We start from the raw sequence: 56,762 nt of genomic DNA on the forward strand, positions 1-56,762 counted from the left end.
ACGACCACCGGCTCGCTGGCGAACTTCGCGCTGTTCGCGGTGCTCGGGCTGCTGCCCGGCATGCTGGTCGCGCCGCTGGCCGGGGCCATCGTGGACCGGTACGACCGGCGCGCGGTGATGCTCGCCGGGGACGTCACCGCGGGCGGCGTGCAGCTGGTCCTCGGGGTGCTGCTGTGGACCGGCAACCTGGAGATCTGGCACATCTACCCGCTGCTCGCGCTGCTGTCGGTCGCGCTGACCTTCCAGCGGTTCGCGTACGCCTCGGCGATCCCGCAACTCGTCCCCAAACGCTTCCTGGGCCACGCCAACGGGGTGGTGCAGCTCGTCACCGGCACGGCCCAGGTGGCGGTGCCGCTGGTGGCGGTCGGGCTGATGGCGCTCATCGGGCTGGAGGGCATCCTCGTCGTCGACGTGCTGTCGTATGTGTTCGCGGCCGCGGTCGTGCTGGCGGTCCGGTTCCCCCGGAGCATGGCCTGGCGGCGGCGCGAGACGGTCATGGCGGAGATCGCCGGCGGCTGGCGGCTGACCTGGGGGAACCGGGGCTTCCGCGGGATGCTGGTGTTCTTCGCCGTCCTGAACGTGTTCCTGTCCCCGTTGTTCCTGATGATCTCGCCGCTGGTGTTGTCGTTCGCGACGCTGCAGGACGTCGGGCGGGTGTCGCTGGCGGGCGGGATCGGCGTGCTGGCCGGCGGGCTGCTGATGGCCGTGTGGGGCGGGCCGCGCCGGGGGCGGCTGCGCGGGGTGCTGCTGTTCACGCTCGCGCTGGCGGGGTTCTGCGTGGTCGTCGGCGTACGGGCGGATCTGGTGGCGATCGCCGCGGGGGCGTTCGGGATGTCGCTGTGCCTGACGCTGCTCAACGGCGTGTACGCGACGATCATCCAGGTCAAGGTGCCGCAGCGGTTCCACGGGCGGGTCATCGCGCTCAACACGCTCGTCGCCTGGTCCACGCTGCCGATCGGGTTCGGGCTGGTGGCGCCGTACGGGGCGACGGTGCTGGAGCCGCTGATGGCGCCTGACGGGCCGCTGGCCGCGACGGCGGGGGCGTTGCTCGGGACGGGGGAGGGGCGCGGGATCGGGCTGATGTACGTGGTCTTCGGGCTGACCATCGCGCTGATCGCGGTGTGCGCGATGCGCGTGCGGGTGCTGGCGCGCTTCGATCGCGAGGTCCCCGACGCACTGCCGGATGATCTCGTCGGCATCGAGGAGCTGCGGCGGCGTGCGGGAGGCGAGTCGTGATCGTGCGGGAGCTGCGGCGGCGCGGGAGGCGAGTCGTGATCGGGCCGGAGCTGCGGCGGTGTGCGGGAGGGGAGTCATGATCGTTCCGGAGCTGCTCGCCAGGCGGGCCGCGGAGGAGCCCGAGCGGGTCGCGCTGGAGGTCGCCGGGGGCGGCACGCTGACCTTCGCGGACTGGCACGCGCAAGTGGACTCGCTGGCGCGCGGGCTGGTCCGGCGCGGCGTGCGGCGGGGCGACCGCGTGGGGCTGCTGTTCGGGGCCGAGAACTGGACCGGCTTCGCCGTGGCCTACTGCGCCACGCAGCTGGCCGGCGGGGTGGCCGTGCCGATCTCCGACCGGTTCGCGCCGGCCGAGGTGGCGTACATGCTGGAGCACTGCTCGGCGACCGGCGTGCTGCACGCCGGCAAGGGGCCGGCCGCGCCGCCGGACGGCGGGTACTGGAGCGCAGTGCCGGCCGAGCTGGAGCCCGGCTCGCGCGAACCCGAGCCGCCGGGGCCGGCGGATCTGGCGCAGATCCTCTACACCTCCGGCACCACGGGCCGGCCCAAGGCGGTGGCGGCCACCCACGCCAACCTCACCTACGGCAGCGCCACCCGGGCCAACCGCCGCAGGTTCGGGCATTCGCGGCTGCTGCTGCACGCCTTTCCGATCGGTACGAACGCCGGCCAGGCCATGCTGATGAACGCGCTGGACGCGCGGCCCTCGGTGCTGACCCTGGCGCGGTTCACCCCGGGCAGGTTCGCCAGGCTGATCGAGTCGCGGCGGGTGGGGACGGTGTTCCTGGTGCCGGCCATGGCCCTGGAGCTGCTCAACGCCGGGCTGCACGAGCGGCACGACTTCTCCGGCGTGGTCCTGCTCGGGTCGGCGGCCTCGGCGCTGCCGGCGGCGCTGTGCGCGCGGCTGGCGGCGGCGTTCCCCAAGGCGACCGTGACGAACTACTACACCTCGACCGAGGCGGCGCCCGCCCAGACCGTCATGATCTACGACCCGTCACGGCCCGCGGCCCTGGGCCGGTCGGCGCTCGGCAGCGGGCTGAGGATCACCGGCCCCGACGGCACGCCACTGACGGCCGGGGAGACGGGGGAGATCTGGCTGCGCTCTCCCGCCGCCGCGCGCTCGTACTACCGGGACCGGCAGGCCAGCGCGCACACCTTCCGCGACGGGTGGGTGCGGATGGGCGATCTGGGCTACCTCGACGCGGACGGCTACCTGTATCTCGTCGACCGGGAGAGCGACGTCGTCAAGTCCGGCGCGTACAAGGTGTCGACCGTTCAGGTGGAGGCGGCGCTGCACGAACACCCGGACGTGGCCGAGGCGGCGGTCGCCGGCGTGCCGCACCCCGTGCTGGGCACCGTGCTGGCCGCGGCCGTCGTGCCGCGTTCGCGGGCGCCGCGCGTGACGGAGCTGCGGGCCTTCCTCATGACCCGGCTGGCCGCGCACGAACTGCCGACACGAGTGATCTTCGTGGACCACCTGCCCAGGAACCACTCGGGCAAGGTCGTCAAGTCCGGCCTGCGCGATCTGCTGAAGCAGGCGGACTCCGTGCTGGAAACAGGCTCTATGAAAACAGGCGCTGTGGAGAAAGAAGGCGGGAGATGACCGGATCGTGGCCGGCCTCCCCTGCGCAGCAGGGGATGTGGCTCACCGAGCGGGCCGGGGTCGCCGGGCGGGCCTTTCACATGCCGCTGGCCGTGTGGCTGGACGGGCCGCTCGACGTGCCGGCCCTGGCGGAGGCGTGTGAGGAGGTGGCGCGCAGGCATCCCGTGCTGGGCGGTGTGCTCGCCGAGGACGGCGGTGAGCTGCGGGTGGTCCCCCACGGGGTGCCGCCGATGCGCGAAGGCGGCGACCTTGAGGAGGAGCTGGCCGGGCCGGTCGATCCGGGCGCGGGCCCCGCGGCGCGGTTCACGCTGATCCGGGAGGACGCCAAGCGGCACGTGCTGCTGTTCCAGGCCCATCACGCGGTGTTCGACGGGGAGTCCAAGGACATCCTGCTGCGGGACCTGGCCTCCTGGTACGGGGGTGCGGCGCCGGCGCCGTTGGTGCTGACGCACCCGGAGGTCATGGTCCAGCAGCAGGTCAGGCTGGCGGACGCGCTGCCGGACGCGCGGCGCTACTGGCAGGACCGGTGGCGGGACCAGCGGGAGCTGCACCTGCCCGGCCTGACCGGCGTGTCCGTGGCCGCGGCGCCCGGCTGCGCCCTCGACTTCGTCGTCGAGGACCTCGGCGGGCTCGCCGGGCGGCTTGAGGTCACCCGTTTCGAGGCGGTGCTGGCCGCGTTCGTCGCGCTGCTGCGCGCGTACGGCAACGCGCGGCCCGCGGTCGGCGTGGATCTGTCCACGCGGACCGAGCGGAGCAGGGACCACGTGGGCGCCTTCGTCAACGAGCTGCCCGTGATCGGGGCGCCGGAGGCGGGCACGTTCGGCGAGTTCGCGCGGAGCCTGCGGGTCGAGCTGCGGCGGTTGTACCGCCACCGCGAGGTTCCGCTGGCCAGGGCCGTGGACGGGATCGGCCCGCGCGCCGCGCTCACCCCCGTGTCGCTCAGCTACCGCCGGCGGCCCGAGACGGGCCCGCTGTTCCCCGGGCTGGGCGCGTCGGTGGAGTGGATGATGTTCAACGGCTGGGTGCGCAACACGCTCCACCTGCAGATCGTCGACGACCCTGCGGGTACGGCGGCGCGGCTGCAGTACAACCCGGCACTTCTCGACCCGGCGGGGGCCGAGCGGATCCGGGAGGATTTCGCCGCGCTGCTGGCGGCGGTCGCCACGGACCCGGACGCGCCGCTGGACCGGCTGCCGCTGCCCGCCCCCGTGCCGGCGGCGTCCGTGATCACCGCCGACACGGGAGCGGGCGGGCCGGTGGCCGCCGAGCTCGTACGGGAGATCCAGGCCATCTTCGCCAAGGAGCTCGAACTGGACGACGTGGAACCCGACGACGACCTGTTCGATCTCGGCGGCCATTCCCTCACGATCACCCAGATCATGGCCAGAGCCCGGGAGCGGTACGGCGTGGAGCTCTCCTTCGAGGTGTTCATCGACGACGCCACCGCGACCAGCATCGCGGCGGAGGTCGCCCGCCTGCGGGAGCAGGCATGTTGAGGGAGCGCGTGGCCGAACTGGTGGCCCAGGCCAGCGACGGCGAGCTCACCACGGCGGAGGTGCTGGCGGCCGACTGCTCGCTGACGGCGCTCGGCCTCACCTCGCTGGGCTACATCCGGCTGATCGACGCGATCGAGGAGGCGTTCGGCTTCGACATCGAGTTCGACGGCAGCCTCGACACGCTCGACGGGCTGGTCGACCACCTGTCCCGGTTCGCGGGCCGCCCGTCATGATCGGACCCGTGACGGTCGAGTTCACCGGCGCCAGATCGGGCCAGGGGCCGCTCACCTGGGGCCAGCGGGCGATCTGGCGGCTCACCGAGTGGCTGCCCCCTGGCGACCCGTACTTCAACATGCCGTGGGCCCTGCCGGTGCACGGCAAGCCCGACCTGCCGGCCGTACTCGCCGCTCTCGCGCGGCTGCTCGGACGGCATGAGAGCCTGCGGACGAACTGGCTCCCTGACGCGGAGCAGACCGGCATGGTGCAGCGGGTCGCCGGGCAGGGGCGGCTGACGGTCGAGCTGGTCGACGCCGCCGGCTCCCGGCCCAGGGTGCTGGCCGGGGAGATCGCCGCCGAGCTCGCGGCCAAGGGCTTCGACTACGCCGACGAGCTCCCGGTGCGCTGCGCCGTCGTCATGGACGGCGGCAGGCCGCGCGCGGTGGCGTTCGCGTTCACGCACATGGCGGTGGACGGGCTGGCGCTCGACGTCATCGCCGGCGAGTGGCCGCGGCTGCTGTCCGGGGAGCCGCTGCCGCAGGACGTGCCGCAGCCGCTCGACCTGGCCGCCGAGGAACGCTCGCCCGAGGGCTCGGCGCGCGGCGAGCGGGCGCTCAGGTACTGGCGGGCGGCGCTGGAACGGATGCCGCGCCCGCTGTTCGCCGCGCCGCCGGGCAGGCCCGAGGAGCCCAGGTTCGTCAAGCTCGGCATGGAGTCGGCGGCGCTCGGCGCGGCGGCCACCGGGCTGGCCGCGCGCTGGGGGGTGAGCACCAGCAGCGTGCTGCTCGGGGCGTACGCGACGCTGCTGTCCCGGCTGACCGGCCGCGGCACGGTCGCGCTGCAGCTCATCGTGGGCAACCGGCACGATCCCCGGCTGGCGCCCATGGTGGCCACCCTCGTCCAGGACGGGATCTTCGTCCTGGACGTGGCCCCGGGCCAGCCGCTCGCCGAGGTGGTGCGGGCCGCGAACCGGGGGGTGCTGGCGGCGTACCGGCACGCCCGCTACGACCCGGCCGCCCAGCGGGCGCTGATCGAGGAGACCGGGCCGCCGCCCACCGCCTACTTCAACGACGTACGGGTGGCCGGGGGCTGGCCCAACCTGCCGCCGAACCCGCCCGCGACCCCCGGCCGGATCTTCCCGGTGGGGGCCTGGCCGGAGGTGGACGCCGAGGTGTTCTTCACTGCCGGGCCCGCCACCCACACCTGCCGGCTGGACCTGCTCGCCGACACCGCCCTCCTGCCCCGGGAGGCGATCGAGGCGACGCTGCGCGAGGTCGAGACGCTACTGGTCAGCGAGGAGAACACGTGAGTGCCGAGATGCGCGTGGTCGTCAACCACGAGGAGCAGTACTCCGTCTGGGCCGCGGATCGCGAACTGCCGCCCGGCTGGTCCGACGCGGGGTTCGCGGGCACCCAGGAGGAGTGCCTGGCCCACATCGAGACCGTCTGGACGGACATGCGCCCGCTCAGCCTGCGAAACTGAAAGGCGATACCGACGTTGAGTGACGACACGACGCCGCCCCCGCGCAGTGCCGCGAACGGGACGGCGGGCACGATCTGGCGGTGGCTGGACAAGGCGCCCGACGCGGTGGCCGTGACCGGCTCCGACGGTCAGGTGACCTACCGGGAGCTGCACCGGCGCGTCGAGGACCTGGCCGCCGTGCTGCGCGGGCACGGCGTCGGCCCCGAGACGCCCGTGGGGCTGTGCATGGAGCGGACCACCGGGATGCTCGTGGCGATGCTCGCCGTGTGGACGGCGGGCGGGGCGTACGTGCCGCTGGACCCGGCCTTCCCCGCCGGGCGGCTGCGCATGATGCGCCAGGACGCCGGCATCGGCCTGGTGCTGACCCAGGCGGGCGTCGATCCCGCGCTGCTGGACGGCGTTCCCGCCGTCGTCACGCTCTCGCCCGGGGGCAGGCCGCTGACCGGCGCTCCCGCCCCGGCCGGCGGGGTCGCGGCCGATGGGGACCGGCTGGCGTACCTGATGTTCACCTCGGGCTCCACCGGCCGCCCGAAGGGGGTGGCGGTGCCGCACCGGGCCGTGGAGAACCTGCTGGAGTCGTTCGCCGAGCTGCTGCCGATCGGGCCGGAGGATCGGTGGCTGGCCGTCACGACGCTGTCGTTCGACATCTCGGTCCTGGAGCTGCTGCTGCCCCTGTTCACGGGCGGCCGGGTGGTGATCGCGGCCACCGGGGAGGTCTCCGACGGGTGGGCGCTGCGCGAACGGGCCGTCGCCGAGGGGGTCACGATCATGCAGGCGACGCCGGCGGGCTGGCGGATCCTGCTGGAGTCCGGCGGGGTCCCCGCGACGATCAGGACCCGGTTGTGCGGCGGCGAGGCGCTGCCCCGCGATCTCGCGGACGCGCTGCCGGCCGACGGCGCCGAACTGTGGAACGTGTACGGCCCCACCGAGACCACCGTGTGGTCCACGGCCGGCCGGGTGCGGCCGGGACCCGAGGCCGTGGATCTCGGCTCGCCCATCGGGCGGACCTCGCTCCACCTGCTGGACGGGAACGGGACGCCGGTCGCCGACGGGGAGGCCGGCGAGCTGCACATCGGCGGCGCGGGGGTCGCCCGGGGATACCACGGGCTGCCCGGCCAGACGGCCGCGCGCTTCCTGCCCGACCCGTACGCCGGCACCCCCGGCGCCCGCATGTACGCCACCGGCGACCTGGCCAGGATCACGCCCGCCGGCCGGCTGGAGTACCTCGGCCGCGCCGACCAGCAGGTCAAGGTGCACGGATTCCGCATCGAACTGGGCGAGATCGAGGCCGCCCTGCGATCGGCCGCCGAGGTCAGGGACGCCGCGGCCGCCGTCCGCGACGGGCGGCTGGTGGCCTACCTGGTCCCGCGGGCGCAGGCCGTGGACTGGGCCGCGCTGCGCGAACGACTGCGCGCCTCGCTCCCCGACTACATGATCCCGGTCCGGCACACGACCCTGACGTCCCTGCCGCTCACCCCCAACGGCAAGCTCGACCGCGCCGCGCTGCCCACCCCGTCGTGGACGCGCCCCGGCACCGCCGCCTTCCGTGCCCCGGCCGCCGGGGTCGAGTCCGACCTCGCCGAGATCTGGGCGGGGGTGCTCGGCGCCACCGAGCCCATCGGCGCCGACGACGACTTCTTCGAGCTCGGCGGCCACTCCCTGGCCGCCACGCAGATCATCGCCAGGGTCCAGGCCAGGTACGGCCTCGAGGTGCCGATCGTCGTGCTGTTCGAGCGTCCGACGATCGCCGGGTTCGCCGCCCGGCTCGACGACCTGGACGACGCCGAGCTCAGCCTGGCCGACGTCGCCGCGCTGCGTGACCAGCTTGACGGCCTGAGCGCCGAGGAGCTCCAGGGGCTGTTCGACGACCTGGCGGCCGGGTCATGAGGGCGCCGCTGTCGCCCGCGCAGGAACGGCTCTGGATGCTCCAGCGGCTGGAGCCCGGCGACGCCTCGTACACGATGTACCTGGTACGACGCCTGCGCGGCCCGCTCGACCGTGACGCGTTCACCGCCGCCGTCGGCGCGCTCGTGGCCAGGCACGAGAGCCTGCGCACCGCCTTCACCGAGGAGGACGGCACGCCCTGGGCGGTGGCCGGGCCGGTCGGGTGGTCGCCGCCGATCGAGTGGCTGACGGCGGCGGGGGAGCAGGTGGGCGCGCTGGTCGCCGAGCGCACCAACGCCGCCTTCGACCTGGCCGCGGGCGTCCCGCTGCGGGTCGCCGTCATCGAGGTCGCCCCGGACGATCACGTGCTGTGCCTGACGCTGCACCACATCCTGGCCGACGGGCACTCCCTGGAGATCATGCTCGACGACCTGGGCGAGCACTACGCCGCCGCCGTCGAGGGCCGCCCCGCCCGCCTGCCCGACGTGCGCATCCAGTCCAGCGACTACGCCCGCTGGCAGCGGCGCAGGGCGGACAAGGCCATGCCGTACTGGACCGAGGCGCTGGCCGCGCCGCCGGTCACCGAGCTGCCCTTCGCCCGTCCGGGAGCGCGCGCGGCCGTCCGGGAGGGCGGCTATCACCGGGTACGGCTGGGCGCGCGGCACCTCGCCGAGGTCGAGCGGCTGGCCGTGGCCCACCGGGCGACCCCGTTCATGGTGCTCATGGCGGCCTACCAGGCGCTGCTCTTCCGGCACAGCGGGCAGCACGACCTGGTGGTCGGCACCGTGGTCGCCGGGCGGGACCGGGTCGAGCTGGAGCGGATGGTCGGCTACCTCACCCAGACCCTGCCGCTGCGCGGCGACCTGGCGGGCGACCCGACGTTCGCCGAGCTGCTCGGGCGGGTCAAAGGGGTGGTGCTGGACGCGATGGGCCGGCCCGCGCCGCTGCTGGAGCGGCTGGCGCGCGGCGTCGAGACGCTGCTGCCGACCGTGTTCATCCTGCAGGACTACGCCGCCGGGCAGGACCGGGCGTACGGCGGGGTCCGGGTGTCGGACTTCGAGGGACGCCACGAGCAGATCGTGGTGGATCTGCTGGTGGAGGTCTGGCCGGCGGGGGAGGAGCTGGCGATCTGCTTCGGCTATGACGGCGCGGTGTTCGAGGCCGGCGAGGTGGCGACGATCGCCGAGCGCTACCTGACGCTGCTGGCCGGGGCCGTGGCCAGGCCGGACACGCCGATCTCGCGGCTTCCCACGTGGACCGCACCGGACGAGAAGGCGATCGCCGAGCTGGCCGACGGGCCCGCCGAGGCGGTCGCGGACGGGGTGCTGGAGCTGGTGGCGGACGTGGTGCGCCGGACGCCGGACGCGGTCGCCGTGCGCTGCGGCGATCAGGTGGTCTCGTACGCGGCCCTCTGGGACCGGGCCGGCGTGCTCGCCGGCACCCTGGGGGAGAGCGGCGTCCGGGAGGGCGACGTGGTGGCCGTGCGGCTGGCCCCGTCCGCCGAGGTGATCGCCGCGCTGCTGGGCGTGTGGCGGGCGGGCGCCGCGTACCTGCCGCTGGACCCCGCCGACCCGCCCGCCCGGCACGCCGACTCCATGGCCGCCGCGGGCGCCGCCTGGCTGATCGGCGAGGACCGGGTGCGCGCCGTGGCCGAGGGGAGCGCGGCCGAGGGGCCGGTGAAGGGAATCGCCTACGTGATGACCACCTCGGGGTCCGCCGGGCTGCCCAAGGCGGTGCTCGTCGAGCATCGTTCGGTGGCGGCCAGGGCCGGGTGGATGCGGCGGGAGTACGGCCTGGGGCCCGGAGATCATGTGGTGCAGTTCGCGTCGCTGAGTTTCGACACCCACGTCGAGGAGATCTTCCCCGCGCTCGCGTCCGGGGCCACGGTGATGCCGCTGCCGGACGGCCCCGCGAGCCTGCCCGACCTGCTGGCCGGGCCGGACGGGCACCGGATCACCGTGCTGGACCTGCCCACCGCGTACTGGCACCGGCTCGTCGAGTCACCCTCGGAGGTGGCCTGGCCGCCCGCACTGCGGCTGGTGATCCTCGGCGGCGAGCAGGCCGACGGGGCGGCCATCGCCCGATGGCATCGTGAGGGGCCCGGGGCCCGGTTGGTCAACACGTACGGGCCCACCGAGGCCACGGTCATCGCCACGTGGGCCGAGCTGGACGGGACCGACCCCGGCGGACGCCCGCCGATCGGCCGGCCGTTGTCGGCCACGTCGGTCCGGGTGCTGGACGCCCGGGGGGAGCCGGTGCCGCCGGGCGCGGCGGGCGAGCTGGCGATCGGCGGGGCCGGGGTGGCCCGCGGATATGCCGGGCTGCCCCGCCGCACCGCCGCCGCCTTCGAGCCCGACCCGTACGGCGAGCCCGGCGCCCGGCGCCTGCGCACCGGTGACCGGGCGCGGTGGCGCTCGGACGGGCAGCTGGAGTTCCTGGGCCGCCTGGACGACCAGGTCAAGGTACGCGGCGTGCGCATCGAGCCCGGCGACGTGGAGGCCGCCCTGCGCGAGCACCCCGGCGCCGGACAGGTGGCCGTGGCCGCGCGCGGCGAGGACCTGGTGGCCTACTTCACCGGCCCCGCCGCCCCGGCCGAGCTGCGCGCGCACGCCGCGGGCCGGCTGCCGAGGGGCTTCGTGCCGACCCGGTGGTCACGGCTGGCGGAGCTGCCGCTCACCTCCCGGGGCAAGCTCGACCGGGCCGCGCTGCCCGAGCCGGACCGGGTCACCGGGACGGACTACACGGCGCCGCGCACCGACAGCGAGGCGCTGGTCGCCGAGATCTGGGCCGTGGTGCTCGGCCTCGAACGGGTCGGCGTGCTGGACGATCTGCTGGAGCTGGGCGGGCACTCGCTGATGACCACCCGGGTCGCGGCGCGGCTGCGGGCGATGCTGGAGGTGGAGGTGCCGATCCGGGTGGTGCTCGGCTGCGGCACCGTGGCCGAGCTCGCCGAGGCCGTCGAGGACCTGCTGATCGAGGAGATCGACGCGATGAGCGAGGAGGACGCGCAGCGCGCCCTGACCGGGCCGTCCGGGCTCAGGGAGTGATCGTCTTCCGGATGGCGTTCAGGAACATCGCCGCCTCGCGCCCGTTGACGAGGCGGTGATCGAACGCGAGCCCGAGGGTGACCGTGGTGCGTTTCACGACGTTCCCGGCGGAGTCGAGGGCGAACTCGTGCTGCGGCGCGCACAGCGACAGCGCGCACGTCTGCCCGGGGAAGACGATCGGCACGGCGAGGAGCACGGCCGTGTCGGTGTGCAGGGTGACGACGATGTTCCCGCCCGCCAGGTCGTCCTCGCGGAACGCCGCCTGTGCCGCCTTCGTCCGGTACGCCGTGAGCCGCTCCGCGATCTCCTTGACGGACAGGCGGTCGGCGTCGCGCAGCACCGGGACGTACAGGCCGTTGCCGACGTCCACGGTGACGCCGACGTTCGGCGCCGTCGAGGGGCGTACGGCCAAGGGGTCGGCTGCCACCGGTTCGGCGAAGCACATCGGGAACCGCCCGTGCAGCGACGCGACCGCCGAGACCAGCAGCTCCGGCAGCCCGATCAGCGCCCTGGCCTCCTTGCCGAGGGCGCGGGCCCGGGCGATCGCGGGGCCTGCGTCCAGCTTCACGGCGGTGAAGGCGGCCGGGATCGTCTGGTGGGAACGGGTGACCGCGGCGGCCACGGCCCGCTGAACGGCCGGCAGCGGCTGCGCGTCGCCTGTGCCGGTTTCCAGCGTGCCGGTTTCCAGCAGGGCCAGGACGTCGGCTCGCTTGATCAGCTTCTTGCCCAGCGCGCGGATCCGCGCCGGGTCCACGCCGTGCTCGTCGATCAGCGCCTGGGCGGGTGCGGTGACGATCGGCCCCTCGGCCGCCGCACCGGGGTCGGGAGCCGCCGGCGGAGGCGCCGAGCCGTCGGAGATGTGCGCGATCACGTCCCCGGGCCGGCAGGTCGCGCCGGTTTCCGCCGCCCGCCGCAGTGCGCCGTCGGCCTCGGCCATCAGCTCCTCGGCCGCCTTGGAGGTCTCCAGGACCACCACCGGATCGCCCTTCACCACCCCGGCGCCGTCCTCGGCCAGCCACTCGACCAGCAGGTACTCGGTGTCGTTGTTGTTGAGCTTGGGCACGCGCAGCTCGGTCAAGGCAGGAGCTCCTGTACGGCGCTGACGATGGCGGTGTCCTGCACCAGCACGTCACGCTCGAGATGGGCGGCCGCCGGGATCACGCTTGCCGCCGAGTGGACGAGGGACACGGGACGCCGCAGGCGCCCCCAGAGCCGGCTGTGCACCTGGTGCGCCACCTCGGCCCCCCAGGTGCCGCCCGCGGTGCTCTCCTCGGCGACGACCACGGCGCCGGCCCGCTCCAGCAGCGGCGACAGCGGGGTCACGTCGAAGGGGTACAGGCGCCGGGGCACGAGCAGCAGGCAGGAGACCTCCCGCTCCAGCAGCAGCGTGCGCATCGCGGCCAGGGCCCGGTGCGCCAGCCCGCCCGGCGCGATGATCACGCAGTCGGCCTGCTCGGGATCGTCCACGTACACCCTGGCCACCCCGCCGGCCCCGGGCAGCACGTCGTACTGGAACAGGTCGTCCGCGACCCCGCCGCCGAAGAGCTGCCGGGTGTAGAGGATCTTGTCCTCGAACAGCAGGCACGGCTCGCCGCGCGCGAGCATCTCGCCGAACAGCTCGCGATGGTCGTCGAAGGGGGACACCTCGTACACCGCGAGACCAGGGACGCCGATGAAGTGCTTCTGCAGGCTCTGGCTGTGCGTGGGCCCGTAGCCGCGACCGCCCCCGGACGGGCAGCGCACGATCAGCGGCAGCCGCAGCGGCCTGCCGTACATGGAGACCGACTTACTGGCGAAATTCACGATCTGGTCGAAGGCCAGGGCCACGAAGTCGGAGAACATGATCTCGACGATGGCCTTGCCGCCCGCGAGGGCCAGGCCGCCGGCCACGCCGACGATGCCGTTCTCGCTGATCGGGGTGGCCAGCACCCGGCCGGGGAAACGGCTCGACAGACCTTTCGTGATCTTGAACGCCCCGCCGTACGGATCGAGCACGTCCTCGCCGAGCACCCGCACGGACGGATCCTCGGCCAGCACCTCGTGCAGCGCCCGGTTGAGGCTCTCCGCGACCCGCATCGCCTCAGCCCTCCCGCGCAGACAGCGGCCGCCCGAGCACTTCACCGGCCACCACCTCGACGAACGCGCGCGCCTCCGCGTCCATGCGGGCGAAGCGGGGGGAGCCGCCCTCGCGCGGGTACCAGTCGTGGTCGCGGGCGTGCCGGATCTCCTCGGCGGAGCGGGTGTCGTCGCCCTTGCTGTGCGGCCCGATCCGGTGCGTGGCGAACTCCACCACCAGCGGCCCCGCGCCCTGCCTGGTCCGCTCGAACAGCGGCCGCAGTGCGTCCCGGATCTCGTGCGGATGCCGCGAGTCCACGTGCAGGAACCGGCACCCGAACGCCCGCGCCCGATCCCCGATCGTGCCCGCCAGCTGCGCCGCAGTCGGTGTGGTCTGCGCGATCCCGTTGTTCTCGGTCACCACGACCAGCGGCAGCCGCCAGAGCGCGGCCATGTTGAGCGCCTCGTACACGGCGCCCTCGCCCCACGTCCCGTCGCCGATGTACGCCAGCGCCAGCGCGCCCGGCTCGGCGTCCCGCAGGTGCAGGGCCACGCCCGCGGCGACCGGCAGGCTCTCGCCCTGGATCCCGGTGGACAGGTAGCGGCCGGACAGGATGTGCTGGCTGCCGCCCACGCCCCCGCAGACCGCGCCCTCCCGCCCAGTGATCTCCGCGAGCAGTCCGTACGGATCCCGGAATCGTGCCAGGTAGTGGCCGTGTCCGCGATGATTGCTGAAGACGTAGTCCGGCTCGCCCAGCAGCGGTGTCAGCGCGACCGGCACGTACTCCTGCCCCAGGCAGGTGTGGGTGGTGCCCTGCACGAGCCCTTGGCCGAACAGGTCGAGCAGCTTGCGTTCGAAGTGCCTGATCAGCAGGAGTAGCCCGAGGTCGTCGTCGGACAGGTCCTCCGTGATCTCTTCCAGCAGGCGTTCCGGCACGATCGGCACTCCTTGAGGGGGAATGGTGGATTTGGGAGCGCTCCCACAAATTCTATCGATCACCGTGAGGAGCGGCAATGGTCGGACGGAGAGCTTTCCAGACTGTCAAATGCCGAGAATGAAGGGCCGGTGCCACGCGTGCTGATCGCCTGCCGTCCGCGTCCGGTCACCAAGCGTCGCGGTGGGGGATCTTGACCTGCCTCGAGCGCGATACCTAGGCTTCTGTGGGAGCGTTCCCAACTTTCGAGGTGACCCCCACGTGAGCCCCGACCTCGAGCGCGAGAAGCTGCGGCGCCGCCTGGCCACGCTGCCCCCCGAACGCCGTGCGGCCCTGCGCAGGGCGCTGCTCGGCGGCCGGGACCAGCGCACCTGGCCGCTGTCCACCGGGCAGGAGCGGCTGTGGTTCCTGCAGCGCTTCGACCCTGACGACTGCGCGTATCACATCACCTGGCCGGTCAGGCTGCGCGGCCCCGTCGACGAGATCGCACTCGCCGCGGCGTTCACCGCGATCGCCGTCCGGCACGAGGTGCTGCGCACCCGCTTCGTCCTGGACGGCGACCTGCCCGCGCAGGTCGTGGACGAGCCCGGCGAGGTGCGGCTGGACCGTCTGGATCCCGCCTCCGCCGACCTCGGACAGGCGGTCGCCGGCTACGCCGGGCGGCCGTTCGACCTCGCGGCGGCCCCCGCGTGGCGGGCGGGCCTGCTGCGCCTGGCCGCCGACGACGCCGTCCTGTGCATCGTGCTGCACCACATCGTGGTCGACCACTGGTCGCTCGACGTGCTCATGCGCGAGCTCGGCGAGTGCTACCGCGCCCACCGGGAGGGCCGTGCGCCCCTGCTGGACGAGCTGCCCGCGCAGTACCGCGACTTCGCCGCGGCCGAGCGGCGGCGGGCCGAGGAGGGCCGGGACCACCTGGACTACTGGACCGAACGGCTCGCCGGAGCACCCCCGCTCGACCTGCCCCTCGACCACCCCCGCCCGGCCCGCTGGACCGGCCGCGGCGCGAAGGCGGACGTGACCGTGCCGGACGCGGACGTCACCCGCCTGGAGCTCCTCGCGCGTGCCCACCGGGCCACCCCGTTCATGGCCCTGCTCGCCGCGTGGCAGGTCACGCTGGGCGCGGCCGCCGGGCAGGACGACTTCTGCGTGGGCGTGCCCGTGGCCGGCCGGGACCGGCCCGAGCTGGCCCCGCTGATCGGCTACTTCTCCACCACGCTCGTCGCGCGGGCCGACCTGTCGGGGGATCCGCCCTTCGGCGAGCTGCTGCGGCGTACCCGGATCGGCACCATGAAGGCCCTGGCCCACGCCGGAACCTCCTTGGACCGCATCCTCGGCGCCCTGCGGGTGCCGCGCGACCTGAGCCGCCCGCCGCTGTGCCAGGCGATGTTCAACCTCACCCACAACCTGCCCACCGGCGACCTGCTCCGCACCGAGCTGGGGGACCTGGCCGTGGAGGTGTGTCCGCAGCCCGACCTGGGCCGGGCCCGGGTGGAGGTGTCCCTCGACGTGTACCGGGGGCCCGAGGGGATCGGCGGCTGGCTGGAGTACTCGACCGACCTGTTCGACGCCGCCACCGCGCACCGCCTGGTGGAGGCGTTCGCCCGCGTGGTGACGCGCGCGGGCGGCGACCCGAGCCTGCGGCTGTCCGAGCTGGGAGCAGCGGTCCGGAACTAAGGAGAGCGCCATGCGGCTTTCGGTGGATTTCGCCTCCGGCCGTTCCGGCACGGCGGAGCTCGCATGGGGGCAGCGGGACGTCTGGACGGCGATCCAGGGGGTGGGGCCGGACGCACGCTACTTCAACGTGCCCCGGCTGCTGACCGTCCCGGGCGCGGGAGGCCCGCGCCGTCCCGGGGCCGTGGCGGCCGCTCTGGCCGAGGTGATGGGTCGGCACGACGCCCTGAGATCCGTGGTACGGCTCGGCGCGACCGGACCGTACCAGGAGGTGGCGGCGGCCGGGACCCTGGCGATCGAGCTGGTCGAGGCCGCACGCGGCGACGTGGACGATGCCGCGGCCGGACTTGTCGCCCGTCTGGCCGGGCGACCCTTCGGCGACGGCGAGCAGCCGCTGCGCGCCGGGATCGTGGTCTGCGACGGCGTCGCCACCCACGTGGCGCTCGTGATGAATCATGTCGTCGCGGACTGGCGCGCGGCCGACGTCGTGGTACGCGATCTGCGGCTGCTGCTGCTCCGCGGAGTGATCACGCGACCGCCGTCGTCGCAGTTGCTCGACCTGGTACGGGAGGAGGAGGCGGCCTCGGCCCGTTCGGACCGGTCGATCGCCCAGTGGGAGGCGCTGCTGCGGACCGTGCCGTCCGCCATGTTCCCCACCGTGGTCAGCAGCGGCGCGACGCCGAGGTTCGCGCGGGCCGTGCTGTCGTCGCCCCGGCTCGACCACGCCGCACAGGTGCTCGCCCGCCGCACCGGCGTCAGCACCGCCACAGTCCTGCTGGTGGCGGTCGCCATGCTGCTGCGCGAGCTGACCGGGCACGAGGTGTCCGCGATCACCCCGATCGTGCACAACCGCTTCAACAGCCGGACCCGGGGCCTGGTCACCAGCCTGAATCAGCTGGGACTGTTCACCCTGGGCCCGTGCGGAAGCCTTGCCGAGACCCTCGTGAGCGCGTATTCGGCGGTTCTCACGTCCTACCGGCGCGCCCGCTTCGACTCGCTGGCCCTGCACGCGATGGTCGACCGGATGAGCGCCGACCGAGGCGTCCCCATGTTCCCGTTGTGCTGCTTCAACGACCTGCGCCCCGGCGAGGATTCGGGTGGCGCCGACCGCGCGGACGGGGAGTCCGAGCTGGAATGGCTGCCCGGCATGGACCGGCGCAGCTGCGACTTCTGCGTGGCCCTGATGCGCTGGAAGGGCACGCTCGGTGTGGAACTGAGCGCCGACACCGCCCGCCTGCCCGAGGGCGAGATGGCCGGCCTCCTGTACCGGCTGGAGTCCTTCGTGGCCGGCGCGGCTCACCCCTGACGGGGGCCGAGCCCCGCTCAGTAGTCCTTGAGGGTGATGGCGTTCGCGGCGGCGTTGAGCGGCTTCAGGATCGGGCGCAGTGCCAGGTCCTTCCAGGGCAGGTGGCTGACCATCCGCATCATGGTGGTCTGCATGCGGATCTGGCGGGAGCTGCCGGCCACCATCTGCCTGGCGTTGCTCTCGCCGAGGCTGAGGTTCACGTCGACGTAGCCGCGCATCTCCTCCTGGTAGCGGGAGAACGCCACCCGGTGGTCGCCGCCGGCGGCCTTCAGCTCGCCGGCCAGCACGTACGCCCCCACGAGGGCGAGGCTGGTGCCCTGCCCCGACAGCGGCGACGGGCTGTGCGCGGCGTCGCCGACCAGCGCGATCCGCCCGGCCGACCAGCGGTCCAGCCGGACCTGGCTGGCGGAGTCGAAGTAGAAGTCGGGGGAGTGCGGCATGGCGGCCAGCAGCGTGGCGCTCTCCCAACCGGCGCCGGCGAAGGTCTCGGCGACCAGGCGCTGCTGTGCCGCGACGTCGCGGCGGTCGGGCAGCACGGCGGGGGTGGGGAAGATGAACTGGGCCTTGGCGGCGGACTGCCGGGTGCTGTAGAGGTTCACGACCTTGCCCGGCGTCGGGTAGATCAGCTCCCAGCGGTCGAGGCCGAGGTGGTTGGGCACGGTGAACACGCACGCGTGCATGCCGAGCGGGCGCACGAACGTCGCCTCTTCGCCGAAGACCTGGGCCCGCAGGTTCGAGTGCAGCCCGTCCGCGCCGATCACGAGGTCGAACACGCGCGGCGCGGAGCGCGCGAAGGTCACCATGACGCCGTCGTGGCCCTGGGTGAGGCCGGTGATGCTGTCGCCGAACAGGTACTCCACGCCCTGCTTGGTCGCGTCGTACATGATGCGGGCCAGGTCGCCGCGCAGCACCTCGTCGTCGCCGGGGGCCCGCAGGCCGATGAGGTCGGGGCCCAGGGTGGCGAGCGGCTTGCCGGCCGCGTTCACCCAGGCGCCGCCGCGCATCCGCGTGCTGTACCGCTTGACGGCCGGGGTGAGGCCCATCCGGTCGACGACGTCCATCGCCACGCCGCGCAGGTCGACCTTGTAGCCGCCTTCCCGCAGCGCCGGGGCCAGCTCCACGACGGTCGGGGTGAAACCGTAGCGCTGCAACCAGTACGCGAGGGCGGGACCGGCCACGCTGGCGCCGGAGATCAGGACCGTCTTGTTCACGAGGTGTTGTGTCATGGCGACAGCGTCGCCGGTCCCGCTCGCCAGGCGCTCACCAAGCGCTCACCGTCACTCACCGGCCAGGTCGAGCACCTCCTCGGCGCTCAGCCCGCGGCCCCGGTGACGTGCTTCGGCGTACGGGCCGGGGCCGAGCGCGCGTTCGGCCCCGGCGGCCGTCTCGTCCACGTCGCGGTCGGCCACCAGCTCCGTCCCGCGCAGGGACGCCGCCGCGCCGATGAGCGTCGCGGCCTGCTCCGCGTCACCGGCCAGCAGCGCGGCCCCGGCGAGGCCGTCCACCGCGTCCGCGGCGGCGGGCAGGTTGCCGCTGCGCACGGCCGTCTCGAGCGCGGCGCGGTGGTGAACGCGGGCCTGCGCGGCGTCCCCGTTCATGGCGGCGGTGTTCATGGTGGCGGTCCAGCCGAGTCCGGTGAGGATGCGGGCACGGATCCGGCTCCCGGTGATCGAGGCGTCCCCGCAGCCGGCCAGCGCCGCCTCGTACAGCTGCCGGGCCTGGTCGGGTTCGCCGGATCGGCGGGCGAGGTCGGCGAGGCCACGGCGGGCGTCGGCGAGCAGGTCCGGCGCGCCGACGGCGCGGGCGACCTCGGCGGCGCGCTCGTAGCCGGTCCCGGCGGCGGGGAGGTCACCGTCCTGGGCCAGCAGGTCGGCGCGGCGGGTGAGGAGGTCCGCGGCGTCCTCCGTACGGCCCAGCTCCTCGATGAGCGTGATGGCCTCGTCCATCCAGGCCACCGCGCGGGCCCGCTCACCGCGCCAGGCCGCGATCCCGGCGAGCTTGTCCAGCGAGTTCGCGATCGCCCAGCGGTCGCCCGACGTGCGGAACCCGGCCAGCGCGGCGGTGAGCGCGTCCTCGGCCGCGGAGGTCCGCCCGCCGAGCAGCAGCCGCAGGCCGTCGCCCATGCGCAGGAACGCCTGCGACCACGGGTCGGTGTCGAACAGCCGGTGCTGAAGCGCGGGCTCGACGTCGAGCAGGCGTCCGGCCATCGAGAGCAGGAACACGACGTGGGGCCGGCGCAGCGGCCGGTCGTGCGCGGCGAGGCCGGCGGCGGCGCGGCCCAGGTGGTCGCGCAGGTCGGCATCGGTGGAGTTGCCGGTCGCGGCGGCGGTCACCACGCAGCACGCGTACTCCTCGGCCTGCTCCGCACCCGGAGCATGTTCGCCCAGCAGCCGGGCGGCGAGCGGGGCGGCCTCGCCGCGCAGGCCGCGCAGCCACCAGAACCAGGACAGGGCCGCGATCAGCCGCGCGGCCAGCGGCGGGTCGGCGGTGACGGCCCAGCCCAGTGCGGCCAGCAGGTTGCCGTGCTCGGCGTCCAGCCGCGCGAGCCGATCCAGCTGGCCGGGCCCCCGCAGGTGGTGGTCGGCGGCCTCGGCCAGCGCGGTGAAGCACTCCGCGTGCGCCCGCAGGCATTCCTCCCGCTCCCCGGTCTCGGCGAGCCGCTCCGCGCAGTACTCGCGCACCGTCTCCAGCATCCGATACCGGCCGTCGTGCGCCTCGACGAGCGACTTGTCCACCAGGCCGGCCAGCACGGCCGCCACATCGTCGGCCCCGGCCGGCCCGTCCAGGCCGCAGACCCGCTCCGCGTCCGCCAGGGTGACGCCGCCCGCGAACACGGTGAGCCGGCGCGCGAGCGCCTGCTCATCCGGGTCGAGCAGCCCCCAGCTCCAGTCGACCACCGCGCGCAGCGTCTGGTGCCGGGGCGCCGCAGTGCGCTCGCCGCGCGACAGCAGCCGGAACCGGTCGGCCAGCCGCGCGTCCACCTCGTCCAGGGTGAACGAGCGCAGCCGGGCCGCCGCCAGTTCGATGGCCAACGGCAGCCCGTCCAGGGCGGCGCAGATCCGCCGCACCGCGCCGATCGTGGCGGCGTCCACGACGAACCCGTGCCGTACGGCGGCGGCCCGGTCGGCGAACAGCCGCACCGCCGGGCAGGCCAGCGCCTCGGCGAGCGCGGCATCGGGTGCGGGCACGGCCAGCTGCCCGACCAGGAAGAGGACCTCACCGGTGATGCCGAGCGCCTCCCGGCTGGTGGCCAGGATCCGCAGCGCGGGGCAGGCGGCCAGCAGCCGGTGCGCGAGCCCGGCCGCGTCCGCGACGACCTGCTCGCAGTTGTCCAGAATCACCAGCACCGGCCGGTCGGCCAGCGCCGCGACGAGCCGATCCTCCGGCGGTCCCGGCTCGCGCAGGCCCAGCGCGGCGGCCACGGCGGGTGCCACCTGCGCCCCGTCGCTCAACGCGGACAGGTCGACGAAGCACACCTCCCCGGGCACCCGGCCGCTCGCCTCCACCGCCAGCCGCGTCTTGCCGGTGCCACCCGGACCGGTCAGCGTGACCAGCCGTGATCCGGCCGGCAGCGCCGCGAGCTCGCGCAGCTCCTCCGCCCGTCCGACGAAGCTGGTGAGCTGGGCCGGCAGGCGCCGGAGCGCGAGGGCGGCCGCCGGTTCGGCGCGCAGGATGGCCAGGTGCGCCTCGGCCAGCTCGGCGGACGGATCGACGCCGAGCTCGTCTCCCAGGAACCGGCGGGCCTGCTCGTACGCGGTGAGCGCCTCCGCCTGCCGGCCACCGGCGTACAGGGCCCGCATCAGCAGCGCCCGCGCCCGCTCCCGCAACGGGTGCGCCTCCACCAGCTCCGTCAGCTCCGCGGCCACCGCGTGGTGCTCGCCCAGCGCGAGCGCGGCCTCGGCCCGGTCCTCCACCGCCGTCAGCCGCTCCTCCAGCAGCCGGGCGGCCGCCGCCGCGGCGAACGGCGCGTCCAGCACGTCGGCGAGCGCCGGCCCGCGCCACAGGTCCAGCGCCTGACCCAGCACCATCGCGGCGCCCGCCGGGTCCCCGCCGGCCAGCGCCTGCCTGCCCTGCCCGGCGAGCCGGGCGAACCGGTGCGCGTCCACCGCGTCGAGGTCGACCGCGAGCCGGTAGCCCGCCGGCCCGAACTCCACGGCCGCCCCGTCACGCAGTCCTCGCCGGAGCCGGGAGACCTGCGACTGCAGCGCGTGCGCCACGTCGGCGGGCGCGTCCTCGCCGTACAGGCCCGCGGCCAGCCGGCCGACGCTCACCGGGCGACCGGCCTCCAGCAACAGCATCGCCAGCAGCGACCGCACCTGCGGGCCGCCCACCGCCACCGGGCCCCCGTCGGGCAGGCGCGCCTCAACCGGACCCAACACGCCGAACCGCATCAAAAGCCCCCGGCTTCGCACATGCCGGCAATTATCCCAGCCGCGGGCCGCTCGGCGCTCCGAGGTGGTCTCCCGTACCCAGGGCAGCGCCGGCCGCTCGACGAGCAGCAGGGCGGGTCACTTCGACGAATCCTGAAATGGGGCTAAGAGCCGACTTTCCCCCATTACGGTGCGAGAAATGAACGCTGACCAGTTGCATGAATACGCGAACCAATTGCGTGACAATTTCTTGCGACTGCAGGATCAATCCCTGGAACTGCACCAACGCGCCCGAGCCCTGCAGGTCACCCACAGCTCGCCCGACGGCCTCGTTACCGCCACCGTGGGCGCCCGCGGTGACCTGATCCGGCTCGAGCTCGACCCCCGGGTCTCCCGCCTGCGGGACAGCGGCAGGCTGGCCGGCCTCATCACCGCCACCGTGCAGCAGGCCGCGGCGATGGCCCAGGAGGAGATCGTGCGGATGTTCGCGCCCCTCGTCCCGCCGGAGCAGATGCGGGCCCACCTGGATGGCGACCTCGACAGCGTGCTGGGGCACCTGGACGACCGGCTGCGCGAGATCGGGTAGCGGATGGCCGAGCACGTACGCATGGAGCGGTCTCAGGTCGAGGCCGGGCTCAAGGGCTGGCAGGGCCACGCCGCCGGACTCGGTGACGCTCTGCGCGACGCCACCGCCCGGATCGAACGGCTGAACGCCGCCGCCCCCTGGGGTGGCGACTCGGCCGGGCAGGAGTTCTACCGGGCGTACTCGGCCGAAGGAGGGCCCGACACGCTCATCGCCTGGGCCGGACAGCTCATGAGAGACCACGAGGCCACCGGCGAGGGTGTACGGCAGACCGTGGAGACCACGAGCGAGGCCGCCTCCACGCCGAAGGGCGATCGGGTGTGAGCGTCCACGCGGGGGCGGAGCACAACCGCAGCACACCGGTCACCAGCCCGCCGGGCGGTGGCGACGACACGATCGGCAGCGGCGGCTACGCGACCGACGTCACGCCGGCCTGGGGAGAGGGCGCGCCCGAGTGGGTGGACGTCCTGATCTCGCTGGTGGCGGCCGGGCAGATGTGGCCGGAGGGCAGCGAGAAGGGCCTGGCGGAGCTGGCGGTGGCCTTCGACGACCTGTCGCGGGCGGCGCTGGCCGGGCAGGACGTGAGTTCGCGGGCCACGATGCTGGACGGGTGGTCGGGCGCGTCGGCCGACGCCTTCCGCGAGCACACCGACGAGCTCGCGTCGGGGGAGACGGGGCTGGCGGGGATGGCGCAGGCCGCTCAGGCGTACGCGCTGCAGCAGGACTCCTTCGCGCGCGCCACGCAGTACGGCAAGCTGTCCATCAACGTCGGCTATTGGATCACGGTCAGCGCTGCCGCCGTCGGGGTCACGGCGAGCTTCCTCACCGCGGGCGCGACCACACCGCTGCTCGCCGCGTACGCGCAGCGGCTGCGTACCTTCCTCAACCAGGTGTTCGGCTCCCTGGAACGGGCGGCGGGGGCCGGGCGCGGGCTCACGACCGTCGCGCCGAAACTCGCCGCCGTCCAGACGGCCCAGCTCGGCGGGCGAAAACTCGGCCAGGGGCTGCTGGCCAGGGCGGTCACCAGCCACATGCTGCGCGAACTGCCGGAGGAGGTGGGCGAGGGCCTGCTCATGGACGGGCTCGCCCAGCGCCGGCAGATGGACCTCGGGACGCGTACCAGCTGGGACACCCGCATGACGGCCGCGAACGTCCTCGGCGACGCGACCGGCGCCTTGCTGGCGTCCCGGATCGCGCCCGCGGTCTCCAAGCACGTCTCCGGCCTCCCCGGCCTGCGCCACCTCGACGCCGCGGCCGGGGACACCGGTGGGCTGGCGAACGTCCTCATGCGGTACCCCACCAAGGCCGCGAGCGCGGCCGCCACCAACGCGCTCGTCTCGGCCCCCGCCGGGATGATCTCCAACGGCGTCGTGTACGGCACCTGGCAACTCCCCACGATGGAGGGGCTGGTGGGCAGTATGGCGGCCGGCGCCGGCCGAGTGGGCACCATCAGCCCCCTCGGCACCGACGTCCTCTCCGCCCTCGCCAACCCGTCAACGGCCCTCGCCCGCGCGGAATTCACCGCCCTCGCCCAAGACCCCACCCCCTCTACCTCGACACCCACCGCCGGCTCCGGTCAGGGCGGGAGCACCCAGAACACCGCCACCCACGGGGCCGGCGGGGTCACCCCGATGACAACCACCCCACCCACCCCGGCCGGCGACGCACACGGGACCGGTTCGACAGGCACCCCTCAGCGCAGCGGCCCCACCCCAACACCGGCCAGCGCCCCCACCGCGTCGGCCCCCACCGCGTCGGCCCAGACCGGAAGCGCACCTACCGGAGCACCACCAAGCACCACCTCCAGCGGCACCACCCAGGCAGGCGCGACACCACAAGGATCAGCACAGAGCACCGCCTCCAGCGGGACCGCGCAGGCCGGCGCGGCTTCGCAGGGTGCGCCATCGGGCACCGCGTCCGGCGGGACGGCGCAGGTGGGTACGGCACCGCAAGGATCGGCACCGGGCACCGCGTCCGGCGAAACGGGGCAAACGGGTACAGCACCGGGCACCGCCCCTGGCGGGACGGCGCAGGCCGGTGCGGCATCGCAAGGGGTGGGATCGAGCGGCCAGTCGGCGGCCGGCGGTGCGCCAGGTGGCTCATCGGCACAGACCAGCCCGATCGGCGCGGCTGCCGGCACCCCCGGCGCCGGGACGGGTGGGCCCACTACTCCGGCCACGGCGGTGGCCGGGCCGACTGCCCCGGCCACGGCCGGGGCCGGGCCGACTGCCCCGGCCGCTGCCGCCTCTGTGCCGACAGTGCCGACGGCTTCCGGCGCCCCGAACGTGACAGGGCCTGGGGTGGATGTCGAGGGCGGGGAGTTGGTGCCGTCCAAAGAGGCGTTGACTCTGGCGCTCAGTGGGGCGGGCACCCCGTCCGTACCGAGGCTCGAGGGGATCGGGCCGGAGGCGGCGAGTGACATCGATCAGGCGTTACGTGAGCTGGCCCGTGACTACCCGGACCTGACGCGCGCCCTCGGCACCGTCAGCACCACGGACCCGCACGGGAACTTTGTCACCCAGCCGGACCTGGTGGCCTACGCGGTCATGGACGGTGGTGAGCGGGGCATCCACCTGAACCCTGTCGCCATGGCCGACCAGGCGGAGGCCGGGCGGGTGGAGGAGGCCACCGGGTGGACGGTGCCGGGCGGTGGGTCGGTGCGCGGTGTGCTCTACCACGAGGTGGGCGAGCACATCGCCGACCGCATCATCAGCGACCCCGATGCGCGCACCGCCCTGAACGCCACCGTCTCGGCGGCGCTGGGCCGCCCGTACGACGTCACAGGCGTGCACGACCAAGGGACCGTGACCGCCGTCGAGTCCCGCCTGTCCACGTACGGCGCCACCACCCCCCGCGACCTGATCGCGGAGGCGTTCACCGAGTACAGGACCTCGGCGACCCCGCGTCCCCTGGCCAGGGCGGTCGGTGAGCTGATCGATCGGCTGCACACCACGCAGGCACACCGGGCACAGGACACCCCGCTGACAACGCGCTCCCGCGAAGAGGTCTATGCCCGCAGGCGCGGTCCCGCCGACGACCCGGAAGCGGATCCGGACCTGTGGGCGCTGCGGGCCATGGACGGGCGGATGAGCGAATCCCGCTATCGGGACGAGGACGCCGAACGCCAGGCAGGCAAGATCCTCCAGCGCATGGCGAACACCTGGGGCCGCGACGGGACCCAGTGGCTGCTGGACACGTTCCAGGCGCGTTCCCCGTACGTACGCGACGGCATCCTCTGGGCCGCCCGCCAGAACGGCCTGGCCGGCCCGAGTGGCGAGCAGCAGTCAATGGCACAGACGTCTCGGTCCCCGAGCCAGAGCGGCCGGAGCGGCCAGCCGCAGGAGGCCGCCTACCAGGCCGAGAACCTGTACGACTCCCAGGCCGACCGGCGCCACTGGAAAGACGTCATGCGGGAGGCCGACCATCTCGCCCACCAGTACACGGCCGCCGACCGCAACCAGGACGCGGACGCGTTCCAGGACGCCATCGACAACGCCCAGGCGTTCGTCCGCCGTCACGGCCTGGCCGACGCCAGCCGGACGCCTTGGTACAAGTTCAAGGGCGCGGCGGAGATGGACAACTGGATGGCCTTCCGCGAGAGGGAGGACACCAGCACCGGCATCGGCTTCATCAGCGAGATCCTGCTCTATGACTTCGACCTGGAGCCGGACGACCTCAAGGGCACCGGTGCCGCCGGTCAGAGCGGGACGAAGGGGTACGAGCCGCCGATCTCCGACCACGACGACTTCGGCAAGGTCAATGTCGAGCGCCGGACCAAGGTGCCCCTCGCCGGACTGCGCCCGCAACGGGTGGAGGACTACGACAAAGCCTCCCAGCCGCTCGGCGAGGAGCACAAGGAGGCCATGCGGAAGGCGTACGGGGAGTTGCGGAAGTTCATCGACGACCTCGGCTCCAGGGAGATCAGGTTCGGCGACCTGCTCGCGATCATCAACAAGGTCAACCCGACCGGGCACAACAGGAACTGCCCGGAGACCAGCCTGGCCATCGACGACATCCTGCGCGGCAAGCCGGCCGTGGCCGGGCCACTGAACGCCGCGCCGGTCCCGGTCATCCGCACCACGATGGGCAGGCGGGCGATCGAGAAGCACATGCGGCTCAGCAGTCTCAAGAAGGTAGCGAAGATTCTGCAGAACGAGGGGCCGGGATCACGTGGCGTGGTGATCGGCTACAGCGGCTCCGGCATCGGGCACGTGTGCAACGTCCTCAACGTCAACGGCAACATCTACTACGCGGACGGGCAGCACCAGCGGGTGTACATCGACCGGCACCCCATGGAGGGCAAGTACCGCGAGTACGACTTCTTCCAGACCCGCTAAGAAAGGACGGATCACCATCATGATCAGCAAGGAGGAGGCCGAGCAGGTCGTGCGCGCGTACATCGCGGAGGAGTTGAGCGCGGTGGGGGAGCGGCTGGTCGTGCACGACGCGGTGACGGTGGAGCGGCCGTACGGGTGGTTCTTCACGATCACCACGGTGGAGTTCGTCGAGACGGGCGACCCCGGCACCACGTACGCCGGGCTGGGACCGGTCCTGGTGCGGCGGGCCGACGGCGGGGTCGTCGAGTACGACTCCATGTACACCGGCGAGGCGGCGGCCGAGGCCTACGAGGCGGCGCTGTGACGCGGCGGCGGCCCGCGATCTGCGACGCGTGCGCCAGGCTCCGGCAACGGGTTGATTCGCAGGCGGCCGGCCGGTACGTCCCCTACTGCGAGGCCTTCCCCGAAGGCGTCCCGGCGGAGATCTATGAGGGCGGCTTCGACCACCGGAACGAATACCCCGGCGACGGCGGTGTCCGGTTCGCGCTGCGGCCGACGGCCGAGGGGGCGGTGCGGGCGTTCGAGCTACGCCGCACCTGAGAGGCGAGGGCTGTGCGGCCCGAGGCTGTCGCAAGCTGGGGTGACGCTTTCAGCGGCCGGCTTGTATCCGTTGTTGTACCTCAATGTGAGCGGGTGCTGTCCCACCCGGCGAGGAACATCATGGCGGCGCCGTGCTCCCGGAACGTGCGCTGGCTCGATCGGTGGCGGTCGGAGTAATTTCCCATCATGGTCAAATTACGTTCCGCCGGATGGGCAGGCGTCCTTCCGCGCAAGGCCGTCAGCTTATCCGTCGCCGGAGTCATCGCTGTCGGGTCGCCGATCGGACTCGGCTCGTCGTTCGCGAACGCGTCGACTTCGAACGCGCCTCCCAATGCCGTCATCACCTGGGACAGAAACGCCCAGACAGCGATATGGGACATTGCCGGCCAGCAACCGCAGGTCCAGGCGCGCAGCTTCGCAATGGTGCACGGAGCCGTTTACGACGCCGTAAACGCGATCGCCGGCACTCCCTATCAGCCGTATCTGATCGCGCCGCCTGCCGACGGGACCGAGTCGACGGACGCGGCCGTCGCGACCGCGGGCTTCCTTGTGCTGAACGCTCTGTTCCCGGAACAGCAAGCGAGGCTGAAGACGCAGTACGACGAGGCGCTGGCCGTGATCCCCGACGGTACCGCCAAGCAGCGCGGAATCACCGTGGGCACTCAGGCGGCCTCTGCGATGAACGCCGCACGGCAGAACGACGGAGCGTTCGGAAACCAGACCTGGACTGTGGGCACCCAGCCCGGTCAGTGGCGGCCGGCTCCACCCACGTTCGCCTCCGACGGAGCCTGGGTCGGTGACCTCAAACCGTTCCTCATCCGCAGCGCCTCCATGTTCCGCACGTCCGGCCCGCCATCGCTCACCAGCCACCGGTACGCCCGGGACTTCAACGAGGTCAAGACCATCGGTTCGGCGACCAGTACGGTCAGGACGTCCGACCAGACACAAGCCGCGATCTGGTGGCACGACCGGCACCTGGCCGAATGGGAGATCAAGCGCCAGCTGGCGACGAAGCGGCAACTGAACACGTTGCAGACGGCGCGGATGTTCGCGATGGTCGACCTGGCCGAAGCCGACGCCACGATCGCCTGCTACAACGAGAAGGCAGCGTGGACCTTCTGGCGGCCGGTCACGGCGATCCGCCTGGCCGACACGGACGGAAATCCGGGAACGGCGGCCGATCCCGACTGGACGCCATTGCTCGTCACACCACCGCACCCCGACTACACGTCCGGACATACCTGCTTCACAGCGGCCAGCATGTCGGCGTTGGCGTATTTCTTCGGCCGCAACGACATCCCCTTCAGCGGATACAGCGCCGCCTCGGGTACCACCAGGTATTTCCGCAGTTTCTCGCAGGCGCTCGCCGAGGTCATCGAAGCCCGTATCTGGGGCGGAATCCATACCCGAACGGCGGACATCGAAGGCGCGAAAATCGGCAAGAAGGTCACTGCTTACATGGTCGCGCACTACTTCAAACCGAAGGAGTAATGACCTGCTCTTCACCCTGAAGTGGCGAGCTTCAGGGGGCAGCTCTTGCGGTAGGGCAGGGCCGGGATGTAGGCCGTGAAAGCGATCGACTGGAGCTGCCCTGTATGCGGATCCTGACCTTTACCGGCGTCGAGTAGCGTGCCGAGGCTCGTTCCCGTGGTCGGATCAACAACTGCCCCCTCCCGGGCTCAGCGTGCCGTCGGCGGCGGTCCGGCAGCTCGGGTCGCCCGCGGTGACCGTCGCGCCGGATCAGGGGATCGCCGGGCGGGTGGCCGTCGGCAGGCCGAGCCGGGTCGCCACCGCCGCCGCCAGCTCGTCCGGCGACAGCGCCACCTCCAGCACCATCCCCGACTCCTCCGGGCCGAGGTGCTCCAGGATCGCCCGCTGTGAGTCGAACAGGCCGGGCGACATGTAGTGGTCGGTACGGCGGGTCAACCGGTCCCGGATCAGCGTCGCGGGCCCGTCCAGGAGGACGAACTCCACCTCCGGCGGGCCCTGCCGCAGCACGTCCCGGTAGGAGCGCTTGAGCGCCGAGCACGCCAGCACCGTGGAGACGCCCTCGGCGTGCCGGGCGGCCATCCAGGCGGCCAGGTCACGCAGCCACGGCCAGCGGTCCGCGTCGTCCAGCGGGATGCCGGCGCGCATCCGCGCCACGTTCGCCTCCGGGTGGAACTCGTCCGCCTCGGCGAACCGCAGCCCGGTCAGCTCGCTGATCCTGCGGGCCACGGTCGTCTTGCCCGCGCCCGACACGCCCATGACCACGATGTGCCGGGTGCGCCGCCGCTCACCAGTCATGGACGGTGCCGTCCTTGAGCCGGTTGAACGGCAGGTACGCCGGCTGGTACGGGAACCGCGCCGCGGCCTCCTCGTCGAGATCCACGCCGAGCCCCGGCAGCTCGCCGGGGTGCAGGTAGCCGTCGCTGAAGCTGAACGACTGCCGGAACACCTCGTTGGTCGCCTGGCCGTGCTGCATGTACTCCTGGATGCCGAAGTTGTGGATCGCCAGGTCCAGGTGCAGGGCGGCGGCCATGCCGACCGGAGAGATGTCGGTCGGGCCGTGGATGCCGGACTTGATCTGGTACTGGGCGGCGTAGTCGAGCAGCTTGCGCATGGCCGTGATCCCGCCGGTGTGGGTGACGGCGGAGCGGACGTAGTCGATGAGCTGCTCGCGGATCAGGGTCTGGTAGTCCCACACGGTGTTGAAGATCTCCCCGATGGCCAGCGGGGTGGTCGTGTGCTGACGGACCAGGCGCAGCGCCTCCTGGTTCTCCGCCGGGGTGCAGTCCTCCAGCCAGAACAGGTCGTACGGCTCGAGGGCCTTGCCGAGCTTGGCGGCCTGGATGGGGGTCATCCGGTGGTGCCCGTCGTGCAGCAGCGGCAGCTCGGGGCCGAACTCGTTGCGCACCGCCTCGAAGACGCCGGGCAGGTGGCGCAGGTAGGCGCGGGTGTCCCAGTCCTCTTCCGCGGGCAGCGCGGTGCGCTGGGCGGGCTCGTAGTCGTACCGCTTGCCCTCGGCACTGGGCTGGGCGGCCACTCCGTACACGGCGTTGATGCCCGGTACGGAGGTCTGCACCCGCAGCGACCGGTACCCCATCTCCAGGTGCCGCCGGATCGAGTCGAACAGCTCCGGCAGGTCCCGGCCCGACGCGTGCCCGTACGCCATGATCCCGGTCCGGGAGGCGCCGCCGAGCAGTTGGTAGAGCGGCATCCCGGCGGCCTTGGCCTTGATGTCCCACAGCGCCACGTCCACGGCCGCGATGGCGGCCATGGTGACGGGCCCGCGCCGCCAGTAGGCGGAGCGGTAGAGGAACTGCCAGGTGTCCTCGATGCGATGCGGGTCCCGGCCGATCAGCAACGGGACCACGTGGTCGGCCAGGTACGACGCGACCGCCAGCTCACGCCCGTTGAGGGTGCCGTCGCCCAGCCCGGTGATCCCCTCGTCTGTCGTGATCTTGAGGGTGACGAAGTTGCGGTCGGGGCTGGTCACGATGACGTCCGCTGCGATGATCTTCACGCGGGTGCCTTTCTCACGTCGGCGGTGCGTTCGGGGGGTCATGGTCACCATTCCGCGTACGAACCGTCCCGGTGCCGCCAGACGGGGCTGCGCCAGGCGTGTCCCTTCTTGTCGGCGGCGCGGACCGCCTGATCGTCGATCTCGATGCCCAGGCCGGGCGCGGTGAGCCGCTCGACGTATCCGTTCACGAAGGTCAGCGGGGTCTTGTCGAGGCAGTAGTCGAGCACCTCGGCGCCACGGTTGTAGTGGATGCCGATGCTCTGCTCCTGGATCAGGTAGTTCGGGGCGGCGAAGCCGACTTGGAGGCAGGCCGCGAGGGCGATCGGGCCGAGCGGGCAGTGCGGGGCGAGCTGCACGTCGTACACCTCGGCGAGGGTGGCGATCTTGCGGACCTCGGTGATGCCGCCGGCGTGCGAGAGGTCCGGCTGGGCGACCGCGATGCCGGCCTGGAAGACCGGCAGGAACTCCTGCCGGCTGTAGAGCCGCTCCCCGGTCGAGACCGGGGTCGTCGTCGAGCGGACGAACTCGCCGATGAGGTGCGAGTTCTCCGGTACGACCGGCTCCTCCAGGAACAGCGGCCGGTACGGCTCCAGCAGCGGCGCCACCCGGCGGGCGTTGGCCAGGGTGAAGCGCCCGTGGAAGTCGATGGCCACGTCGCGGTGGTCGCCGAGCACCTCGCGGGCGGCCGCCACCCGGGCGACCACGCCGTCCAGCTCGGCGACCGAGGCGACCGGGCTCATCGCGCCGGAGGCGTTCATCTTCACCGCGGTGAGCCCGGCCTCGAGCTGGGCGGCGATGTGATCGCGGACCTCGCTGGGCTCGTCGCCGCCGACCCAGCCGTACACCCGGATCCGGTCCCGGACCGGACCGCCGAGCAGTTGGTGCACGGGGGCGCCGAAGTGCTTGCCGGCGATGTCCCAGAGGGCCTGGTCGAGCCCTGCCACGGCACTGGCCAGGATCGGGCCGCCCCGGTAGAACGAGCCCTTGGTCAGCACCTGCCAGTGGTCCTCGATGCGTAGCGCGTCCCGGCCGATCAGCAGCTCCGCGAGCTGCTCGACGGCGGTGCGGACGGTCTCGGAGCGCCCCTCGCAGGTGGCCTCGCCCCAGCCGACGATCCCGGAGTCGGTCTCCACCCGGACGAAGAGCCAGCGGGGGGCGACGAGGAAGGTCTCCACGCGCGCGATGGTCGTCATGCCGGTCAGCCCTTCGTCGCGCCGGCGGTGAGGCCGGAGACCACGTACTTCTGCACGAACAGAGCGATCACCATGATCGGCACGGTGACCACGGTGGCCGCGGCCATCAGGCCGCCCCAGTCGATGCTGGCGTACCCGACGAAGTCGAAGATCGCCACGGGCAGGGTCTTGGTGTCGGCGTCGGAGAGCACGAGCGCGAACATGAAGTTGTTCCAGGAGAAGATGAAGGACAGGATCCCGGCGGTGGCGATGCCCGGCACCGCCAGCGGCAGGGTGATGCGCCGGAACGCGCCGACGTGGGTCAGCCCGTCCACCAGCGCCGCCTCCTCCAGCTCCTCGGGCAGGCTGTCGAAGTAGCCCATCATGATGTAGACCACCAGCGGCAGCGCGACGAACATGTGGCTGATGATCAGCACCCCGAAGCCGCCGACCATCTTCAGGTTGGAGAAGACGTAGTACCAGGGCACCAGCAGCGAGACGCCGGGGATGACCCGGGCCATCAGCACCACCAGCGCGGACTTCTTCATGTTGAACCGGCTCATCGAGTACGCGGCCGGCACGCCGAGGATCAGCGAGGCCACCGTGGCGGCGAACGCCACCCAGAGGCTGTTGACGATGAACTCGACGTAGTTCGCCTGCTGGAGCACCTTGGCGTAGTTGTCCATGGTGGGCGAGAAGGCCAGCGCCTTGCCCGGGTCGTAGATGTCGACGTTGGTCTTGAACGACGCGGAGACCATCCAGAGCAGCGGTGCGACCAGCGAGAGCACCACGATGGTGAGCGCCACCACCCGGAACACCTGGTACGCGGGCCGGGCCTTCATCGCTGCGCCTCCTTGCGCCGGGCGGTCAGGGCCCACATGGCCCCGATGATGATCAGGAAGAAGAGGATGAGGACGGTGGAGGAGACGCCGTACTCGTTGTAGTCGAAGCTGAGGCCGTAGGCGTACACGTTCAGCGTCTCGACCTCGTGGAACGAACCGCCGCCGCGGCCCTTCGTGGCGTACAGGACGTCGAAGGTCTTGAGCGCGTCGATGCCGCGCAGCAGGACCGCCACCGTCAGCGTGGGCATCAGCAGCGGCAGGGTGACGTGCCGGAACCGCTGCCAGGTGCTGGCGCCGTCGATGTGCGCCGCCTCCTGCGGCTCGTCCGACAGCGAGGTGAGCCCGGCGAGCAGGATCAGCACCACCATCGGCGTCCACTGCCACACGTCGATGAAGATCGTGGTGGCCAGGGCCGTGTGCTGGCCGGCCAGCCACGGCTGCGGCCCGATGCCGAACCAGCCGAGGAGCTGGTTGGCCATGCCGATGTTCGGGTCGAAGATGAGCCGCCACATCATGCCGACCGCGACCGGAGTGGCCACGAGCGGCATGAGGATGGCGACCCGGACCCACCGCTGCCCCTTGAACGGCCGCCAGAGCAGCAGCGCGATCGCCATCCCGAGGACCACCTCGAACAGCAGCGCGACGACGGTGAACGTGGCGGTCCGCCCGACCGCGGGCCAGAACCGCTCGGTGTCCGTCAGGACGTCGAGGTAGTTCCGCAGGCCCACGAACTCGCTCTCCGCGCGGACGGATCCCTCGGCGTCGGTCAGGCTGAGGTAGCCGGTCCAGGCCAGGGGGAACACGAGCAGCGCGGCGACGAAGACCATCGCGGGCGCGGCGAAGAGCCATTTGCGGTGGGCGTCCACCCAGCGCAGCCAGCCGGGCGTGCCGGGGGCGGCGGGGGCGCCGCGCGGCGCCTTGGTGGTCGGTGTGGTGATCGTTGCCATGGGGACTCCAGGGGTCGGCGGGTGCCGCTTACTTGGCCTCGTCGTCCAGGAACTTCTGGAACGCGGCGTTGGCCGTGTCGGCGGCCGCCGCGGCGTCCTTGCCGGTGATCGCGTCGACGATCGGCTGGCCCACGATCTCGCGGGACTCGGCGACCTTCACGACCAGCGGCCGGTCATGACCCACCCCGTCCTTGGTGCTGGCCGCGATGGCCTCCACCAGGTCCTTCGGGAAGGTCGAGGTGCTCTCCGGGTTGGCCCACACGGAGGTGCGGGCGCCCGGCACGCCGGACTTCTGCTGGGCGAGCGTCTGCGCCTTGCCGGTGGCCCACTCGATGAACTTCCAGGCGTTGGCGGTGTTCTCCGAGCTGGAGTTGACGCCCAGCGCCCACGACGGGATGTTGTACGGCTTCGAACCGCCCGGGCCGGCCGGGAACGGCGCGAAGCCGACGTTGTCCGAGACCTTGGACTTGGCCGGGTCGGTGGCGTTCTTGTAGAGCGAGTTGGCCTCGGTGTAGAAGGCGGCCTTGCCCTGGGTGAAGATGGCCATCGCCTCGGGCCAGCCCATGTCGGTGCTGACGTTCGCCGGGCCGGAGTCCTTGATCAGCCCGCCGTAGTAGGCGTACGCCTGCTTGGCCGCCTCGCTGCCGACCGCGGCCTTGCCGCTGCCGTCGACGAAGTCGCCGCCGAAGCTGTACAGGAAGCTGGAGAACTGGGTGACCGCCGGCGACTTGCCGGTACGGGCGACGAACCCGGCCATGTCCGGCTCGGCCGCCTTGATCTTGGCGGCGGCGGCCTTGAGCTCGTCGAGGGTCTTCGGCGGGGCGCTCAGGCCGGCCTTGGCGAGCAGGTCCTTGCGGTAGTAGAGGACCTCCTGCTCGGTGATGATGGGGACACCGACCGGCTTGCCCTCGTACGTGGTGGCCTCCACCGGGCCGGCCTGGAAGTCGCCGAAGTCCCAGTCCTTGTTGGCCTTCACCTGGTCCGACAGGTCGGCCAGGTACTTGTTCTTGGCGAAGAGCCTGCCCTCCTGCAGGGGGCGGTACATCATCACGTCGATGTCGGACGAGCCGGCGTTCAGCTTGACGTTGTACTGGTCGGAGAGCTGGTCCTCGCCGAGCTGGGTGATCTCGGCCTTGAGCCCGGTCTGCTTCTCGAACTCGGGCAGGGACTTCTTGATGTTGTCGGTCCACACGTGGTTGGCCAGGGTGATCCGGACCGTCTTGGACCCGCCGCCGTCACCGCCACCGCCACAGGCGGACAGCCCTATGGCGGCCACCACGGCCAGAGATGTACCGAATATCGCGCGACGTCGCACGTCAATCCCGCCTTCCTGTCATGGTCGCCGCTCCCCGGAAGAGCGCCACATGCTCGTAACATCTGCTTAATGCCGGGATGCTAGGACAAAAAAGCTGACTTATTCAAGAGTCAGCCTTCAACTGATATGTTCTATGCCGTGAATCAGTCCTCCCCGGGGGCCGCCCCCACTCGGCCCGCCCTTGCGGAGGCTGGGTTGCACGCACGGGTCCTCGACCACCTCGGCACCGCCATCTGCAGCGGCGACGTGGCCGCCGGCTCGGTCCTGAGCATCGAAGACCTGGTCGACCGCTACCAGGTCTCCCGCTCGGTGATCCGCGAGGTGCTGCGGGTGCTCGCGTCCATGGGGCTCATCGAGACCCGGCGCCGGGTCGGGATCATGATCCAGCCTCCCGGGGTGTGGAGCGTCTTCGATCCGCAGGTGATCCGCTGGCGGCTCGCCTCGGAGGGGCGGATGGCGCAGCTGCGCTCGATCACCGAGCTGCGGACCGCGATCGAGCCGCACGCCGCCTGGCTGGCCGCCGGGCGGGTCGACCACGACGAGGCGAGCGAGCTGGTCGGGCTCGCGGCCAAGATGTGGGCCGCCGGGAAGGCCGGCGACGAGGCCCGCTTCCTCGACCTGGACATCGACTTCCACCGGCGGGTGCTGGCCGCCTCCGGCAACGAGATGTTCGCGAAGCTGCAGCTGATCGTCGCCGAGGTGCTGGCCGGCCGGCACCACTACCACCTGATGCCTCACTACCCGGACGAGGAGGCGCTGCAGCTGCACACCGACGTGGCCCAGGCGATCCAGCGGCGCGACGGCGATCGCGCCCGAAAGGCCATGGTGGGGATCATGGAGCAGGGGTTCGCCGAGATGAAGTCGCTGTGGGAGCGGACCGCCGAGCCGGGCGGCGCCTGACCGGCGGCCTTCGCGTCAGTGCGCGGCGTTCGATCTTGACCTGGTACTGGCGGCCCGCCTCGTTGGTGTGCCGTTCAGGAGTTGTCGTCGCGTCGATCGGGGCGGGCGTGGGCGGCGAGCGCGAGTCCTGTCAGACCCAGCAGAGCGCCCAGCGCGCTGACGCGCGGGTCCGCCCGGTCCACGATGAGGGGATACACGGTCATGGCGATGGCGGAGCCGGCGGCCAGCAGCACACCGGCCCACCGCAGCAGTCGTCGTGACATGGGCGTTCCGCCCTCCGGCCAGGCGAGGGGCTGGTCAGGCGGGGTCGAGGGCGTCGGTGTCGCCGACGTGGAGGCGTACGACGCCGCTGACGTAGCGGCCGCCCTTGACGTCGCCGGGCACGACCAGGCGCGGGCCTTCCTCGTCCAGTTTCGCGCCGTCCTGGGTGACGGCGAGCAGCACCTTCTTGCCGGAGAAGGCCGGGTCGAGCTCGGCCCAGGCGAGGGCGGCGCGGTAGCCGTCGGAGCCGGTGGCGGTGACGACCAGGCGTAGCTGCGCGTTCTTGACGTCGGGGTCGATGCGCGGCTCGGTCAGCTGGAGGACGTCGGACAGCAGCGGGCCGGTGAAGGTGTGCTTCTCCGCGCCGTGGGAGGTCTGGTAGCGCACGCGGACGGTGTGCTGCGGCAGGCCGCGCAACCGCGCCATGGTGAACGAACGCGGACGGTTGACCTGGCCGCGCACCTTGACCGTCCCGGCGGCGGCCTGCCGGACGGAGGAGGGGCCTGCGGCGGCCTGCTGGGTGGAGGACGGGCCTGCGGCGGTTGCGGCCGTGGCCGGGGCGGCGGGTGTGAGCGTGGCCAGCAGGGCGGTGGCGAGCGCGGACGCGACGGCCCGGCGGCGGGGTGAACCGATACTCACGAGGGTGCTCTCCGATCTCGTGGATGCCATGGCAGAACCGTAGATCATGCCGCTGCTGCGGCGAAAGCCGGGTATTCAGGCTCGAATGTGCGGAGGGTATCGTGAGAGCTTGTGACGACGTTTCGGATCAGCGAGGCCGCGGCGCTGCTCGGGGTCAGCGCCGACACGGTCCGCCGGTGGGTGGACGCGGGTCGGCTGGGGGCCGAGCGGGACGAGCACGGTCATCGGCAGGTGAACGGCGCCGACCTGGCCGCCTTCGCCCGCTCGCAGATCGAGGAGAGCGGCGACGGCAGCCGCTCCTCGGCGCGTAACCGCTTCCGCGGGATCGTGACCGAGGTGATCCGCGATGCGGTGATGGCGCAGGTGGAGATCGCCGCCGGGCCGTTCCGGGTGGTGTCGCTGATGAGCCGCCAGGCCGCGGACGAGCTGGGCCTGGAGGTGGGAGTGGTGGCGGTCGCCGTGATCAAGTCCACCAACGTCGTCGTGGAGATTCCCGGTCACGAGCGCGTGGCCAGTTACTTGTGAGGAGCCCCCTGTGGTGTTCAGGCGTCTTTCCCGATGGGCGATTGCCCTGCCCGTCGCATTCGCGCTGGCGGGCCTGGCCGGTTGCGGCTCCGGCGGACCGGCCACGTCCACGGCCACGGCCGGGGCCTCGTCGGCCCCGGCCGCCGGTGGCGGGGCCAAGGAGGTGACGGTGTTCGCGGCGGCGTCGCTTACCGGGACGTTCACCGAGCTCGGCAAGACCTTCGAGGCCGCGCACCCGGGTACGACGGTGAAGTTCAACTTCGGCTCCAGCGCGACGCTGGCCCAGCAGATCACCCAAGGGGCTCCGGCGGACGTGTTCGCCGCGGCGAGCCCGGCCACGATGAAGACGGTGACCGACGCGTCGCTGGCGAGTTCGCCGACCACGTTCGTGCGCAACAAGCTGATGATCGCCGTGCCGAAGGACAATCCGGCCAAGGTGGACGAGCTGAAGGATCTGGCCGACAGCAAGGTGAAGGTGGCCTTGTGCGCCGAGCAGGTGCCGTGCGGGGCGGCGGCGATCAAGGCGCTGGACGCGGCCGGGCTCAAGGTCACGCCGGTGACGCTGGAGCAGGACGTCAAGGCCACGCTGACCAAGGTCGAGTTGGGTGAGGTGGACGCGGCGCTGGTCTACAAGACCGACGTGATCGCGTCGGCGGGCAAGGTCCAGGGCATCGCCTTCCCCGAGGCCGACAAGGCGATCAACGACTATCCGATCGCCACCCTGGCCAAGGCTCCGGCGGGTGACCTGGCCAAGCAGTTCGTGGACCTGGTGGTGTCGCAGCAGGGCAAGGATGTGCTGACCAAGGCCGGCTTCGAGGCCCCCTGATCGGGATGAGCTCTTGGGCGCCGGAGCAACTCGACCCGGCGAGCCTGCGCGGCGGGCTCGCCGGGCGTCCGGCCGGTCCGCATGCCGGGCTCCCCGGGCGTCCGGCCGGTCCGCATGCCGGGCTCCCCGGGCGTCCGGCGGGTCCGCGTGGTGGGCTCGCCGGGCGTTCAGTCGCGGGTCGCGAGGTCTCCGGGCGGCTGCCGTGGATGTGGGTGAGCGCGCCATGACCCTCGACGCCCGGCCGGTGGTCAGCCGGCCCGCCTTCATTCTCGACATCGCGTCGGCCAAGGCCGCCGAGACCCGCGCCTACCCCGCATGAACGAGCTCCCGCCGGACGGCCGCCACGACTGCAACGCCATCTGCCTCGGCGGACCCTGCCACGGTCTCCTCACCCACGTCGACCAGGACATCGGCATCCTGACCGTCCCCGTGCCGCGCCTCTCACCGGACGAGCCCGAGACGTGCGCCCGCTACCGCATCACCCGCGAACGGGTGCGCTACTTCGGCCAGGCCGAGCCGTACATCGCCCTGCACTGGGCCGACCCGCCATGCTCGTGCGGCCTGGACTCATAACCCGGTGCGCACCTGGCTTGTGGCACCGCGGCCCGGAGACGCAGTACTCATCTGCGAGGTCGAATCAGCTTCCTCATGGCGGATGAGAGGGAAAGGTGGCGACCGACGCCGCTTGTGAGTCCCCAGACCTCTTGCCTTCTTCCGCCGTCAGTAGTCTCATAGGGACTACCAAGCGCCGGCTCGGGCGGCCAAGCCAGGCCCCGGGCGAGCGCACGTTCATCGACAGGAAGCCGACGCTGATGACGGTGACCTTGGACAAGAGCGTCGAAGACTTCGTGGCGACACCTCGGCGGCTCTTCATCGACGGCCGGTGGGTGGACGCCGCCTCCGGCAGGACCTTCGCCACCCCGAACCCCGCCACCGGCCGCCCGCTCGCCCAGGTGGCCGAGGCCGACGCCGAGGACGTCGAACGCGCCGTGCGGGCCGCCCGCCGCGCCATCTGGACCCGCGACATCTCCAAGGCGCACGCCCTGGCGAGCAAGCTCCGGGCGGGCACCGTCTGGATCAACTGCTACAACGTCTTCGACGCGGCCCTGCCGTTCGGCGGCTACAAGCAGTCCGGCTGGGGGCGGGAGATGGGTCACGAGGTGCTGGAGGCGTACACCGAGGTGAAGGCGGTGTGCACCCAGCTGTAGAGGACCTCCCGGGCTCGGGATTGGCGGACCCGGGAAACGAGGGGTGGGCGCGAGCGGCGCGCTGCCAGGCGGGAACCTGCACGCCGCCGGCCGCGCCCACCTCTTCTCATGACCGGCCAGCTCATGCCCAGGGTCGGCGCCTGCCGCGCGAGCGTCTCCAGGTTTCCGCCTCCGGCGGAGATCGCCTTGACCCGGAACCGGTCGCGGTCGCGCTCGATGACGTCGATCGCCTGAGTGCCGACGGACCCCGTCGATCCCAGGAGGACCAGGCTACGGGGCTCGTGGAAGGCAGAAGCGATGATCGGCATGCTAGCCGCGACCTCAGAGCTGGCCGTGGGCGGGCTCGACCCAGCTGAGCACGACGAACGGGGCGGCACACGAAGGATGGTGGACACGACCCGCCGTGACCCGATAGGGGGCGCCGCGCGTCGAGCCGTCCGCCTCGAACGCGAAGACCTCCACGACGCCGACGTCCTGGTCGATGCGGGTCAGCATGCCGTCGTGCGGGCCGCCGACGCAGATGGCGTTCGGGACGGGTCTCATCCCGGGCGACACCCTAAGGTGCCGGCCTCGTTCTCCCTCACAGAGCAGTCCTCCGCAGCCGTGGCTAGTCAATGCGAGACTACTTGGCGACCCTCTGACGCCCGCGACTGGCCCTACCCTTGAGCCTGTGAATCCTCGTGTCCTGTCGCTCACCGAGTGGATCGTGCTCGCGCTCGTGGCAGAGGGGCCCACGTACGGCTTCGCCGTCGCGAGGCTCACCGCTCCCACCGGTGCCGTCGGCGCGATCTGGCAGGTGCCGCGGCCTCGGGTCTACCGCGCGCTCGATCGGCTCGCCGACCTGTCCCTCATCGAGCCGTGCGGCAAGGAGCGGGGGCAGGGCGGTCCACAGCGTACGGTATTCACCGCCACGCCAGCCGGGACGTCGGCCGTGAACGGCTGGCTGATATGCCCGGTCGAGCACATCCGCGACATCCGTACCGAGTTCCTGATCAAGTTCGCCCTGCTCCAGCGATCCGGTGCGGACCCGCGCCCGCTGCTGGACGCGCAGGCGGAGCGCATCGAGCCGATCATCGGCAGCCTGCGCAGGCAGCGGGACCAGGCGCATGGGTTCGACCACGTCGTGGCCGCCTGGCGGTATGAGACGGCCGAGGCGGCGCTGCGCCTGATGCACACGGCCCGGCACTGACAGAGCGCGGTCACTTCAAGGGCGGGCTCGTCCGTACGCGGGCGAGGGCCGCCTGCCTGAGCCAGGCCATGCGTACGGCCAGGAAAGCGAACACGGGCAGCGGAAGGAGCATGGCCACGGCTCCGGCGAGCCGCTGGTCGGCGAGGAGGTCCGGGACGCCGGGCGGGGCCGCGAGGGAGAACCAGTCGCTCGCGACCGGCGGCCCGAGCAGCAGGAACGTGCCCAGGGCCAGATGGGTCAGGATGACGGCGGCCAGCAGCCGGGCGCGGACGGCCCAGGGAATCGCGCGGGGGAGCGGGTCGACGCCCGCCGGCACCCAGAAGATCAGCAGGCCGAGGCCGACGAACAGGACCTGGGTGAGCAGGTGCTGGGCGTAGCCGGACAGGGACCACGGGAGCCACGGTGTGGCGTACAGCAGCAGGAAGGCGACCGGGTAGACGGTGAGGAGGAAGGCAGGATGGGTCAGGCGGCGGGCGGGGAGTTCGAGGTCCTCGCGTAAGGACGCGGCCAGGGTGAGCGGCGCGCCCAGGCAGAGCAGGAGCGGGGCGACGGCGGTGAGCACGACGTGCTGCAGGACCTGCGTCGACAGCATCGCCCGCGCGTACCCGCCCACGCCGCCGAGCAGCACCAGCGCCATGAGCGCCACCCCCGCGCACCAGGCGACCGTACGTCCGACCGGCCACGACGCGGCCCGGCGCACGCCGGCCAGGTAGGCGACGGCGGGCAGCGCCAGGAGCAGCAGGACGGTCGGGTCCAGGCGGACCTCGGTGATCAGAACGCTTGGGGTGAAGGGGGCGAGCGGGTACTCCAGGACGAGGTGGTCGTGGCCGCCGCCGCTCCCTGGCGGTGGGGGAGTGCGGGACAGGCCGACGGCCAGCCCGACGACCGCCGCCATCACGGTCAGCTCGCCGGTCGCCAGCCGCACGAAGGTGTGGCGTACGGTCCGGTCGGCGACGCCCGCGACGGTGCGGCGGCGATGCGTCCAGCCGAACAGGCCCAGCGTCACGAGCGCCACGGTCTTGGCCACCAGGAGCTGCCCGTAGGTGCTCTGCCAGAGGTCGGACGGGCTGCCGAGCCGTACCCATGCGCCGGCCACGCCGGAGACGGCGACGGCGGCGAAGCAGCACAGGGCGAGCGTGCTGAAGCGGGGCAACACCGTCGGAAGGTGTTCGGAGCGGCGGAAGTGGACGAGCACCGCGGCCAGGCCGCCGACCCAGACGGAGACCGAGACCAGGTGCGACATCAACGCGGACACGGCGATGTCGTGGTCACCGGCGGAGGCGGCATGCCCCACGTACGCGGGCGGCAACAGCGCAAAGGCGGCGATCATCGGGCGTACCCAGGCGGGCAGCGTCCGCAGCCGCGAGGAGACGGCCGCCAGCGCCGCCACGGCCGGGACCCACAGCAGGGCCCGCGTCTGCGGCAGCGCCGTGCCGAACCGCAGCAGGTCAGGGGCCCCGAGCAGGTCCGCGACGGGCAGGGGGATGAGGTTGGACAGGGTCAGCACGTAGCTCAGCAGCGCGGCGAAGGTCCAGCCGAGAGCCCACCATCCGGCCGCGCGCAGGCACGCCTCGGACTCCTTCGTACCGGTCGGGGCGAGAGCGGCCGCCGTGAGCGTTCCGACACAGGCGAGCGCGCACAAGTCGTAGCAGAACCGGACCAGCGGCAGCCCCCACACGGTGATCGGCCCCGCGGTGGGCAGTCCCGGGAGCTCCGGCTGGATCGCGCCGCCGAACCGGAGCACGACGACCAGCACGACCACGCCGGCGGCCACCGCCGCACCGGCGTAGATCCGTTCCGGGGCCTTCATGGCGGCTCCGCCCGGCTAGGGTGCCCATTCGCATCGTGCCACACCGGCGGTGATCAGCCCATGGGCTCGCCCCGGAGGTTTCAGACGAGCACCACAGCGGTGTGGGCGTGCCCGCGACTGCCGCCGACCTCCACCTTGACCGCTTTCTTGGACTTGCGCACGCTGCGGTCGCTCTCCTTGACCGATTTCACCGGCCAGGGCAGCTTGATCTTCACCTCGTCGGCGGTCCTGGACGGGTCGGAGACCGCCAGCCGTACCCGCTTCTGGTCGCGGCGGATCAGCAGCGTGCAGGGGCCGTCGGCGGCGAGCGGGCCGTCCGCGGTCTCGACGGTCCCCGCGCGCCAGAAGACGGCGGCGAGCACGCCGTCGCGGGCGATGGCCTGCACCGTACGGGAGTTCGCGAGGACCTCGACCCGCCCGCGGTACGCCGCGGTCTGGGCGACGGAGGCGTCGGGCAGCACGGCATAGGCGTAGCGCGCCCTGCGCGGATCGACGCCGTGGTCGACGAGGATCGTCGTGTAGTGCCTGGTGACGGGGGTGTCGTCGCCTCCGGTGGTGGCGCCCTTGTCGATGTCCCGCCAGCGGCCGGTACGCTTCCCGCGGATCACCTTCGCCTTGGCACCGTCGAGCAGCGCGTAGCCGGCCACCCCGCAGAGGTGGACCCAGCCGTCGCCCTGGGTCAGCGGCGGGTGAGTGTCGTGGGTGTTGCGGTTCTCCACGACGGTCTCGATGCGGCGGCCGTCGGAGGCGGTGATGCCGGCGCCGAGCGCGATCACCGCGTCATCGAGGAGGAACCACGCCTTCCTGGCCCGCAGCGAGGAGCCGTCGGCGATCAGCCTCATGGCCGCCACGCCGTACTCGCCGTCGAGCGCCACGCCGCCCGCCCACGGGGTGGGCGGCAGGCGACGCTTGCCGTGCCGGAGCTCGCCGCGTCTGCGGGTGTCGACCGTCGTGCCCGGCAGCCGGTACGGGTCGATCGTGGGCCACAGGTCGTCGTTCCAGTGGGTGAGGTCGCCGGTGTAGAGGTAGGTCATGCCGTCGCCGGTGTACCAGCCGCGCAGGTTCTCCAGATTCATGGCCTCGGCGGCGCCGATGCGCTCCGAGCTCATCGCGATCGCGTAGGCCCAGGTGGGACGGTGGTGCACGACCCGGTCCATGTCCGCGAAGACGTACGTGCCCGTCGCACGCGGACCGACCGGCACCGACGGGTCCGCCAGCAGGGCCTTGGCCCCCGCGATGCTCGGCAGCGGCGCGAGCGTGTCGTACGGGATGGCCTGGTTGCGGGTGAGCCAGCCCTTCACCAGGGGCCGCCAGCGCTGGGCATAGCGCTCGGGCGCCGCCTGCAGCAAGGTGAGGATGGCCTCGACCGCCTTCTGCCCCGAGTGATAGTCACGGTGGCCCTGCACCGAGATCTGCCGGCCGCGTACGCAGTCCATCATCAGCCCGTCGAAGATGAACGGCGTGAACGAGCGGTCCACGATGTCGTAGACGTTCCCGATTCCGCCGATCTCCCACGGCGACTTCGCGAGCATGGCGATCAGCTTGGCCACGCTGTCCAGGTAGTCAACGCCGTAGCTGCCGGTGTAGGGGAACACGTCGTGCTGGATGAACGACCCGTCACGGTAGAAGCCGTCGCCCGGGCCCTTGGTCCGCCGCAGCAGGTCGGAGACGGCGTCTCTGGCCCGCTTGACCAGGCGTGCGTCGTGGGTGAGCAAGCCGCGCATCGCCACCGCCATGGCCTTGCCCGCCCGGTTGGCGCCGGTCTCGACGACGCCGGGGTGGCTCACGCGGCGCTCCGGGTCGGGGCACCAGCGGCGTAACGGGCGCAGCCAGTGCTCGATGCGGTCCTTGGGCAGGCCGTCGTACATCAGGGCGCAGGTGTCGGTCAGCGCGCGGGGGACGCCGATCTCCCACCAGTACCAGTTGCTGCCCTGCCGGTCGAGCCCTTCGCGGTAGGCGTGCTCGTACAGGAAGTCCAGCGCGCTGACCGCCGTCTCGGCGACCTGCGCGTTCCGGTGCAGGGCGGTGCCCGGCGTGGCCCAGCCCAGCGCCAGCGTGCGCATGCGGTTGTAGGCGCGGTTGAAGTTGCCCGTCCGGGGGTCTCCGAGCGGCAGGTCGGGCCACAGGCTCGGGGCGCCGGGGGTGAGCTTCAGCTTGCGCAGCACCGCGTTGGCCGAGCCTTCGACCGCCTGAGTCTTGTCGGCGTACGCGGCGTCGTACGACCCGCCGGCCAGCAGGCTCACCCACCGCTCGCGCGCGGCGTCGAACGCGGCGGCGCCGACCGCCTCGGCCGGTCTCTCCCACAGGGCGAGGCCGCCTAAGGCCGCGGCGCCCAGAAGGGCGGACCGCCGACTGAGGGGGTGGGTCATGGAGGCCTTCCGACAATCGGGCGAATACCTGCTGAAACGATCATATGTCCCCAGGAGGGTGGATCATTTCGTTGGTGCGTCGGGCGAGGGGGTTCGGTGGCCATCCGGATGGTGCCCGCGGGGATGTCGAGCGCGGAACGGCTTGGCCAGCACCGAGCTCACCCCGGACACCCCACCCCTTGCGTGCCGAAGCCGGTGGCGAGCGTCCGGCCCGTCTCCGACCTCCAGCGTTCTGTGATGGAGCACGCCACACTCCTCGAGCACGCCGTCAAGGGTGACGTCGACGCAGAAGAACTACGCGAACACGATGCGCTCGGTGCAGAACCAGCCCGAGGACGGCGAGTCTGCGACTGATGCGGTTTCCGGCGAGGGAGACCGCGGCAACGACACTCGGGTCGGCACCGCGACCTGCTGAAACGGCGGGGTTCCAAGCGAGGCAGCGCCCGCCCTGAAGTTCGGTCGGTCGGGCGGGCGAGGCATCCATCAAATGCCGGCGTCGAGCCTATTGCTCCTCGTCCGGGGGCGGTACAGGGGCCGCTTGACATACGTGACGGGGACCGCGGAGATGGGCTCGTCGAGTACGACGTCCGGCCGGCGCCGGGCGACCGCGCGCACATAGCCGAGGTGGCGTCCGCCATCAGCGGTGAGGGCGTCGATTTCCACCTGGTTGTCCGGTGCGATCGCCCGCTGCCATTCCAGCCAGTACTTCCACCCGTCGGTCATCGTGTCGGCCACGTCCACGTGGGCGACACCGCTGCGATCCCAGTGGCGGCGCCACCACTCGGCCGAGTGCAGGTTGGCCATGCTCGGCTCCCACCACGCCGCCAGGTGCTCGGGCGTCGGCCCATCGATCTCCTGGACCAGTCCGGCACCGGCGATGCCGATCTGCCCGCCCGGCCGGACGAACCTGGCCAGATAGTTCAGGTACAGATCGTCGGTGCCGTAGTAGACGAACGAGTCGATGCTGACGACCGCATCGAAGAAGCCCGCGGCGAACGGCAGGGCTCGGGCGTCGGCGTGGATGGGGAACGCCGCGTGCTCGGCGCCGGCGTCGTAGATGCGTTGCATGCGTTCGTCGGGGCTGAACCACAGGTCGGTGGCCCATACCTGGACGTCGTACTCGCGGTACAGGAAGATCGACGAGGCGCCCCGGCCGCAACCCAGATCCAGCACCCGCATGCCGGGCCCCAACGACATCGCCTCGGTGAGCCACTCGGCCAGCCACAGCGAGTTGGCCCCGCCGCTGACGCTGGAGCGGATCCAGTCCGGGTTGTAGCGGGAGGTCCGTGGGAACCGTTCTGACATCAACGGGTCAATCGGCATCGTCGGGTGTCCTCCTGTGTAGGTCCGCGGTGGCAGGTTGCGGTGGGGAGGGTAGCGGAACGTGACGCAGTGTTCCCGCATGAAACGCCGCCTGATGAGTAAATTCTCCGGCCGGTACGGCTGATCGGCGGTTAGCTGGTGACAGAGAGCGACTCTACGCGGCAGCCAATCGAGAAGGTACGGGGAGGCGCCCCGGGATGGGCTTCGCATCTCCACCCGGGTCATTGGCACGTCCGGCGTCGTGGCGTTGGCGCTCTCGAGCACGCGGCGGGCCAGGCGAGGCATTGCACGCGCTCAACCAAGTGTGCGACGGGGGAAGGGTTCAGATCTCGGGCGCCCTGGCCGCATCCGATGAGCAGCCCAGCCGTCCACGAGGTTCGAGCGCGTGTTGCATCCCCGCATGGAGCGGGTCACTGGTCCAGCGGCCCTCACCGCAGCCGGGCACTCACCAGCACTCCCGCCGCCAGCAGCCGCGCCGGCTGGTGCTGGTTGCGCGCAATTTGGCGAGCATCCATTCCCCCCAGTCGCCATCGCTGAGTCGGGTGGGAGGGGCACCGAGGAGGGCAGGCGTAGCCATGGCGGCCGCAACGTTCGAAGCTCGGGATGCTTCGGTCAATGGTTGGTGATCCCGTCGGTGGGGAGGCCGTCATGGCTGGGATGGAACACGTCGGTGCAGGGCTCAGGCTGGAAGCCGAACCCGTACCGTCCGAACATGTTCGCACTGTCGACGCCGAGTGCCTCGGTCGCCTCGAACCATTCGTCGCTGTCGGGGATGCCGGGACCGCGGTAGGTGAGGCGGTGGACGAGACCGCCGCGTGCGAGGTACTCCCACTCGGCTTCGGAGGGGAGCCGTAGCGGTGACCTCTCCAGTTCGTCGGACACCTCGTGCGGTGGTAGCGGCGGGCTCGGCGCCTGCGCGACGACCATCGGTCCCACCTCCACATGTGTCAGCGGCCTCATCAGGTTCGGCTCGTCGAGGAGCTCGCGCTGGCCGGCGGCGTGGCGGATCTCGGCCTCCTCCTCAGGTGGGAGGCCGACGTCGACGCCGCCGCCAGGCACGAGGCAGAACCGTACGCCCTGGCGCGACAGCACCGCGATCGGCGGAGCCGCCGAACGAGCGCAGTCCGATCAGGGAGAACTCCGGCCCCAAGGCGGTGACGACGACATCGGTGATCTGCTCCCGGCGCCGGCCGCCTCCCACGCTGCCGTTGATCTCAGTTCCGGTGCCTCCCCGAAGATGGCGCGCTCCCACGCATGTTCGGCGAGGCCGCACAGGTCCGCGGCGCGGCGTTCCTCCGCGCGCTTGTCCCGCAGGTATTGGAGCGCCTTTCGGGCGGCGGGGGTCGGGCGCGGATGGGGCGGACGCGGCGTGCCGCGCGACTCCTCCGCGATGAGCGCCTGCATCCCGTCGCTTCCGGGGGCCTGGTTGATCAACCTCGTACGCGCGGCGGAGACAGCCGGTCGAAACTCGGATCGAGATCACCGTCGCAGGCCAGGCGGGCCGCCGCGATCGCGACGGGTCGTACTCGATGAGCGCGGCACCTTCCAGCTCGTCCTCGGAAGGCGTGCCGCTGTGCACGGCGAGAATCACCGGTAGCGCACGCTCGTCGAACGACGAGTCCTCGAACACGCACGACAGCATGACGCCACTCCCGACGAAGCGCTGCCGGTCGGCGGGCAGCGCCCGGCCCAAGACGTGGAAAGCCTTGCACACAGGGCCGATACTTACCGTCTGGCCCTCGCCCGGGAGGTCTGCGCCATGGCAGCCCACGATCTGACAGCGGCCGAGTGGGCCACGCACCTGCCCGATACGGCGTATCGGCGTATGCGCTAGCTAGGCCGGGTTGTGATGGGGGCGCCGCGATCGTTCCGCGCTCCTTGCTGAGCCATCCGGTCGGCGACAAGCTCGAAGGTCCGTTCCAGATGAAGTCTTCCGAGGGCTCGTACTATGAGCTGGGAGTGGCAACGTAGGCGGCATGGCTGTTCAACTTCACCCTGCATTTTCGAAGAGCGCGAGCGTGCTCGTCGGGCGGGATGGAGCGTGCGGCCATGGCGACGCACCGGACGCTCGGCTGTGACGCTGCCGATCCACACCGTATTGCTGCGTTCTGGGCTCAGGCACTCGGGTATGTGGCCGAACCGGGCTACGACGACCCAGACGGTGCCTCGATCATCGACCCGGACGGGAAAGGACCAGCCAATGGCGAGCATCTGGGCCATGCCGTCATGCTCGATCCCGATCTGCATCGCGTGACGAGCCGGCCCGAGATGTGCGTCTTCCAGGCTGGCGCACGATGAGCGTTGAACGGCAGAACCGTCGCCACCTTCGGTCAGGTCCGGCGAGACAGGAGACCCCTCATTCCTCCAGATGCAGGGTTGTTCCGGACGTTGCACGGCGCTGTCCCGTCGTTCCTCGATCCCGTGATCCAAAACCACAGGCCGACGTTTCCGCGGCCGATACGCTTAGAATCCGATGATCTAGTAGCTTCGCCACTGTTCCTGGAAAGGCTGATGATGGCCGACGAACCCGTCGTCGAGGACAAACTTCGGTCGCACGTGCCGCACACGGCACGGATCTGGAATTACTGGCTGGGTGGCAAAGATCATTTTCCGGCGGATCGGGAGGTCGGGGACCGGGTTCGGAAGATCTTTCCCGTGGTGATCGAGCTGGCGCGGGCCGACCGGCTGTTCCTGGGGCGGGCTGTGCAGTACTTGGTGGCCGAGGCGGGGATCCGGCAGTTTCTTGACATCGGCACAGGGCTACCGACCCAGGACAACACCCACGAGGTCGCGCAGCGGGTGGCCCCCGAGTCGCGGATCGTGTACGTCGACAACGATCCGCTGGTACTGGTGCACGCACGAGCCCTGCTGACCAGTTCTGCGGAAGGCGCCACCGACTATATCGACGCCGACTTGCATGACCCGGACATCATCCTGCGGGAGGCGGCCAAGACGCTGGACTTCTCCCAGCCGGTGGCGATCATGCTGCTGGGCGTCATGCATTTCATCAGCGACGACGACCAACTGCAGCGCATCGTCGACCGGCTACTGACCGCCGTGCCGTCCGGAAGCTACGTGGCGGTGGCCAACACCACCACAGCGGTCAACGGCGAGGCCACCGCCGAAGCGGTCCGCGTATGGAATATCGACGCTCAGCCGAAACTGAAGCTGCGGACCCCGGAGCGGATCGCCGAGTTCTTCGACGGCCTCGAGATGGTGGAACCAGGCTGGGTCTCGTGCTCACGGTGGCGCCCCGAGCCAGAGTTCGACGGCAGCCTGCCGGTCGAGGTCGACCAGTGGTGCGGGGTCGCACGCAAGCCATAGAGGCCACAGGTCGGAGCGTTCTACGCAGCAGGTGCCAAGGCCGCCGCGCCTGACTACACCGTTCCTCAACGCCAAGAGACGCCCCGAGCCCACACCGGCATAGACCGAGCAGATCACCCCAGAGGTACTGAAGCGGAAACTGCAGGCATCGACCAGTGCGAGGATGTTGCGCTTTCGGCCGATCTGGGGTCTCCAGAATCGCGCGCCGTGGCGGAGGCATGGCCTGGGCAGTACCCGTTGGCGACGATCAGCCGTCCACGGGCGGCGGTGTGGCCAGCCGGGTGCGTGGCGGGGATCACGGCTTGGCACGTCGGGCAGATGTCCGGCTGGTCGGCTGTCATGGATACCTTTCAAGGACGTGGAGCGAACGGTGAGGGACACGCTCTGAATCCACGGCTTCTGTCCAAGAAGCGCAAGCCGGACAACGCGCGGGTCGTGTGGGTGCCGGATATCGTGTCACCTCATGCGACCTGAGCCTGGCCCGGTTACGCGGGCAGAATCGAGCCGCTCCACGACGCGCTGGCGGCAGAGTGGATCTGCGCCAGTTCGCCATCGAAGTAGGGGGACAGGCTCGTGTCGTAACGCAGGTTGCCGTCCGTGTCGGCGACGCTGGCTGTGATGCCGTTGAGGTAGCCCATGCGGCTGCTCTTGTTATAGCGGAAAAACCAGGATGAGCCGAGGGAGCCTTCACCGGTGAACGGGGACTCGACGGCGGTGAATTCCTCGGCCTTAAGGCTGGGGGCCATGGCGCGGCTTGTGCGACCGCTGGAGGATTCGAGGGTCTCGCCTGTGTAAGGCTGGGTGCCGTCGGGGTGAGGGCCAGCGGGGTAGCCGACGACGTCGACCGAGGAGTTCAATGGCTGGTTCCAGGTCAAGCCCTGTCCGCCGACGTTGTCGACCAGCCTTCCGAACTCGGTCAATCCGCCTGAGGCTGAGGGGACGACACCGCTGTAGACGGTGACGAAGGCGTAGTCGCGGTCGTAGTCATCGTAGATGGTGAAGTCGTAGTGGGCGAAAGACTTCTTTCCGACGTAGAGACCCCATGGAGTCGTGCCGTCGGCATAGCCGGGGACAAAAACCCACTTGTCGAGGGCGCCGTCAGAGCGCTGGGTGTCGTACACGCAATGGGCGGCCGTGGCGACAAGGTTGCGGTATTGCGACTGTACGGCGGTGCCCGTGCACCAGTGCGGCAGGCCGTCGGCGCCGATGAAGAACACCTTGCCCCAGGTGGTGGACGTCTTGGCGTTCTCTTCGCCGGAGGCGGTGGGGAGCACCGGCGAGACAAAGCCCGGCTTGGTATCGGGGATGGTGCCGCCGCCCGCGGGGAAGATCTTGTACGCGACGGTCTGGACGTTGTACGGTGTGGCGTTCCTCAGGTTGGCGCTGCCATCGCCAAGCCAGAACATCGCGACCTCAACAGCGGTCGCTTCAGTAGCGGCCAGCGGGTCGGTCGTCACGCTGGAGGCCACGGCAGGCACGGCCATGAGACCGGAGACCAGCAGACCGACGGTTAATACAGCTGATGTTCGCTTCATCCTCTATCTCCAGATCTACTTGCACAAATTGGCGAAAATTCGAACCTATGATCTACTTTGAGAGTAGATGCTAGCTGTCCGCCTCGAAATGATCAACGGTTTTATGCGCTCTGCGGCACGTGTACGCTCACCAGGCCGTGAACATGGCCGGGTACACAGCTTCATCTGACGTGTTGTGTGGCTGGCCGTCCTGCTGGGCGGACCCGTGTCGGCGGGCCGGACGATCTCCCGCAACGCTGTCCCTGCCGATACCGTCATCCGTGCAGGTCATCGGGCTTCCCTGACCGCTACCGACATGCGCCGGCTCTGGCGTTCGAAAGGTGCCGCTGGGAGATCGGGACAAGGACGTCGAGATTGTTGCCTTGCGGCACCAGATCACCGTTCTCGAACGGCAACTCGGCGCGGACGCCAGGGTGAGGATCGCTCCGGAGGACCGAGCCTTCCACGCCGCGCTTCTGTCATCGTTGCCCCGCGAGGTCTTGTGCCGGCTGCGGCTCCTCGTTCGCCCGGACACCGTCCTGTGCTGGCGCCGCGATCTGCTCAAGCAGCGGCACGCCCGCACCTGTCGGCCGAAGCGACCTGGGGAAGGCAGCCGCGGCGAGCGCGCGGCACCGGCGGCGGAGTCGTGGATGCTTGGGGCATGCCTCCACGGCAAGACGGTAAGACGCCGGGGCCGCGCGCGTTTCACCCCCCATGGGCGTGCCGCGCGGATGGCCGTCACGCGAACGGCGTCAGGAACTCCCGTGGCTTGAGCGCGCGGCCGACGATTCGCACGTCGCCGATCCACCCGTAGTAGCCCTGCCCGTACGCCAGCGCGAACTGCGTGCCGCCGATGGCGAACGGCCGGCCAAGGGTCGAGATGCCCTTCGACGGCTGGGACGGGTTGCGGGCGATCCTCGACCCGTCCACGTACACCACCGTGCGGTGAGCGTCGTTGACCACCGCCACGTGCATCCAGCGGCCCACCGGGAGGGCGTGGCTCCACGAGGTGGGGTCGGCGTCGCGGTCGGTGGGGTAGACGACGTACTGCAGGAACCGCTCGGGCGACAGGTTGAGGCTGCACGTGGGCTCGTCGGGCGACCAGCCGCTCGACTTGCCGGCGTCGCCGCTGCGGCCCTCCCAGCTCAGGATGCCCATCCAGGCGTGGTCGCCCTCGAACGGCCCAGGCAGCTTGACGAACGCCTCGATGGTGTAGCCGGACTCGAACTTCATGGCGTTGATGGGCGCGTTCGCCGCCGACCTGAGTACCGCCCCGCGGTCCGGGTTCTTGCCGCCGTCGAAGCGGAGGCTGGCGTGGGCGGGCTGGCCCTCGTGGTGCTCGGCCGACCACCTGAGCGTCTCGGGGACGCTGGCGTGCAGCAGTTCCATGGTCAGGTCGTTGCCGCCGCCCGTCAGGTCCCGGGCGACGGCCCCGGCCGGGACGACCCCGCCGTCCGTGCCCGCCACAGCCAGGCCCTCGGCGTCGAACCTCCAGTACGCCACCGTGCCCTTGGGCATCACCGCCTTGGCGGGCCTGGACGGGGGCGTCGGGCGCGGGGCGAACCCGGCGAAGCGCTCGTCGAAGTCGATCTCGATGCTGAAGCGGTCGACGGGGCCGGTCAGCTCCAGATGCTCGGCCTCCAGCGGGGTGCGCTCGTCCGGGTCGCGGGCCAGCAGCCAGGGCGACAGCGTCTCCACGTCAACCACGTTGCGGACGAGGTCGAAGGCGTAGAGGCGGATCATGCCCGCGCCGCCGTAGTAGCGGTCCTGGTAGTTGGCGATGTGCACGTGGACGTCGTGGCCGGCGTCGTTCTTCAGCACCGTGCGGCCGGGCGGCCAGTAGTGGCCGTTGAGCGTCAGGAAGATCTGGTCGTTGTGCTTGACGAGGCCGTCCCACAGCCGCTGCCCGTACTGCGACAGCGCCGCCACGCCGTCGTCGCCCGCCCAGGCCAGGTCGTGCGTGGTGAGGATGGCGGGCAGGGTCCGGTTGGCGTCGATGACGCCCTGCGCCCACTGCAGGCCCATGTCGGAGATGCGCCAGTCGAGGGCGAGCACCAGCCACTTCCGGCCGCCCGCGTCGAGCACGTGGTAGCTGTTGTAGCCGTCGGGCGAGGCGCCCCGGAACGTTGACATCCGGGCGTACCTGGAGGGGCCGAACGCCTTGAGGTAGGCGGTGTCGCCGCGCTGGTCGTCGGTGCCCGAGTTCACGTCGTGATTGCCGGCCAGGACGCTGTAGGACAGGCGGCCGTCCAGCGACTTGAACGCGTCGGAGGCCAGGCCGAGCTCCTCCTCGGTGCCGTGTTCGGTGACGTCGCCGAGGTGCGTCATGAACGCGATGTTCCGGCTTTCGCGCTCGCCGGTGAGGAAGCGGAACGTCTGGCGCACGGGGGCGGGGTCGGAGCGGTCCTCGTCGAACAGGTACTGCGTGTCGGGGAGCACGCCGATGGTGAAACGCGGGTTCTCGCGGTCGAACCGGCCACCGCCGGTGGCCGCTTGCGCGGGGGCTGCGCCGATGAGGGTCACGGCGGCGGGGGCGGTGATGGCCGCCTGCAGCAGGGCCCGGCGGCCGAGGGAGGGGTGAGGCATGTCAGCACCTTGATCGTCGCACGTGGCGCGGTGGTGCCCCGGGCGGTAACGCTCACCTTCCTCCGGGGAAACCTTTCCCCCCTGGCTCGCGCGCCCGATTCCGGCCCCATTCCCGACCCCAGCCGGCCGGGCACGGCGCGCGTCCTTGAGTAGGCGCTCAACCCAACTGAGCGTCTGCTCAACACCGATTGATGACCCGTTCGAAGCCCCTGTCCTGGAAGGCCCGCGGGATGCCGGCGGGGAGGAGGAGTACCCCTGCCATCTGCACGAAGGTCAGCAAGCGGTATGACGCGTCGTCGGTGTCGTACGCGGAGGCGAACCAGGTGACGTTCATCCACGCCCACCAGATCGCGAAGAACACCATCGCGTAGCCAACCAAGCACGCCCGTGCCCGCATGCCCTTCTGACAGCGCGTGATGGAGGCTGGCGGCCGCCTGCGCCACGGCCACCACAATGCACAGATCGGACAAGAGCTCCAGCGGGGTGGAGACCCGATACGGCTCGGCGGGGTCACGCCCGGCCGTCCTGCGCCAAAACGGCGTCCTTATCGCCGCGCAGCGCGGGGAGTCCGCGAGCCATCCGATCAAGCGGCCTCGGCGGTCACGGCGGTACGGGCAGTCCTGGTGACGTCCCGCAGTGGGCGATCGACCACCAGAACGACTTCCGGATGCTGCCCGGTGAGACACTTGCCGGGATCCTCGCGCGTTACGAGCAGGTCGCCGCCCGCAGCGAGGAAATCGTCGCCGTCGTTCCCCGACCTGTCGGCGAGCACCCGATGCCGAAGGCGCCCTGGAACGAGCCGGGCGCGGTGCGCAGCGTGCGCCGGGTGCTGACGCACGTCATCGCTGAGACCGCTCAGCGCGCCGGGCACGCCGACATCCTGCGTGAGACGCTCGACGGGCAGAAATCAAACGCGAGCGGTGACGGGGCCCCGCTGGATCGGGCCATCGTCCTGACCGGTGCTCCCATTGTTCACATGCCGTTGGTTGCGTTGCGGCGCGATCTCGCCGACCATGACGACTCATGAGCGACGCCGTGCCGGACAACGGCCACCAGCACCACCACGGGCCCCTTCACGAGCTCGCCGAGCGCATACACCACCACCACGAGGACGCCGTCCATCGCAGGGAGGAGGCGGAGCTGGCCTCCGCCGCCGAACAGGCCGGATTCGACCTGGAAGCCGACCTCGGGCACCCTGTGCCCCATCCCGGAGGGGACGCGTTTGACATGGACACTGATCTGGGCATAGATCATCATTCTTGATGAGGTGAGGCAAGGACCCTGCTGCGCCGGCACGCGCAGCTCACGGACCTCCCGCTCGAGCTCGGCGATCCGCTGCGCGTCCTCGGTCGACGTGCCGGGCCGCTGCCCGCCGTCGATCTCCGACTGACGCACCCAGCTGCGCAACGCCTCGCGGTGCACGCCGAGCTGCTGGGCCACCCGCGCGATCGCACCAGGTGCCTGGCCGGTCTGCTCCCGGACCTCAAAGACCATCCGCACCGCACGCTCACGAAGCTCGTCGGGGCACTTCCTGAGGGCTGGCATCGCATGTGAATCCCCCTTCCGCCAGCACGATCATGCCGGCTTCAGGGCCTCCAACCAGCCCGGACCGGTTCGGATCTCGGCGTTGCCGAGCGCCCCCTCGGGGCTGTCGCACTCCAAAGAAGGGCCAGGGCCGAAACCAGCGCCGCGCGTTGTCAGCCCGATGGACGTTGCGCCTGCCGACAATACATCCACGCAGGTCATGGCGATGCAGGCCTCCGCGTGGCGTGCGCGAGCTCCGACCATCAGGAGTAGAAGACGTGCGGCATGATGATCAGTCGTGCTCCTTCGCCTGGCCTACTTGACCGTCACGAACGCCATCGCCGCGTTGCGGTTGCTCCCCATGGGCGATCGGGACAAGGATGTCGAGATTCTCGCCTTGCGCCACCAGATCACTGTCCTGCGACAACAACATTCGCTCCCGAGGACCGGGCCTTTCTCGCCGCGCTCCTGACCTCGCTGCCCCACGATCTCCTGGGCCGGCTGCGGCTGCTCGTCCGACCAGACACCATCCTGCGCTGGCACCGCGATGTTGTGGTGCCGCTGGAAGGCCGGATTCAGCGCCGAAAGGTGCTCGGCAGAGCGATCAACGAATACTACCGAGCAGCCTAGCCGACCCGAAGAAACACCAGTTCAGACCACGTGTACGAATTTTGAAGCGGCACGGGTAAGTACCCTGGGTCGCCTCTCACGAACGCCGATGCTGTTTCCATCGGTGCGGGTCGTCCTCCAGGGAGGCCCGGTCCCAGTGTGCCAACTCTGCGGCGGCCTCGTACGTGGAGTCGAGGAACTCCAACAGCACCCGGTCCGGATCCTTCGCATCGGCCACAGCTTCGTAGGGCAGCAGGAACTGCCGATTCTCGCGGCTGTAGTAAGCGGTCTTTGGAGACACCGGATAATCCGCATACCCCTCGGGTTCGGGATAGGCATAGGCATAGAAGGCGCCCTCCTCGCCGCCACCCGGCCAGAACCCGCAGCTGGCCAGCTCTCGCGAGTACCCCTCCACCATCACCCAGTCCCCGCAGTTGGGCGCGCCACCGGGATGCGGAGGTGCAGTTCGTCCGGAGAACCTGGTACAGGCCAGATCCATCGCGCCCCAGAAGAAGTGCACCGGACTGACCTTGCCGACGAATCGCGACCTGAATTCCCCGAGTACCCGATCCGCCTGCAACAGTTGCCGCCAGAACAGCTGCGCCGCCTGGGCGTCGTACGAGGCATGTTGGCGATCTTCAGCGAAGGGAATCGCCGGCTCTACCTCGTTGGGCGCCGCCTGAATTTCCGTCCTGATCCCGAGCTCCGCCAGGGCCGCCATGGTCTCGCCGTAGAAATCGGCCACCGGCTTGGGCTCCAAAGCCACTGCACGAGTCCCGCCATCACTGCTGCGAACGCGCAGCAGATGTTCGACGAAATCGAATTCCAGGTCGAATGCCCCGGCCCCGTACGGGATGGCCGAGGTGGTGAGCCCTCGGGGACTCACGTACAGCGTGACTTGCCACCAGTGATTGACCAGCGGCGCGTGAGCCAGCCGGACCTTGCCGACTATCTGGGTCCACATGTGCAGGGTGTCACGAGTCTCCGCCCATTCCGAGACCCGCAGGCGAGGCCACGCCTGTTGTACTGCCATTCATGCTCCCCGCTTCGTCGTGCTGCCCACGTCGCTACCCTACGATGCCTCCGGGTCCGAGTTGGTCGCCAGGGGATTGTTCGGCTGACGCCATGCGCGATCGATCGGATCCCTGATCCTCGACGGTGCATATGCAGAGGTCGGGGTCATCCAGGAGCAGCGTCAAGAACCCGTGATCCACCTGTCCATCCGCTCGAGCGAGCGTTGCGACTTACTCGGCGAGTTCCTCGACAGCGTCAAGGAGAACCGATCCCCTCCGGGTACACGACCGCTCGGTGCGGGAGGCGGTGCATGGCCGGCGCCATTCGCGTCGGCTCTCCGGCAGGCGCCGCCTGCCCCTGGCGGCGCGGGATACCCATGGCAGGGGGTGGCAGCGTCCGGGCTACGGCATGACAATCAGGGGCATGGGTGATCAGTTGGGGGAGTTCCTGAGGGCCCACCGTGCCGCGCTGGATCCCGATGAGAGTGATATGCCGTCGTACGGGCTGCGCCGGGTGCCCGGCTTGCGCAGGGATGAGGTGGCGCAACTGGCGGGCATCAGCGTCAAATACTACGCGCGGCTGGAGCAGGGTGAGAGTCACCA

General features: G+C 71.4%; 51 protein-coding genes (2 of these 51 only partly in view). 27 read left to right on the forward strand and 24 right to left on the reverse strand.

The features are described 5' to 3' along the window. From AB0L65_RS42120 to AB0L65_RS42155, 8 genes are all read left to right on the forward strand, one after another. Positions 1–1,236 carry the 3' portion of an amino acid adenylation domain-containing protein gene (locus AB0L65_RS42120; protein ID WP_364257896.1) on the forward strand. It extends 4,080 nt beyond the left edge of the window, so 1,236 of the gene's 5,316 nt are visible here — the last part of the coding sequence; its start codon lies off the left edge, out of view; the stop codon is at positions 1,234–1,236. A gap of 76 nt (positions 1,237–1,312) precedes the next feature. Then, entirely contained in the window at positions 1,313–2,833 is a 1,521-nt protein-coding gene (locus AB0L65_RS42125; protein WP_364257899.1) for an AMP-binding protein, read from the forward strand. Beyond that, positions 2,830–4,329, forward strand: a complete 1,500-nt coding sequence (locus tag AB0L65_RS42130; protein WP_364257902.1) for a condensation domain-containing protein — start codon at positions 2,830–2,832, stop codon at positions 4,327–4,329. Before AB0L65_RS42125 ends, AB0L65_RS42130 begins: the two co-directional genes overlap by 4 nt. Next, the gene (locus AB0L65_RS42135; protein ID WP_364257905.1) at positions 4,323–4,562 is read left to right on the forward strand and encodes a phosphopantetheine-binding protein; all 240 of its coding nucleotides are present in this window, start codon (positions 4,323–4,325) and stop codon (positions 4,560–4,562) included. The genes AB0L65_RS42130 and AB0L65_RS42135 overlap by 7 nt, the downstream gene beginning before the upstream one ends. Positions 4,563–4,570: 8 nt before the next feature. After that, positions 4,571–5,854, forward strand: coding sequence for a condensation domain-containing protein (locus AB0L65_RS42140; protein ID WP_364257907.1), 1,284 nt, complete (start codon positions 4,571–4,573; stop codon positions 5,852–5,854). Between the two features lie 8 nt (positions 5,855–5,862). Continuing rightward, complete coding sequence (locus AB0L65_RS42145; protein ID WP_364258045.1) at positions 5,863–6,027, forward strand: MbtH family NRPS accessory protein; 165 nt, start codon at positions 5,863–5,865, stop codon at positions 6,025–6,027. Between the two features lie 15 nt (positions 6,028–6,042). Then, entirely contained in the window at positions 6,043–7,914 is a 1,872-nt protein-coding gene (locus AB0L65_RS42150) for a non-ribosomal peptide synthetase (RefSeq protein WP_364257910.1), read from the forward strand. Beyond that, entirely contained in the window at positions 7,911–10,958 is a 3,048-nt protein-coding gene (locus AB0L65_RS42155) for an amino acid adenylation domain-containing protein (RefSeq protein ID WP_364257913.1), read from the forward strand. Before AB0L65_RS42150 ends, AB0L65_RS42155 begins: the two co-directional genes overlap by 4 nt. On the opposite strand, the gene AB0L65_RS42160 is transcribed toward AB0L65_RS42155, so the two are convergent. The 3 genes from AB0L65_RS42160 to AB0L65_RS42170 are packed head-to-tail and all read right to left on the reverse strand — an operon-like array spanning position 10,948 to position 13,950. Beyond that, positions 10,948–12,036, reverse strand: coding sequence for a 2-oxo acid dehydrogenase subunit E2 (locus AB0L65_RS42160; protein WP_364257916.1), 1,089 nt, complete (start codon positions 12,034–12,036; stop codon positions 10,948–10,950). The genes AB0L65_RS42155 and AB0L65_RS42160 overlap by 11 nt on opposite strands. Further along, positions 12,033–13,034, reverse strand: a complete 1,002-nt coding sequence (locus AB0L65_RS42165; RefSeq protein WP_364257919.1) for a transketolase C-terminal domain-containing protein — start codon at positions 13,032–13,034, stop codon at positions 12,033–12,035. Before AB0L65_RS42165 ends, AB0L65_RS42160 begins: the two co-directional genes overlap by 4 nt. Before the next feature lie 4 nt (positions 13,035–13,038). Further along, positions 13,039–13,950 carry a thiamine pyrophosphate-dependent dehydrogenase E1 component subunit alpha gene (locus AB0L65_RS42170; RefSeq protein WP_364257922.1) on the reverse strand — a complete coding sequence of 304 codons (912 nt, stop codon included), beginning with the start codon at positions 13,948–13,950 and terminating at the stop codon, positions 13,039–13,041. 259 nt (positions 13,951–14,209) lie between these two features. On the opposite strand from AB0L65_RS42170, the gene AB0L65_RS42175 reads away from it, so the two are divergent. Then, the gene (locus AB0L65_RS42175) at positions 14,210–15,625 is read left to right on the forward strand and encodes a condensation domain-containing protein (protein ID WP_364257925.1); all 1,416 of its coding nucleotides are present in this window, start codon (positions 14,210–14,212) and stop codon (positions 15,623–15,625) included. 10 nt (positions 15,626–15,635) lie between these two features. Continuing rightward, complete coding sequence (locus tag AB0L65_RS42180; protein WP_364257928.1) at positions 15,636–16,928, forward strand: condensation domain-containing protein; 1,293 nt, start codon at positions 15,636–15,638, stop codon at positions 16,926–16,928. 17 nt (positions 16,929–16,945) lie between these two features. On the opposite strand, the gene AB0L65_RS42185 is transcribed toward AB0L65_RS42180, so the two are convergent. Both AB0L65_RS42185 and AB0L65_RS42190 read right to left on the reverse strand, forming a co-directional pair. Next, the gene (locus tag AB0L65_RS42185; RefSeq protein ID WP_364257931.1) at positions 16,946–18,154 is read right to left on the reverse strand and encodes an FAD-dependent monooxygenase; all 1,209 of its coding nucleotides are present in this window, start codon (positions 18,152–18,154) and stop codon (positions 16,946–16,948) included. Positions 18,155–18,205: 51 nt separating this feature from the next. After that, positions 18,206–21,307, reverse strand: coding sequence for a BTAD domain-containing putative transcriptional regulator (locus tag AB0L65_RS42190; protein WP_364257934.1), 3,102 nt, complete (start codon positions 21,305–21,307; stop codon positions 18,206–18,208). Positions 21,308–21,497: 190 nt separating this feature from the next. Between AB0L65_RS42190 and AB0L65_RS42195 the strand changes: the two genes are divergently transcribed. The 6 genes from AB0L65_RS42195 (at position 21,498) to AB0L65_RS42220 (ending at position 28,249) form a co-directional block, all read left to right on the forward strand. After that, positions 21,498–21,884 (forward strand): YbaB/EbfC family nucleoid-associated protein, encoded by a 387-nt coding sequence (locus AB0L65_RS42195; protein ID WP_364257937.1) that lies wholly within the window; start codon positions 21,498–21,500, stop codon positions 21,882–21,884. A gap of 21 nt (positions 21,885–21,905) precedes the next feature. After that, positions 21,906–22,205 carry a hypothetical protein gene (locus AB0L65_RS42200; protein WP_364257940.1) on the forward strand — a complete coding sequence of 100 codons (300 nt, stop codon included), beginning with the start codon at positions 21,906–21,908 and terminating at the stop codon, positions 22,203–22,205. Then, positions 22,202–26,218: a toxin glutamine deamidase domain-containing protein gene (locus AB0L65_RS42205; protein WP_364257943.1), complete on the forward strand. Its 4,017-nt coding sequence runs from the start codon at positions 22,202–22,204 to the stop codon at positions 26,216–26,218. Before AB0L65_RS42200 ends, AB0L65_RS42205 begins: the two co-directional genes overlap by 4 nt. A 19-nt stretch (positions 26,219–26,237) precedes the next feature. Then, a complete protein-coding gene (locus AB0L65_RS42210; RefSeq protein ID WP_364257946.1) occupies positions 26,238–26,522 on the forward strand; it encodes a YrhB domain-containing protein in 285 nt (94 codons plus the stop codon). Then, complete coding sequence (locus AB0L65_RS42215) at positions 26,519–26,758, forward strand: hypothetical protein (RefSeq protein WP_364257949.1); 240 nt, start codon at positions 26,519–26,521, stop codon at positions 26,756–26,758. The genes AB0L65_RS42210 and AB0L65_RS42215 overlap by 4 nt, the downstream gene beginning before the upstream one ends. 186 nt (positions 26,759–26,944) lie before the next feature. Then, a complete protein-coding gene (locus AB0L65_RS42220; RefSeq protein WP_364257952.1) occupies positions 26,945–28,249 on the forward strand; it encodes a vanadium-dependent haloperoxidase in 1,305 nt (434 codons plus the stop codon). 249 nt (positions 28,250–28,498) lie between these two features. Here the strand turns inward: AB0L65_RS42220 and AB0L65_RS42225 are convergent, their stop codons facing one another. From AB0L65_RS42225 to AB0L65_RS42250, 6 genes are read right to left on the reverse strand one after another with little or no spacing between them, the layout of a single operon-like run. Next, positions 28,499–29,044 carry a gluconokinase gene (locus AB0L65_RS42225; protein ID WP_364257955.1) on the reverse strand — a complete coding sequence of 182 codons (546 nt, stop codon included), beginning with the start codon at positions 29,042–29,044 and terminating at the stop codon, positions 28,499–28,501. Beyond that, the gene (gene manD / locus AB0L65_RS42230) at positions 29,034–30,263 is read right to left on the reverse strand and encodes a D-mannonate dehydratase ManD (protein ID WP_364257958.1); all 1,230 of its coding nucleotides are present in this window, start codon (positions 30,261–30,263) and stop codon (positions 29,034–29,036) included. Before manD ends, AB0L65_RS42225 begins: the two co-directional genes overlap by 11 nt. Before the next feature lie 44 nt (positions 30,264–30,307). Next, positions 30,308–31,456 (reverse strand): galactonate dehydratase, encoded by a 1,149-nt coding sequence (gene dgoD, locus AB0L65_RS42235; protein WP_364257961.1) that lies wholly within the window; start codon positions 31,454–31,456, stop codon positions 30,308–30,310. A 5-nt stretch (positions 31,457–31,461) separates the two neighbouring features. Further along, entirely contained in the window at positions 31,462–32,277 is an 816-nt protein-coding gene (locus AB0L65_RS42240) for a carbohydrate ABC transporter permease (RefSeq protein ID WP_350735505.1), read from the reverse strand. Beyond that, positions 32,274–33,224, reverse strand: a complete 951-nt coding sequence (locus AB0L65_RS42245) for a sugar ABC transporter permease (protein ID WP_364257964.1) — start codon at positions 33,222–33,224, stop codon at positions 32,274–32,276. Before AB0L65_RS42245 ends, AB0L65_RS42240 begins: the two co-directional genes overlap by 4 nt. A 28-nt stretch (positions 33,225–33,252) precedes the next feature. Continuing rightward, positions 33,253–34,503, reverse strand: a complete 1,251-nt coding sequence (locus AB0L65_RS42250; protein ID WP_364257967.1) for a sugar ABC transporter substrate-binding protein — start codon at positions 34,501–34,503, stop codon at positions 33,253–33,255. Between the two features lie 231 nt (positions 34,504–34,734). Between AB0L65_RS42250 and AB0L65_RS42255 the strand changes: the two genes are divergently transcribed. Further along, the gene (locus AB0L65_RS42255; RefSeq protein ID WP_364257970.1) at positions 34,735–35,439 is read left to right on the forward strand and encodes an FCD domain-containing protein; all 705 of its coding nucleotides are present in this window, start codon (positions 34,735–34,737) and stop codon (positions 35,437–35,439) included. Between the two features lie 74 nt (positions 35,440–35,513). Here the strand turns inward: AB0L65_RS42255 and AB0L65_RS42260 are convergent, their stop codons facing one another. Beyond that, positions 35,514–35,702: a hypothetical protein gene (locus tag AB0L65_RS42260; protein ID WP_364257973.1), complete on the reverse strand. Its 189-nt coding sequence runs from the start codon at positions 35,700–35,702 to the stop codon at positions 35,514–35,516. A gap of 34 nt (positions 35,703–35,736) precedes the next feature. Next, entirely contained in the window at positions 35,737–36,369 is a 633-nt protein-coding gene (locus AB0L65_RS42265) for a molybdopterin-dependent oxidoreductase (RefSeq protein WP_364257976.1), read from the reverse strand. 81 nt (positions 36,370–36,450) lie between these two features. Here AB0L65_RS42265 and AB0L65_RS42270 point away from each other — a divergent pair, with 81 nt between their 5' ends. The 4 genes from AB0L65_RS42270 to AB0L65_RS42285 all read left to right on the forward strand — a co-directional run bounded on the left by AB0L65_RS42270 (position 36,451) and on the right by AB0L65_RS42285 (position 38,898). Then, positions 36,451–36,864 (forward strand): helix-turn-helix transcriptional regulator, encoded by a 414-nt coding sequence (locus tag AB0L65_RS42270; RefSeq protein WP_364257979.1) that lies wholly within the window; start codon positions 36,451–36,453, stop codon positions 36,862–36,864. Between the two features lie 13 nt (positions 36,865–36,877). Next, positions 36,878–37,690 (forward strand): molybdate ABC transporter substrate-binding protein, encoded by an 813-nt coding sequence (gene modA, locus AB0L65_RS42275; RefSeq protein WP_364257982.1) that lies wholly within the window; start codon positions 36,878–36,880, stop codon positions 37,688–37,690. Between the two features lie 315 nt (positions 37,691–38,005). Further along, positions 38,006–38,263: a hypothetical protein gene (locus AB0L65_RS42280; protein ID WP_350735482.1), complete on the forward strand. Its 258-nt coding sequence runs from the start codon at positions 38,006–38,008 to the stop codon at positions 38,261–38,263. Positions 38,264–38,502: 239 nt separating this feature from the next. Further along, a complete protein-coding gene (locus AB0L65_RS42285) occupies positions 38,503–38,898 on the forward strand; it encodes an aldehyde dehydrogenase family protein (protein ID WP_364257985.1) in 396 nt (131 codons plus the stop codon). On the opposite strand, the gene AB0L65_RS42290 is transcribed toward AB0L65_RS42285, so the two are convergent. Both AB0L65_RS42290 and AB0L65_RS42295 read right to left on the reverse strand, forming a co-directional pair. Then, entirely contained in the window at positions 38,844–39,206 is a 363-nt protein-coding gene (locus AB0L65_RS42290; protein WP_364257988.1) for a hypothetical protein, read from the reverse strand. The genes AB0L65_RS42285 and AB0L65_RS42290 overlap by 55 nt on opposite strands. 13 nt (positions 39,207–39,219) lie before the next feature. After that, entirely contained in the window at positions 39,220–39,441 is a 222-nt protein-coding gene (locus tag AB0L65_RS42295; RefSeq protein WP_363975334.1) for a hypothetical protein, read from the reverse strand. A gap of 127 nt (positions 39,442–39,568) precedes the next feature. Here AB0L65_RS42295 and AB0L65_RS42300 point away from each other — a divergent pair, with 127 nt between their 5' ends. Then, positions 39,569–40,087, forward strand: coding sequence for a helix-turn-helix transcriptional regulator (locus tag AB0L65_RS42300; protein ID WP_364257991.1), 519 nt, complete (start codon positions 39,569–39,571; stop codon positions 40,085–40,087). Positions 40,088–40,097: 10 nt separating this feature from the next. Here AB0L65_RS42300 and AB0L65_RS42305 read toward each other — a convergent pair whose 3' ends face one another. Then, positions 40,098–41,897, reverse strand: a complete 1,800-nt coding sequence (locus AB0L65_RS42305) for a cytochrome c oxidase assembly protein (protein WP_364257994.1) — start codon at positions 41,895–41,897, stop codon at positions 40,098–40,100. An 80-nt stretch (positions 41,898–41,977) separates the two neighbouring features. Next, a complete protein-coding gene (locus tag AB0L65_RS42310) occupies positions 41,978–44,266 on the reverse strand; it encodes a polysaccharide lyase 8 family protein (RefSeq protein WP_364257997.1) in 2,289 nt (762 codons plus the stop codon). A 274-nt stretch (positions 44,267–44,540) separates the two neighbouring features. Here AB0L65_RS42310 and AB0L65_RS42315 point away from each other — a divergent pair, with 274 nt between their 5' ends. After that, positions 44,541–44,681 (forward strand): hypothetical protein, encoded by a 141-nt coding sequence (locus AB0L65_RS42315; RefSeq protein ID WP_364258000.1) that lies wholly within the window; start codon positions 44,541–44,543, stop codon positions 44,679–44,681. Between the two features lie 68 nt (positions 44,682–44,749). On the opposite strand, the gene AB0L65_RS42320 is transcribed toward AB0L65_RS42315, so the two are convergent. After that, on the reverse strand, positions 44,750–45,571 hold the full coding sequence (locus tag AB0L65_RS42320) for a class I SAM-dependent methyltransferase (RefSeq protein ID WP_364258003.1): 822 nt from the start codon (positions 45,569–45,571) through the stop codon (positions 44,750–44,752). 630 nt (positions 45,572–46,201) lie between these two features. Then, positions 46,202–46,648 carry a hypothetical protein gene (locus AB0L65_RS42325; protein WP_364258006.1) on the reverse strand — a complete coding sequence of 149 codons (447 nt, stop codon included), beginning with the start codon at positions 46,646–46,648 and terminating at the stop codon, positions 46,202–46,204. Positions 46,649–47,638: 990 nt separating this feature from the next. Here AB0L65_RS42325 and AB0L65_RS42330 point away from each other — a divergent pair. Both AB0L65_RS42330 and AB0L65_RS42335 read left to right on the forward strand, forming a co-directional pair. Then, the gene (locus AB0L65_RS42330) at positions 47,639–47,887 is read left to right on the forward strand and encodes a VOC family protein (protein WP_364258009.1); all 249 of its coding nucleotides are present in this window, start codon (positions 47,639–47,641) and stop codon (positions 47,885–47,887) included. Positions 47,888–48,100: 213 nt separating this feature from the next. Beyond that, complete coding sequence (locus AB0L65_RS42335; protein ID WP_364258012.1) at positions 48,101–48,913, forward strand: SAM-dependent methyltransferase; 813 nt, start codon at positions 48,101–48,103, stop codon at positions 48,911–48,913. Positions 48,914–49,398: 485 nt separating this feature from the next. Here the strand turns inward: AB0L65_RS42335 and AB0L65_RS42340 are convergent, their stop codons facing one another. From AB0L65_RS42340 to AB0L65_RS42350, 3 genes are all read right to left on the reverse strand, one after another. Then, the gene (locus tag AB0L65_RS42340; RefSeq protein WP_364258015.1) at positions 49,399–50,448 is read right to left on the reverse strand and encodes a hypothetical protein; all 1,050 of its coding nucleotides are present in this window, start codon (positions 50,446–50,448) and stop codon (positions 49,399–49,401) included. A 717-nt stretch (positions 50,449–51,165) separates the two neighbouring features. Further along, positions 51,166–53,013: a LamG-like jellyroll fold domain-containing protein gene (locus AB0L65_RS42345; RefSeq protein ID WP_364258018.1), complete on the reverse strand. Its 1,848-nt coding sequence runs from the start codon at positions 53,011–53,013 to the stop codon at positions 51,166–51,168. A gap of 178 nt (positions 53,014–53,191) precedes the next feature. After that, complete coding sequence (locus tag AB0L65_RS42350; protein WP_364258021.1) at positions 53,192–53,410, reverse strand: low temperature requirement protein A; 219 nt, start codon at positions 53,408–53,410, stop codon at positions 53,192–53,194. 246 nt (positions 53,411–53,656) lie between these two features. On the opposite strand from AB0L65_RS42350, the gene AB0L65_RS42355 reads away from it, so the two are divergent. Beyond that, on the forward strand, positions 53,657–54,040 hold the full coding sequence (locus AB0L65_RS42355) for a DUF664 domain-containing protein (RefSeq protein WP_364258048.1): 384 nt from the start codon (positions 53,657–53,659) through the stop codon (positions 54,038–54,040). Here the strand turns inward: AB0L65_RS42355 and AB0L65_RS42360 are convergent. Both AB0L65_RS42360 and AB0L65_RS42365 read right to left on the reverse strand, forming a co-directional pair. After that, a complete protein-coding gene (locus tag AB0L65_RS42360; RefSeq protein WP_364258024.1) occupies positions 53,986–54,558 on the reverse strand; it encodes a transposase in 573 nt (190 codons plus the stop codon). The genes AB0L65_RS42355 and AB0L65_RS42360 overlap by 55 nt on opposite strands. Positions 54,559–55,243: 685 nt before the next feature. Further along, positions 55,244–56,179, reverse strand: a complete 936-nt coding sequence (locus AB0L65_RS42365; protein ID WP_364258027.1) for a DUF5996 family protein — start codon at positions 56,177–56,179, stop codon at positions 55,244–55,246. Positions 56,180–56,583: 404 nt separating this feature from the next. Between AB0L65_RS42365 and AB0L65_RS42370 the strand changes: the two genes are divergently transcribed. Further along, a protein-coding gene (locus tag AB0L65_RS42370) for a helix-turn-helix transcriptional regulator (RefSeq protein WP_364258030.1) crosses the window boundary here: on the forward strand, positions 56,584–56,762 show its 5' portion. 640 nt of this gene lie beyond the right edge of the window; 179 of the gene's 819 nt are visible here — the first part of the coding sequence; the start codon lies at positions 56,584–56,586; its stop codon lies off the right edge, out of view.

The organism is Nonomuraea sp. NPDC052116 (assembly GCF_040680035.1).
Taxonomy (GTDB): Bacteria; Actinomycetota; Actinomycetes; order Streptosporangiales; family Streptosporangiaceae; genus Nonomuraea; species Nonomuraea angiospora_A.

What these genes read in the sequence shown, in the direction of transcription:
- AB0L65_RS42285 (WP_364257985.1), top strand. Translation starts at nt 38,503, where the DNA reads ATGACGGTGACCTTGGACAAGAGCGTCGAAGACTTCGTGGCGACACCT.
- AB0L65_RS42135 (WP_364257905.1), top strand. Translation starts at nt 4,323, where the DNA reads ATGTTGAGGGAGCGCGTGGCCGAACTGGTGGCCCAGGCCAGCGACGGC.
- AB0L65_RS42350 (WP_364258021.1), bottom strand. Translation starts at nt 53,410, where the DNA reads ATGCGGGCACGGGCGTGCTTGGTTGGCTACGCGATGGTGTTCTTCGCG.
- AB0L65_RS42210 (WP_364257946.1), top strand. Translation starts at nt 26,238, where the DNA reads ATGATCAGCAAGGAGGAGGCCGAGCAGGTCGTGCGCGCGTACATCGCG.
- AB0L65_RS42320 (WP_364258003.1), bottom strand. Translation starts at nt 45,571, where the DNA reads ATGTCAGAACGGTTCCCACGGACCTCCCGCTACAACCCGGACTGGATC.
- AB0L65_RS42180 (WP_364257928.1), top strand. Translation starts at nt 15,636, where the DNA reads ATGCGGCTTTCGGTGGATTTCGCCTCCGGCCGTTCCGGCACGGCGGAG.
- AB0L65_RS42260 (WP_364257973.1), bottom strand. Translation starts at nt 35,702, where the DNA reads ATGTCACGACGACTGCTGCGGTGGGCCGGTGTGCTGCTGGCCGCCGGC.
- AB0L65_RS42245 (WP_364257964.1), bottom strand. Translation starts at nt 33,224, where the DNA reads ATGGCAACGATCACCACACCGACCACCAAGGCGCCGCGCGGCGCCCCC.
- AB0L65_RS42225 (WP_364257955.1), bottom strand. Translation starts at nt 29,044, where the DNA reads ATGACTGGTGAGCGGCGGCGCACCCGGCACATCGTGGTCATGGGCGTG.
- AB0L65_RS42165 (WP_364257919.1), bottom strand. Translation starts at nt 13,034, where the DNA reads ATGCGGGTCGCGGAGAGCCTCAACCGGGCGCTGCACGAGGTGCTGGCC.
- AB0L65_RS42220 (WP_364257952.1), top strand. Translation starts at nt 26,945, where the DNA reads ATGGTCAAATTACGTTCCGCCGGATGGGCAGGCGTCCTTCCGCGCAAG.
- AB0L65_RS42345 (WP_364258018.1), bottom strand. Translation starts at nt 53,013, where the DNA reads ATGCCTCACCCCTCCCTCGGCCGCCGGGCCCTGCTGCAGGCGGCCATC.
- AB0L65_RS42200 (WP_364257940.1), top strand. Translation starts at nt 21,906, where the DNA reads ATGGAGCGGTCTCAGGTCGAGGCCGGGCTCAAGGGCTGGCAGGGCCAC.
- AB0L65_RS42335 (WP_364258012.1), top strand. Translation starts at nt 48,101, where the DNA reads ATGATGGCCGACGAACCCGTCGTCGAGGACAAACTTCGGTCGCACGTG.
- AB0L65_RS42305 (WP_364257994.1), bottom strand. Translation starts at nt 41,897, where the DNA reads ATGAAGGCCCCGGAACGGATCTACGCCGGTGCGGCGGTGGCCGCCGGC.
- AB0L65_RS42295 (WP_363975334.1), bottom strand. Translation starts at nt 39,441, where the DNA reads ATGAGACCCGTCCCGAACGCCATCTGCGTCGGCGGCCCGCACGACGGC.
- AB0L65_RS42290 (WP_364257988.1), bottom strand. Translation starts at nt 39,206, where the DNA reads ATGCCGATCATCGCTTCTGCCTTCCACGAGCCCCGTAGCCTGGTCCTC.
- AB0L65_RS42360 (WP_364258024.1), bottom strand. Translation starts at nt 54,558, where the DNA reads ATGCCAGCCCTCAGGAAGTGCCCCGACGAGCTTCGTGAGCGTGCGGTG.
- AB0L65_RS42195 (WP_364257937.1), top strand. Translation starts at nt 21,498, where the DNA reads ATGAACGCTGACCAGTTGCATGAATACGCGAACCAATTGCGTGACAAT.
- AB0L65_RS42280 (WP_350735482.1), top strand. Translation starts at nt 38,006, where the DNA reads ATGAACGAGCTCCCGCCGGACGGCCGCCACGACTGCAACGCCATCTGC.
- AB0L65_RS42330 (WP_364258009.1), top strand. Translation starts at nt 47,639, where the DNA reads ATGGCGACGCACCGGACGCTCGGCTGTGACGCTGCCGATCCACACCGT.
- AB0L65_RS42145 (WP_364258045.1), top strand. Translation starts at nt 5,863, where the DNA reads ATGCGCGTGGTCGTCAACCACGAGGAGCAGTACTCCGTCTGGGCCGCG.
- AB0L65_RS42340 (WP_364258015.1), bottom strand. Translation starts at nt 50,448, where the DNA reads ATGAAGCGAACATCAGCTGTATTAACCGTCGGTCTGCTGGTCTCCGGT.
- AB0L65_RS42365 (WP_364258027.1), bottom strand. Translation starts at nt 56,179, where the DNA reads ATGGCAGTACAACAGGCGTGGCCTCGCCTGCGGGTCTCGGAATGGGCG.
- AB0L65_RS42310 (WP_364257997.1), bottom strand. Translation starts at nt 44,266, where the DNA reads ATGACCCACCCCCTCAGTCGGCGGTCCGCCCTTCTGGGCGCCGCGGCC.
- AB0L65_RS42130 (WP_364257902.1), top strand. Translation starts at nt 2,830, where the DNA reads ATGACCGGATCGTGGCCGGCCTCCCCTGCGCAGCAGGGGATGTGGCTC.
- AB0L65_RS42240 (WP_350735505.1), bottom strand. Translation starts at nt 32,277, where the DNA reads ATGAAGGCCCGGCCCGCGTACCAGGTGTTCCGGGTGGTGGCGCTCACC.
- AB0L65_RS42155 (WP_364257913.1), top strand. Translation starts at nt 7,911, where the DNA reads ATGAGGGCGCCGCTGTCGCCCGCGCAGGAACGGCTCTGGATGCTCCAG.
- AB0L65_RS42185 (WP_364257931.1), bottom strand. Translation starts at nt 18,154, where the DNA reads ATGACACAACACCTCGTGAACAAGACGGTCCTGATCTCCGGCGCCAGC.
- dgoD (WP_364257961.1), bottom strand. Translation starts at nt 31,456, where the DNA reads ATGACGACCATCGCGCGCGTGGAGACCTTCCTCGTCGCCCCCCGCTGG.
- AB0L65_RS42125 (WP_364257899.1), top strand. Translation starts at nt 1,313, where the DNA reads ATGATCGTTCCGGAGCTGCTCGCCAGGCGGGCCGCGGAGGAGCCCGAG.
- AB0L65_RS42265 (WP_364257976.1), bottom strand. Translation starts at nt 36,369, where the DNA reads ATGGCATCCACGAGATCGGAGAGCACCCTCGTGAGTATCGGTTCACCC.